The 48432-nt window shown below is 36.5% G+C and carries 42 protein-coding genes (1 of these 42 cut by a window edge); 15 read left to right on the top strand and 27 right to left on the bottom strand.

The window, feature by feature from the left end:
- On the bottom strand, nt 1-3323 hold a 3323-nt coding region (locus ACXAGS_RS14510), incomplete at its 3' end, for a Calx-beta domain-containing protein (protein ID WP_474907759.1).
- Nucleotides 3324-3659: 336 nt separating this feature from the next.
- On the opposite strand from ACXAGS_RS14510, the gene ACXAGS_RS14505 reads away from it, so the two are divergent.
- Nucleotides 3660-4208: a ClpP family protease gene (locus tag ACXAGS_RS14505; protein WP_010518509.1), complete on the top strand. Its 549-nt coding sequence runs from the start codon at nt 3660-3662 to the stop codon at nt 4206-4208.
- Nucleotides 4209-4345: 137 nt separating this feature from the next.
- Here the strand turns inward: ACXAGS_RS14505 and ACXAGS_RS14500 are convergent, their stop codons facing one another.
- The 3 genes from ACXAGS_RS14500 to ACXAGS_RS14490 are packed head-to-tail and all read right to left on the bottom strand — an operon-like array spanning nt 4346 to nt 7302.
- Nucleotides 4346-5881 (bottom strand): cryptochrome/photolyase family protein, encoded by a 1536-nt coding sequence (locus ACXAGS_RS14500; protein ID WP_474907757.1) that lies wholly within the window; start codon nt 5879-5881, stop codon nt 4346-4348.
- A gap of 4 nt (nt 5882-5885) precedes the next feature.
- Nucleotides 5886-7169: a DASH family cryptochrome gene (locus ACXAGS_RS14495; protein ID WP_474907756.1), complete on the bottom strand. Its 1284-nt coding sequence runs from the start codon at nt 7167-7169 to the stop codon at nt 5886-5888.
- A 1-nt stretch (nt 7170) separates the two neighbouring features.
- Entirely contained in the window at nt 7171-7302 is a 132-nt protein-coding gene (locus ACXAGS_RS14490; protein WP_474907755.1) for a DUF2256 domain-containing protein, read from the bottom strand.
- 120 nt (nt 7303-7422) lie between these two features.
- Between ACXAGS_RS14490 and ACXAGS_RS14485 the strand changes: the two genes are divergently transcribed.
- Nucleotides 7423-8757: an FAD-dependent oxidoreductase gene (locus ACXAGS_RS14485; RefSeq protein ID WP_474907754.1), complete on the top strand. Its 1335-nt coding sequence runs from the start codon at nt 7423-7425 to the stop codon at nt 8755-8757.
- 68 nt (nt 8758-8825) lie between these two features.
- Here ACXAGS_RS14485 and ACXAGS_RS14480 read toward each other — a convergent pair whose 3' ends face one another.
- Together ACXAGS_RS14480 and ACXAGS_RS14475 are read right to left on the bottom strand one after the other, a co-directional pair.
- Nucleotides 8826-9611, bottom strand: a complete 786-nt coding sequence (locus ACXAGS_RS14480) for a zinc ribbon domain-containing protein (protein WP_010519893.1) — start codon at nt 9609-9611, stop codon at nt 8826-8828.
- 6 nt (nt 9612-9617) lie between these two features.
- Nucleotides 9618-10712: a Nif3-like dinuclear metal center hexameric protein gene (locus tag ACXAGS_RS14475; protein ID WP_474907752.1), complete on the bottom strand. Its 1095-nt coding sequence runs from the start codon at nt 10710-10712 to the stop codon at nt 9618-9620.
- 46 nt (nt 10713-10758) lie between these two features.
- On the opposite strand from ACXAGS_RS14475, the gene lpxK reads away from it, so the two are divergent.
- A complete protein-coding gene (gene lpxK, locus ACXAGS_RS14470) occupies nt 10759-11754 on the top strand; it encodes a tetraacyldisaccharide 4'-kinase (RefSeq protein ID WP_474907751.1) in 996 nt (331 codons plus the stop codon).
- Here the strand turns inward: lpxK and ACXAGS_RS14465 are convergent.
- The 9 genes from ACXAGS_RS14465 to ACXAGS_RS14425 all read right to left on the bottom strand — a co-directional run bounded on the left by ACXAGS_RS14465 (nt 11751) and on the right by ACXAGS_RS14425 (nt 20515).
- Complete coding sequence (locus ACXAGS_RS14465) at nt 11751-13871, bottom strand: tetratricopeptide repeat-containing hybrid sensor histidine kinase/response regulator (protein WP_474907750.1); 2121 nt, start codon at nt 13869-13871, stop codon at nt 11751-11753. The genes lpxK and ACXAGS_RS14465 overlap by 4 nt on opposite strands.
- 92 nt (nt 13872-13963) lie before the next feature.
- A complete protein-coding gene (gene gap / locus ACXAGS_RS14460; RefSeq protein WP_474907748.1) occupies nt 13964-14971 on the bottom strand; it encodes a type I glyceraldehyde-3-phosphate dehydrogenase in 1008 nt (335 codons plus the stop codon).
- 24 nt (nt 14972-14995) lie between these two features.
- Entirely contained in the window at nt 14996-15874 is an 879-nt protein-coding gene (gene lipA / locus ACXAGS_RS14455) for a lipoyl synthase (protein ID WP_474907747.1), read from the bottom strand.
- Between the two features lie 59 nt (nt 15875-15933).
- Nucleotides 15934-16500 (bottom strand): RNA polymerase sigma factor, encoded by a 567-nt coding sequence (locus ACXAGS_RS14450; protein ID WP_474907745.1) that lies wholly within the window; start codon nt 16498-16500, stop codon nt 15934-15936.
- Between the two features lie 20 nt (nt 16501-16520).
- Nucleotides 16521-16727 (bottom strand): membrane or secreted protein, encoded by a 207-nt coding sequence (locus ACXAGS_RS14445; protein ID WP_474907744.1) that lies wholly within the window; start codon nt 16725-16727, stop codon nt 16521-16523.
- A gap of 71 nt (nt 16728-16798) precedes the next feature.
- Nucleotides 16799-17557: an anti-sigma factor gene (locus tag ACXAGS_RS14440; protein WP_474907742.1), complete on the bottom strand. Its 759-nt coding sequence runs from the start codon at nt 17555-17557 to the stop codon at nt 16799-16801.
- Nucleotides 17554-18117 carry an RNA polymerase sigma factor gene (locus tag ACXAGS_RS14435; protein ID WP_474907740.1) on the bottom strand — a complete coding sequence of 188 codons (564 nt, stop codon included), beginning with the start codon at nt 18115-18117 and terminating at the stop codon, nt 17554-17556. Before ACXAGS_RS14435 ends, ACXAGS_RS14440 begins: the two co-directional genes overlap by 4 nt.
- Before the next feature lie 191 nt (nt 18118-18308).
- A complete protein-coding gene (gene murB / locus ACXAGS_RS14430) occupies nt 18309-19325 on the bottom strand; it encodes a UDP-N-acetylmuramate dehydrogenase (protein WP_474907739.1) in 1017 nt (338 codons plus the stop codon).
- Nucleotides 19322-20515: a pyridoxal phosphate-dependent aminotransferase gene (locus tag ACXAGS_RS14425; protein WP_474907738.1), complete on the bottom strand. Its 1194-nt coding sequence runs from the start codon at nt 20513-20515 to the stop codon at nt 19322-19324. The genes murB and ACXAGS_RS14425 overlap by 4 nt, the downstream gene beginning before the upstream one ends.
- A gap of 149 nt (nt 20516-20664) precedes the next feature.
- Here ACXAGS_RS14425 and ACXAGS_RS14420 point away from each other — a divergent pair, with 149 nt between their 5' ends.
- A complete protein-coding gene (locus ACXAGS_RS14420) occupies nt 20665-22011 on the top strand; it encodes an aspartyl protease family protein (protein ID WP_474907737.1) in 1347 nt (448 codons plus the stop codon).
- Nucleotides 22012-22053: 42 nt separating this feature from the next.
- On the opposite strand, the gene ACXAGS_RS14415 is transcribed toward ACXAGS_RS14420, so the two are convergent.
- Entirely contained in the window at nt 22054-22440 is a 387-nt protein-coding gene (locus tag ACXAGS_RS14415; protein WP_040579088.1) for a DUF1573 domain-containing protein, read from the bottom strand.
- Between the two features lie 195 nt (nt 22441-22635).
- Here ACXAGS_RS14415 and ACXAGS_RS14410 point away from each other — a divergent pair, with 195 nt between their 5' ends.
- Nucleotides 22636-25266: a valine--tRNA ligase gene (locus tag ACXAGS_RS14410; protein WP_474907735.1), complete on the top strand. Its 2631-nt coding sequence runs from the start codon at nt 22636-22638 to the stop codon at nt 25264-25266.
- Nucleotides 25267-25319: 53 nt separating this feature from the next.
- On the opposite strand, the gene ACXAGS_RS14405 is transcribed toward ACXAGS_RS14410, so the two are convergent.
- From ACXAGS_RS14405 to ACXAGS_RS14390, 4 genes are all read right to left on the bottom strand, one after another.
- The gene (locus tag ACXAGS_RS14405; protein WP_474907733.1) at nt 25320-26150 is read right to left on the bottom strand and encodes a DMT family transporter; all 831 of its coding nucleotides are present in this window, start codon (nt 26148-26150) and stop codon (nt 25320-25322) included.
- Between the two features lie 150 nt (nt 26151-26300).
- On the bottom strand, nt 26301-27560 hold the full coding sequence (locus ACXAGS_RS14400) for a prolyl oligopeptidase family serine peptidase (RefSeq protein ID WP_474907731.1): 1260 nt from the start codon (nt 27558-27560) through the stop codon (nt 26301-26303).
- Between the two features lie 13 nt (nt 27561-27573).
- Entirely contained in the window at nt 27574-29865 is a 2292-nt protein-coding gene (locus tag ACXAGS_RS14395; protein ID WP_474907730.1) for a glycoside hydrolase family 3 protein, read from the bottom strand.
- A gap of 133 nt (nt 29866-29998) precedes the next feature.
- Nucleotides 29999-32371, bottom strand: coding sequence for a TonB-dependent receptor (locus ACXAGS_RS14390; protein ID WP_474907728.1), 2373 nt, complete (start codon nt 32369-32371; stop codon nt 29999-30001).
- 225 nt (nt 32372-32596) lie between these two features.
- On the opposite strand from ACXAGS_RS14390, the gene ACXAGS_RS14385 reads away from it, so the two are divergent.
- The 7 genes from ACXAGS_RS14385 to ACXAGS_RS14355 are packed head-to-tail and all read left to right on the top strand — an operon-like array spanning nt 32597 to nt 39374.
- Nucleotides 32597-33592: a sensor histidine kinase gene (locus ACXAGS_RS14385; RefSeq protein ID WP_474907727.1), complete on the top strand. Its 996-nt coding sequence runs from the start codon at nt 32597-32599 to the stop codon at nt 33590-33592.
- A gap of 1 nt (nt 33593) precedes the next feature.
- Nucleotides 33594-34307 (top strand): LytR/AlgR family response regulator transcription factor, encoded by a 714-nt coding sequence (locus ACXAGS_RS14380; protein WP_474907725.1) that lies wholly within the window; start codon nt 33594-33596, stop codon nt 34305-34307.
- Nucleotides 34308-34310: 3 nt separating this feature from the next.
- Nucleotides 34311-35168 carry an MBL fold metallo-hydrolase gene (locus tag ACXAGS_RS14375; protein WP_474907723.1) on the top strand — a complete coding sequence of 286 codons (858 nt, stop codon included), beginning with the start codon at nt 34311-34313 and terminating at the stop codon, nt 35166-35168.
- 12 nt (nt 35169-35180) lie between these two features.
- Nucleotides 35181-36068, top strand: a complete 888-nt coding sequence (locus ACXAGS_RS14370) for a dienelactone hydrolase family protein (RefSeq protein ID WP_474907722.1) — start codon at nt 35181-35183, stop codon at nt 36066-36068.
- A complete protein-coding gene (locus tag ACXAGS_RS14365; protein ID WP_474907721.1) occupies nt 36065-37462 on the top strand; it encodes a Gfo/Idh/MocA family protein in 1398 nt (465 codons plus the stop codon). The genes ACXAGS_RS14370 and ACXAGS_RS14365 overlap by 4 nt, the downstream gene beginning before the upstream one ends.
- A gap of 8 nt (nt 37463-37470) precedes the next feature.
- On the top strand, nt 37471-38529 hold the full coding sequence (locus tag ACXAGS_RS14360) for a GHMP family kinase ATP-binding protein (protein WP_474907719.1): 1059 nt from the start codon (nt 37471-37473) through the stop codon (nt 38527-38529).
- Nucleotides 38529-39374: a sugar phosphate nucleotidyltransferase gene (locus ACXAGS_RS14355; protein ID WP_474907718.1), complete on the top strand. Its 846-nt coding sequence runs from the start codon at nt 38529-38531 to the stop codon at nt 39372-39374. The genes ACXAGS_RS14360 and ACXAGS_RS14355 overlap by 1 nt, the downstream gene beginning before the upstream one ends.
- On the opposite strand, the gene ACXAGS_RS14350 is transcribed toward ACXAGS_RS14355, so the two are convergent.
- Nucleotides 39371-40507 carry a hypothetical protein gene (locus ACXAGS_RS14350; protein ID WP_474907717.1) on the bottom strand — a complete coding sequence of 379 codons (1137 nt, stop codon included), beginning with the start codon at nt 40505-40507 and terminating at the stop codon, nt 39371-39373. The two genes, ACXAGS_RS14355 and ACXAGS_RS14350, sit on opposite strands and share 4 nt — an antisense overlap.
- A gap of 204 nt (nt 40508-40711) precedes the next feature.
- Between ACXAGS_RS14350 and ACXAGS_RS14345 the strand changes: the two genes are divergently transcribed.
- The 3 genes from ACXAGS_RS14345 to ACXAGS_RS14335 are packed head-to-tail and all read left to right on the top strand — an operon-like array spanning nt 40712 to nt 43988.
- Complete coding sequence (locus ACXAGS_RS14345; protein ID WP_474907716.1) at nt 40712-41980, top strand: sensor histidine kinase; 1269 nt, start codon at nt 40712-40714, stop codon at nt 41978-41980.
- On the top strand, nt 41970-42674 hold the full coding sequence (locus ACXAGS_RS14340) for a response regulator transcription factor (protein ID WP_474907714.1): 705 nt from the start codon (nt 41970-41972) through the stop codon (nt 42672-42674). Before ACXAGS_RS14345 ends, ACXAGS_RS14340 begins: the two co-directional genes overlap by 11 nt.
- A 36-nt stretch (nt 42675-42710) precedes the next feature.
- The gene (locus tag ACXAGS_RS14335; RefSeq protein ID WP_474907713.1) at nt 42711-43988 is read left to right on the top strand and encodes a sterol desaturase family protein; all 1278 of its coding nucleotides are present in this window, start codon (nt 42711-42713) and stop codon (nt 43986-43988) included.
- Nucleotides 43989-43990: 2 nt separating this feature from the next.
- On the opposite strand, the gene ACXAGS_RS14330 is transcribed toward ACXAGS_RS14335, so the two are convergent.
- The 6 genes from ACXAGS_RS14330 to rsfS form a co-directional block, all read right to left on the bottom strand.
- Entirely contained in the window at nt 43991-44254 is a 264-nt protein-coding gene (locus ACXAGS_RS14330; protein ID WP_474907712.1) for an acyl-CoA-binding protein, read from the bottom strand.
- A complete protein-coding gene (locus tag ACXAGS_RS14325) occupies nt 44247-44912 on the bottom strand; it encodes a phosphatidylserine decarboxylase family protein (protein ID WP_474907711.1) in 666 nt (221 codons plus the stop codon). The genes ACXAGS_RS14330 and ACXAGS_RS14325 overlap by 8 nt, the downstream gene beginning before the upstream one ends.
- Nucleotides 44902-45705 (bottom strand): phosphatidate cytidylyltransferase, encoded by an 804-nt coding sequence (locus ACXAGS_RS14320; protein WP_474907710.1) that lies wholly within the window; start codon nt 45703-45705, stop codon nt 44902-44904. The genes ACXAGS_RS14325 and ACXAGS_RS14320 overlap by 11 nt, the downstream gene beginning before the upstream one ends.
- A gap of 4 nt (nt 45706-45709) precedes the next feature.
- The gene (locus tag ACXAGS_RS14315; protein WP_474907708.1) at nt 45710-46318 is read right to left on the bottom strand and encodes an LUD domain-containing protein; all 609 of its coding nucleotides are present in this window, start codon (nt 46316-46318) and stop codon (nt 45710-45712) included.
- 80 nt (nt 46319-46398) lie between these two features.
- Nucleotides 46399-48375 (bottom strand): ATP-dependent zinc metalloprotease FtsH, encoded by a 1977-nt coding sequence (gene ftsH, locus ACXAGS_RS14310; RefSeq protein WP_474907706.1) that lies wholly within the window; start codon nt 48373-48375, stop codon nt 46399-46401.
- An 8-nt stretch (nt 48376-48383) separates the two neighbouring features.
- On the bottom strand, nt 48384-48432 hold the final stretch of the coding sequence (gene rsfS, locus ACXAGS_RS14305) for a ribosome silencing factor (protein WP_010519857.1). It continues 326 nt past the right edge of the window; 49 of the gene's 375 nt are visible here — the last part of the coding sequence; the start codon falls outside the window, past its right edge; its stop codon occupies nt 48384-48386.

Genomic DNA, 48432 nt, shown 5'->3' with positions numbered 1-48432 from the left:
GTAGTGCTGTTCAAGGTAACGGTATACGCTTCTTGCGGCTCGATGATGGCATCATCCAAAATAGAAACCACGATTTGTTGTACCTCGCCATTATTACCAGCGAAAGAAATAGTTCCATTGGTGATAGGGGTAAAGTCAGTTGCGGTTGCCGAACCAAAAGCGGTAGAGAAATCCACGTCGAAACCAGCAGCATACGCTCCGGTAAGGGTAACATCAAAAGTAGCGGTAACGCCCACACCTTCGGTCACGATAACATCGGTCTGTACAATGGACAAACCTTCCGTACCGGTACTGTCATTATCATTGATGATACCATTGGCGGTGGCATCGTTTATGGGAACTAAACTGCTATTAGGAGTACTTATCGTTAAACTAAGTTGTTCTTGACCTTCAATTATATTATCATTAATAATAGTAACTGGAATGTTAATGGTATCATTAGTTCTTGTGCCCGCAGGGAATGTAATAGTGCCAGAAGCATTAGCTACCGTATAATCTGCTGGAGTGGAAGCCGTACCATTGGCAATTACATAATTTACATCAAAAGCATCTTGTACATCAGGACCAGTATAACGAATGGTAAAGTTGGTTGTGCCTACGTTTTCTAAAATTGTGAAGCCTTCTGCATTTAAACCTTCACCAGTACCAAAATTTTCATTGTCTTGTATAGTACCTATACCATTAACATCTATCATTGGAATAAAGATGTTAGAAGGATTTGATAGCCTTATATTCAATGTTTCAGCTTGCTCTAAAAGCAAATCGTCAATAATATTTACCGTAACTGTTTGGGTATCTCCATTTCGCGTATTGGCAGGGAAGGTAAGCGTTCCCGTGTATGCATTGGCATCAATAGTATAATCATTAGGTCTGGTAGCCGAACCGTTGGTAACTTCGTAGTCTACGGTAAAACCATTTTGGATAGTAAGCCCTTTGTAAGAAACTATAAATTCTGCTGTACCCACATTCTCTGGTACATCAAAATCGGTTACACTAACCCCGAGTCCAGGTGCAAAGTTATCGTTATCTAAAATACGTAAAACGCTGCGTTCCATATTTATACGTACTCTCCTAGGGCTTATGCTGTATTTGCTGTTTTCTGCTGAATTGTAAGATTTTACAATTTCAAACTCTTCGGTTGGTTCAAAAATGTTATCATCTATAGTAGGTACGGGAATAAATAGTTCTGTACCTGCTATAGAACCTGCAGGAAAAGATACGGTGGTGGAAAAACTATTAAAATCGGCCCCATCCGTAGCTGGGTTGGTAGCATTCGCTTTTTCTTGAAATAGCGCATCTAAAAAATATTCATCTTCAATACCCACATACGCACGGCCATCTGAATTTTGACCTGTTGATAAGAAAAATCGGTATTGAATTGCATCACCTTCCGTTGCACTAAAATTGCCGCCAACAATATAGGCTACATCCGTATCTATTACGGTTGCGATACCTTTGTCATCAAAAAGGGTAACATCACTACTTGGATTGCCAATAATCACCTCAAAGGTTTGTTCTGTGGCTTCAGCCCAATCATCATCTACCGCAACAATACCTACGGTTGCAGAACTAGTATTGGCTGGTATGGTAATATTGGTAGTTCTGGTATAATCATCATCTGTAGTAGTGATATTGCTATAACTAACCTCAAAGCTTACAGGGTTGCTTAATACATGACTAGATGTTATGTTAATTGGAATGGTATTACCTTCTTCCGCAGCGCCATCCGTAACTCTAATATTTGGTTTAATGGTAAATTGGGTTGGGTCATGATTCGGTAAATTACAATCATCAAACGAGCCAGAACTTACACTTGTCTTTTCTGTGGTGTTAATAGCCCCGGTATAAGTTGCAGATGCCTGTAAAGCAAAATTATCTAAACAACCAGGACAGGGGTCTTTTACATGTACCTCAAAATCTAGGTTATAACTTGGAGAAGTAATATCTGTTGCGCCATCTGGTACGGCAATAGTTAAGACTCTGGTGGTTGCGTTAAAACTATAATTGGTTCCTGCTGGGCTATCATTATCACCGATAAAATCTACTTGCTCTGGCAAAGTAGTTGTTATAACTAGGTCTCTAACGTTGTCATTACCTGTATTATTAACCGTTAAACGCAAAATAGGATTATCACCCGCTTCTAAAAAGGTATCATTGTCTTCTGTGGTTAACTGCATAGAGCCAACATTTGGCTCGTACACTTCTATACTTAGTCCGGTTAAGTAAACGCCGTAGGTTTCTTGGGTAGAAGTAATTTTTAATCTAGCCGAAGTCTGGTTGTTACCAATTATAGTATTTGCCGTGTTTTTTAACTCAAAAATCCCGGCATCAAAACCCAATGTATTGGTGCTTGCGGGTGTTCTATCTAAAAAATCTGTATTCTTTAAGGTAATTCTACTATTAAAAAAGTTAGCGGTATCACGTACCTTATTGGTACCTGTACCTTCAGTCAGCTCAAACCATTGGTTGCTGGTATCTAAAATTTGAAAGCGGTCTCCAGTAATATCTCGGTCACCTTCTAAGGCTCCAAAAATGATGTCGGCATTTACTTTGCCAGTAGGTACTGTTTGAAAGCCAGAAAAGTTAAAATCGGTTTCACCTTGGGTTTGTGTAGTATGTACATAGCCATCAAAAAGGGTTACATTTCTAAGGTTTAAGGTTTCGTTTTCATAAACAAAAACAATTTGCCAACCACCAGAAGTACCTGTTCTGTTATTAAGATGGGACTGTAACCTGCCTTCTGTAGCTTTTACATTGGCTATTTGGTAAATACCAAAAGGGTTTGCCAAGGCATCTACTTCTGCTGTTATGTCTTTTACACAAACGTAGGGATCGTTTACAAAATGAGTATCCCTACCTCTAAAAATCACTTCATCCGCGTTAATAGTATTATATGTTGTTTCGCCAGGTAGTTGTAGTTTAACTTGTCTAAAATTCCAATTAGGTTCTGCTCCGCCTGTACCTGCTATGGTGTCCCTTCTGGTTGTTTCATATTCTTTATCCGCAGCAGCCCAATACAGCAGTACTTTTTTAAAATTATAACAACTTACACTAGGTAATGGATTTTTAAATTCTGCATTGGACGAATTAAAAGTGGAATTATCCGAGTCAATATCTACAAAAACATTATCCATAAAATTATGGTTCCCATCCTCTCCGTTGTAATTTCCATTAGAGGTTCTAGAAAGCACATTATTGGCAATCATAGTAACATCACCATTAATGGTTTCTGAATACCTGGGTGTAAATGGAGTTTGTAATTGCGCAACTAAGGAAGATTGCAAACAATTTAGAAGTATTGCAAAAACAATTAGTTTCTGCATGTAGTTTTTAGCGATATATGTATTTCGCATATGGTTAAGTTTGTTTAATACTTGTGTAAATTGATTTGGGCTTTCAATTTTGGCTAAAATTATAGTGCCCTTGACCCAATCGATAAATTACACGGTGTTTGTGCTGTTTATTTCGTTAAAATCACAAAATTTGTTAACGGTTAAATGTTAAAACAATTATTAAAGTGTTGTAGCCCAGTGATTTTTTGTGGTTAACGGTTAGGCTAAGAATACTTGTAGGAATTTGTAGGAAAACAGATATTTTCGTTTAGTAGTTAACACGATTATTTTATTTAATTTTGAAAGACATTTTTTTAGATAAAAAATATGAGCGACAAGAAAGGAAAAGTACAAGAACAAATACAAACCAAGTTATTAGAGGAGCGCAAAGTTTTTTTGTGGGGAATGGTTAATGACGATTCTGCAAAACATGTTGTTGATAGGCTATTGTATTTGGATATGATCAGTAATGATGAAATACAATTAATAATTAATAGCCCAGGAGGTTATGTTACTTCTGGTTTTGCTATTTATGATACTATTAAACAAATTAAAAGCCCGGTTTCAACCGTTTGTTCTGGTTTGGCAGCTTCTATGGGTTCAATTTTATTATCCGTAGGGGAAAAAGGAAGACGCTTTATACAGCCACATGCAAGGGTTATGATACACCAACCAAGTGGAGGTGCACAAGGGCAAGCCTCTAACATTGAAATACAGGCAAGGGAAATTATTAAAACCAAAGAAATTGGCGCACATATTCTTGCGGATAATTGCGGACAAACTTTTGAAAAAGTAATGAAAGATTTTGACCGTGATTATTGGATGGATGCCAAAGAATCTTTGGAATATGGTATAGTAGACGGTATTCTAGAATAGAAACACTTCATAAGTATTAATGAAAAGACCTTCATAAATAGTTATGAAGGTCTTTTTATAAATAGTCGCTACCGCGTTATTTTTATAGATATACGATCATTAATACGAGCAAAGACGTTGGTTTTTAGTTAATTATTTTAAAAATTATCAGGATTTTCAATAACCTGTTGGGCCTGCGCTTTAAGTTGAGCCAATTCCTTAGCATCCTTTTTCTTTAACAAGTTCAGCATCATTCCCATACGCTGGTTATCTTTAAAATATTCTTTTTTTTCATCTAAAAAATGCCAGTACAGCGAATTGAACGGGCATGCGGCATCCCCAGTTTTTTGGGTATGCTTGTAATAGCAATTTTTACAATAATTGCCCATCTTATTTATGTAATTAGCGCTACTTACATAGGGTTTTGTGGCTACAATACCGCCATCTGCAAATTGGCTCATGCCTCTAGTATTGGTAATTTCTACCCATTCCAGTGCATCTATGTAAACCCCTAAATACCATTTATCTACTTCATTGGGGTCTATTTGCGTTAATAAGGCATAATTACCAATAACCATTAAACGTTGTATATGGTGTGCATATGCATCGTCTAAACTCTGCCCAATTGCATGTTTAAGGCAATTCATTTTAGTTTTTCCGGTCCAAAAGAATTCGGGTAGTTTATTGGTATTGTTCAATTTATTTAAGGTAGCGTAATTAGGCATTTCTTTCCAATAAATACCACGCATGTACTCTCTCCATCCTAATATTTGTCTTACAAAGCCTTCTACTTGGCTAATGTCTACGTGGTCCTTGTTTTCCAAATAGGTGTCTACCACTTTGTCTATTACTTCTTTTGGAGATAGCATTTTACTATTCATGGCAAAGGATAGCCTGGAATGGAATAGGTATTTTTGTGTGGTATGTAAGGCGTCTTGGTAATCTCCAAAATGCACCAACAATTCATCACAGAAATGGTTTAATACTTTAAGACTGTCCGCTCTTGTGGTTGGCCAGCTTAGATTGTTGTTAGGTATATTACCAAAGGTGGTAATACCTGCTTCTTCTATCTCTTCTAAAATAGCGGTGGCGTCTTTTCTAAAACCTCTTTCATGCGGTATCTCTGGATTACCCTGCCATTTTTTACGATTACTTTGGTCAAAGTTCCATTTGCCACCTTCTGGATTGTTGTCTGAAGCCATAAGTATACCATGTTTCTTTCGCATCATACGATAGAAACTTTCCATTAACAGCGACTTTTTTCCCTCAAAAAAATTGGCAAGTTCGCGGCGCTCGGTATAAAAATGTTCGCTATCTACAGCAGCGGTTTCTACGTCTAAATTTTGGCATATTTCTTTTAGCTGTTGGTCTAGACGATACTCATCTGGTAACTGATATTCAAACTTTTCTATATGGTTTTCTGTAACGGTTCGCTGTATGAGTTTTGATAATTCTTGCGGGTTGTTTTTAGCATTTATTTTAAAATAAAGCACGGTGTGGTCTTTATCTTCTAATTCTTCTGCAAAAGAGCGCATGGCCATGAAAAAAGCGACTACTTTTTGAATGTGATGCTTTACATAGTCCGTTTCTTGGCGCATTTCTGCCATTAAATAGATACTATTGGAGTCCTTGTCTTTAAACCAGCTATGTTTATGGTTTAATTGGTCTCCTAAAATTAATCGTAAGGTCTTCATAACTTCAATTCCACTGGTTTTGGTATGCTTTTTTGGGATCGTATCGATCCGCTTGTAGGGCTATGTTAAACTTTCTATCTCGGGGATCGTTGCCCACTCCTGAAACATATAACCAATTACACCAATTGCTATGCACATCATAATCAATTAACACTTCTTCAAAGTAGGCCGCGCCATAGCGCCAATCTTGTAACAAACTTTTTGCCCAATAACTGGCTACATTTTGTCTACCTCTGTTACTCATGAATCCGGTTTGGGCAAGTTCTTTCATGTTGGCATTTACGAAAGGTTCTTTAGTATTTCCATTAATCCATTTGTCAAGAGTTCTTTTATCCAGATTCCAATCATACGATCTATTTAAAATACCACCTAATTGAAAAATATTGTTTACATGTTTTAGACTTATGTATTTAAAATAATCGCGCCAGAGCAACTCAAAAATTAACCAATAGGTGCTTTGATTTTTGGTTCTTTCTTTTTCAAAGTTTTTTATCGCCCAAAAGATTTCTCGTGCAGAGATACTTCCATTTGCAAGCCACGCGCTTAATTTGGAAGAATAATCTGTGCCAACCAAGCCATTACGTGTTTCTTTGTATTTAGCTATTGCATTAGATTCCCATAAATAATAGTGAAGTCTTTCATGGGCATTTTGGCTACCTCCTTTAAACGGAAATGCGCTTCTTGGGTCTATTTCAAAGTCAACTAAGCCAAGATCATCTAGGTCTGGTAATCTAGTGGTGAGTATTAAGTTGTCTTTATCTAACGTATTTGGCTTTGCGTGTAAAGGACTCACTTGAGCATATTTCTCAACCTTTTTTCTAAAGTTAGTAAACACTTCGGGTATTTGGGAATAGTCTTTAAATGGAATAGACTCGGGATTGTATAAAAACTGGTCTTTAAATTGTACAATATTTAAGCTTTCAGGAGCGCTTTTTACAACTTCCGTAAGTTCATCTTTCTCCTCTTGCGTCCATTCTTCCTGCAGATAAAGCGTATTTACTTGATGCTTTTTTATCAATTCAGGTAGCAATTGCCCTGGCGAAGCTATGTGGCAAATTAAAGAAATGTTGTAGGTTTTTAATTGCTCTTTTAAATCCCTTAAACTTTCTAGAAGAAACTTAGCACGGTATTTTCCTAATTTGGTGAACCCAAAGTTGTTCTTTTTTAATAAATTGGGGTTAATGGTGTAAACCGCGATTAACCGCTCGTGTTTACTGGCTTCTAATAATGTCTTATTGTCTTGGGTTCGTAAGTTATTTCCAAACCAAATGATAGCGCTGTCTTTCAAACTATTTGTTTTTTCTACATTTTTCGCTGCAGTACAGTACATGTTCCCAATTTCGTTCCCACTTTTTACGCCACTTAAACGGACGATTACATACAGGACAAATTTTCTCTGGTAAGTAAACTTTTTTATGCATTAAAAATGTTTAATCAAAAATAATAAACATTAAACAAAATAAGTTGCCATTTAACGTAACATGTGGTTAATAGTTCTTACTTTTAACAATTAATTAATCTAGTACTGCAATTAGCGGATAATGAAAAATAGGGATGTAGCAATTATAGGCTCTGGTTTAGTAGGATCTTTACTGTCTATATACTTAATAAAAAAAGGGCATAAGGTTACGGTCTTTGATCGCAGGCCAGATATTAGGACCATTGAGTTTTCTGGTAGGTCTATTAATTTAGCTATGAGCAATCGTGGATGGAATGCATTAAATGCAGTTGGCTTGGAAGATGAGATAAAAAAAATTGCGATACCCCTGTATCAAAGAGCCATGCACGTAAATGATCAGCCGGTTTATTTTCAAAAGTATGGTAAAGAAGGTGAAGCAATTTGGTCTATCTCTAGAGGTGTCCTAAACAGAAGGATGATTGACTTGGCAGAAGCGGCCGGAGTTGAATTTAAATTCAATGAGAAGGTTTGGGACGTTAACTTGCCCGAAGCTAAAATTTATACCGGGGAAACCGAGAAAAGCGAATGGAAGGCGTATGCTTTTGACCATATTTTTGGTTGTGATGGTGCTTTTTCTAGGGTAAGGCATAAGATGCAGCGTAGAAGTAGGTTCGATTATTCACAGGATTTTATTGATGTGGGTTATAAAGAGCTAACTATTGCTCCAGATGAAAATGGTAATCATAAGTTAGATAAAAATTCATTTCATATCTGGCCTAGAGGCAAGTTTATGTTGATTGCCATGCCCAATTTGGATGGTAGTTTTACCTGTACCTTATTTTTGCCTTTTGAGGGTGAGGTGTCTTTTGAAACTCTTACTACGGAAGAAAAGGCCAAAGATTTTTTTAAGGAGTACTTTCCAAATGTTAGAAAAGAAATAGAAGATTTAACCATGGATTTTTTTAAAAACCCTACCAGTGCCATGGTAACCATGAAATGTTTTCCATGGACCTACTGGGATAAGGTGGCCTTGGTTGGCGATTCTGCACATGCTATTGTGCCTTTTTACGGTCAAGGTATGAATGCCGGATTTGAGGATATCTTTGTACTTAACCAATTAATGGAAGAATTAGGTGATGATTGGGAAGCGGTCTTTAAAGCGTATGAAAAAGAACGAAAACCCAATACGGATGCAATTGCCGAACTTAGCTATAGAAACTTTATAGAAATGAGCAAGAAAACGGCAGACCCAAATTTTCTTTTACAAAAGAAAATAGAGAAGCATTTTGCTAAAAACCATCCAGATAAGTGGATTCCGGTTTACAGTAGGGTTACTTTTTCGGATAAACCCTATGCAGATGCCCTGCATATAGGAGATGAACAAGAGCGTATTATGAAAGAGGTTATGAAAATGCCAGGAATTGAAAGCAAATGGGATTCTAAGGAAGTAGAAGATAAGATATTAAGCTATCTCTAGTTTTTAACAAGAGTAAGCATAAAAAAAGCCTTCTGTGAAGAAGGCTTTTTTATTTGATGGACTAAACTTTATTTAGAAAGTTTAGTAAAAAGCTTTTGCATCTTTTCTGTTTCTTCTTCTGCTAAAACAGGGTCAACTAAAATTCTACCACTGTGCTCGTCAGAAATAATCTTTTTTCTTGAAGCAATTTCTACCTGTACCTGAGGTGGTATGGTAAAGAAAGAACCACCAGAAGCACCACGTTCTACAGGTACAACTGCCAAGCCGTTTTTAACGTTATTTCTAATACGTTTGTAGGCTTTAATAAGTCTTTCTTCAATCTTAGATTCAAATTCTTCAGATTTTTTAAGTAAGGCAGATTCTTCTTTTTCTGTTTCAGCTAAAATGGCATCCAACTCACTTTTCTTGTGCTTAAGATGGTTGTCTCTTTCTGTTAAAACCTCTTTGGTTTTAGAAATTACCTCTTTTTTCTGCTCAATTTGCGCTTTGAACTCTTTTATGTTCTTCTCCGCTAATTGAATTTCCAATTCTTGAAACTCAACCTCTTTGGTCAAAGAATTAAATTCTCTACTGTTACGAACGTTCTTCTGTTGCTCGCTGTATTTTTTGATTAAAGCTTTCGCTTCTTCAATCAAATTCTTTTTGGCCGTAATTTCAAAATTAACCGTCTCAATATCAGACTTTAACTTGTCTATACGGGTTTTAAGTCCCAACACCTCGTCTTCTAGATCTTCGACCTCTAAAGGTAGTTCGCCACGAACGTTCCTTATTTCATCAACCCTAGAATCTATAAGTTGTAGGTCATATAATGCCCTTAGTTTTTCTTCTACGGTTGTCTCAGTTTTTGTAGCCATAAATTTTTAATAATACTTGATGGGATTAGTAATACTCTCCGATAAAGTGACCGCAAAATTAGGAATTTTTTCGTTAAGATATTGTACTAAAAGGTTTTTTGTAAACTGCTCTGTTTCATAGTGTCCAATATCTGCTATGATTAGCTTTTTTTCAGCTTGGTAAAACTCATGATATTTTACGTCTGCAGTTACGTAAATATCTGCTCCGGCTTGTTTTGCGGCATCTATGGCAAAAGCCCCGCTACCACCTAAAACCGCTACCTTTTCTATCTTTTTATCAATTAACTCGCTATGGCGTACAACAGATACTTTCATAGTTTGTTTTAAAAAGTCTAAAAAATCTTTTGCATTTACAGGTTTTTCTAATTTACCAATCATACCCATACCTAAGTTCTGGTTTACATTTTCTAAACTTACTAGCTCATAGGCAACTTCTTCATAAGGATGGGTTTTAAATAAGGTAGCTAGTATCTGATTTTGAAAAATAGGGTCAAAAGTCATGCTAAGTTTGCTTTCGTTTTCAAAATGCGTCTTGCCAACTTCTCCTATTGTTGGTTGGGCTTTTAAACCCGCTTTAAAACTACCCATGCCTTCTACGCTAAAACTGCAATTGGTATAATTGCCGATATTTCCTGCCCCTGCATCAAAAAGTGCATTCCTAAGATTTTCTAGATGGGTGTTAGGAACATAAGTGGTAAGTTTTTTTATAACTCCGCTTTTAGGTATTAGAATCTTAGGGTTTTTAATCCCAAGTACTTCACATATTTTTGCGTTTACGCCCAACGGATTATTGTCCAAGGCAGTGTGCATGCTGTAAATAGCTATTTGGTTTTCTATGGCTTTTAGTACTACCCGCTCTACATAGTTTTTTCCCGTGATTTTTTTTAGGCCCTTAAAAATGATGGGATGAAAACTAACAATAAGATTGCATTTTTTAGCTATAGCCTCGTCTACAACATTTTCTAGCGTGTCTAGCGTAACCAAAACACCCGTTACCTTGTTTGTAGGATTTCCAATCAATAACCCTACATTGTCAAAATCTTCTGCATGTTGTAGTGGTGCTAATTCTTCCAATACAGTAGTAACTTCTTTTATTGTCATGGGTAAATTTTAAAGCTCTAAGATAAAATATTATAAATTCGCTGTTGTGTGGTTACTACGTAAAATATTATTTCCCGTCTCCTTGGTTTATGGGCTTGTTGTGTGGTTTAGAAACCAATTTTATAATTTAGGTTGGTTCAAAAGTAAAAGCTATAGTACACCTTTGGTGTGCGTTGGTAATTTAAGCGTAGGCGGAACGGGTAAAACCCCTATGATAGAATTTTTGGTCAACGGTTTACAACATCAATTTAAACTAGCGGTCTTAAGTAGGGGCTATCGTAGGCAATCTAAAGGGTATGTACTAGCTACGGAAAACACTACGGTAACTCAATTAGGAGACGAACCTTTTCAATTGCATAAAAAATTTAAAAATTTAACAGTTGCCGTAGATGCTGATAGGCAAAACGGAATTCAGCAATTAGAAGCAACATTACAGCCAGAACTTATACTTTTAGACGATGCTTTTCAGCACAGGAAAGTTACACCAAGCTTTTCTATTTTGTTAACCACATATGAAAATCCTTTTATCAATGATTGGTATTTGCCTACCGGCAATCTAAGAGATAGTAAAAGTGCTTCTAAAAGAGCGGATTGTATGGTTGTTACCAAATGTCCAATGGATTTAGCGGTTGAAGTTAGAATGAAAATGGAACATCGGTTAAAGAAACATCCAAATCAACATATATTTTTCTCTTTTTTGGCCTATGACGAAACCGTATATACCAAAGATGATAATCTTGCACTCGTAGATTTAAAAAATAAGCAAATTACTTTAGTTACGGGTATTGCCAATCCAAAACCTCTAGTAGCATATTTACGAGCCCAGGGCATTAAGTTTGAGCATTTAGCCTATAAGGACCATCATAATTTTACCGCCTCAGAATTGAAAGAACTGGCTAAAAAACCATTTGTACTTACTACTGAAAAAGATTACGTAAGGCTAGAAGGTAAATTGGATACGTTGTATTATTTGCCGGTTAAGCATCAATTTTTTGATGATGGAGCAGAAACACTTTTAAAACTGGTTAAGGCTAAAGCCTAAGAATTAGTTGTGGTTTGGGAACCAAATACGTTTTCGCCTATTTTGGTGTAGAAAACCTCAGGTTTAAACGGTTTGGTTACTACGGCATTACAGCCTGCTTCAAAGAATTCGTCCAAGCTGTCTTCCATGGAGATTGCGGTTAAAGCAATAATTGGTATTTGGGTGTTGAATTTTCGTATTTGTTTAGTGGCCTCCGTACCGCTAATACCTGGCATATGAATATCCATTAAAATAACCGCATACTCATTCGCTTTAGCTGCGTCAATAGCTTCATTTCCGTTGTTGGCAATATCACAGCTAATACCCTTTTTATTGAGCATTTTTTTAGTGATTACTTGGTTTATTTTATTGTCTTCTACAACTAATACATGTAGGCCTTCAAAATTATAATCATCTACAGATGGCTCAAAAGTAAGTTCTTCCTCGTAGGTTTCTTTCACTTTAAAATCCAAATCAAAGAAGAACGTACTGCCTTCTCCAACAGCGCTATTTAAATTAATTTTACTATCGAATAAGCCCAGCAGACTTTTTACAATTGTTAATCCTAACCCGGTACCACCATATTCACGGTTTATTTGTATGGAGCCTTGTTCAAAACTGTCAAAAATATTCTTTTGTTGTTCTTCAGAAATTCCAATACCCGTGTCGCTTACGGCAAAATAGATGGTTACCTGGTCCGCAGTGTGGTCTTTTAATTTGGCGGTTACGGTTACCGTTCCGTTTTTGGTGAATTTTAAGGCGTTGCCAACAAGGTTCATGAAAATTTGAGACAGTTTCAACGGATCTCCCAATAAGGTAGGAGGTATATTTTTATCAATGTTAACCACTAGGCTGGTCTTAGAATCTTTTGCATTTTGTTGTAAAGAATCTATAACATCGTTTATAACCTTGGTTAATTTAAAATCGATGTTTAAAGGTTCAAGTTTTTCGGCATCTATCTTATTTATTTGTAGAATATCATTGATGAAATTCAATAAATAATCGCCAGAAAATTTGAGTGATTTTAAATGTTCTTTTTGATGCTCTGCAGGGTTTTCTTCCAAGAGCAGATGGGTTAAACCGGTTACCGCGTATAGCGGCGTTCTAAGCTCGTGGGTAACGGTGCTTAAAAAATTCATTTTGGCCTCCATAGCGGTTACCGCAGCGTCTCTGGCAATTTCTAGTTCACTGTTTTTGGTCTGCAGTAAATCGTTGGTTTTTAGTTTTATTTGATTGTTTCTATATAACGATACGGCTAAAATAGAAATGATGGTTAAAAAGGCAGATGTTAGTATAGCGGTAATCTCAGATCGGTTTGCAGACGCACTTAATTCTTCATTTTTACCTTCTAAATCTTCTAAGGTTTTTGCAAACTGGTCAAATTTAATCTGATTCGCTTTTTTATTTTGGGCCTCTAAACGATTTAAATTGTAGATGGAGTCTCTTAAATTCAATATTTGTTTATTGAACTTTAAAGCACTCTCGTAATCCTCTAGCTCTTCATAGTTTTTGGCCAAAAAACGACTCGCTTTGTCAATTTCCCTAAAATATTGATTTTTAAGCGCTATTTCCATTGCCGCCTCTCCATGCTTCTGCGCACTTTCTAAATCTTCTAATTTCTTGTGTAGCCTTGCAAGACCTAGATTTGCCTTGGTTGCCAAAAAGCTACGTTCAAGATTATCAGAATTAACTAAAAGGGCATTATAATTGGTTTTGGCATCTTCAAACTTGTCTAGTTTAAGGTATATGTCGGCTTCGGCCAGTAAAATACGGTTAAGTAAGTTTTTATCGTTGGTTAACCTCTTTACTTCGTTTAATTCTCTCATGGCCTGAAAATTATTATCAGACCTATACAACAACACGGCGTTTATGTAATTATGTACGGCATCACCATAAGGGTATTCGGTTGTTTTTAGTAATACTCCGGCTCTATCCCAATAAAAAAGAGTAGTCTCTAAATCTTCTAACTCTAGATATAACAAAGAAAATTGATGGTACGTATCTAAAAGCAATTGCATATTGTCCTCCTCTTCTGCCCTAATAGCGAGTTCTTGGAGTGCTTTTAATGCTTCTTCCTTATTATCATGGTGTATAAAGTTCCTTGCCTCTTTAAAAGGATCGTTAGAAACTTGAAGCATATTCGCTTGTAAGCTAATTCCTTGAAAAAGGAAGAGGCTTACTAATAAAAATGTAGTTAAATTTTTAATTGGGTCGATTGCTTTTATCAAATTTAAATAAAACCATTTTGTTTTATCAAATAAATAAGGTCAATTAATCTTGAGCTATAGCCAACTTCATTATCATACCAGCCTATAACTTTTACCATTTTACCAATAACCGAGGTCATCTGGGAATCAAACGTACAAGAATAGGAACTATTGTTTATATCAATAGAAACAATAGGGTCTTCCGTGTAATGCAATATATTTTTTAAGGAAGTATTGGCGCTAGCTTTAAAGGCTTCGTTAATGGTTTCAATAGTAACCTCTTTTTTAACGTTAAAGGTAATATCTGTTAACGAACCGTTTGGTACGGGCACCCGAATACCACAGCCTCCAATTACATTGGACAACTCTGGGAATATTTTGGTAAGTGCCTTGGCAGCACCTGTTGTAGTTGGTATTATGGATTGGCTTGCTGCGCGACTTCTTCGTAAATCACGATGCGGTTTGTCATGTAAGCTTTGGTCAGAAGTGAAGGAGTGCACGGTTGTTATATAGGCCTGCTCTATACCACACAATTCCTGAATTACCTTAATCATTGGCGCCGCATTATTGGTAGTACACGATGCGTTGGAAATGATGTGGTCCTCTTTGGTTAAACTGTCTTGATTAACTCCAAGAACTATCATTTTTATATCGTCTTCCTCTGGAGGAACGGACAGAATTACTTTTTTGGCACCATTAGTCAAATGATGGCTTAAATCATTTTTAGATTTGTATTTTCCCGTTGCCTCTATGATAATATCTATGTTAGCAGGCCATTGTATTTCACTTGGGTGCGTGCAATTATATACTGGTATCTTATTCTTATTGATAGTTATAGCTTGGTCATCAGAACTTATTTCTTGGTTATAAACCCCATGAATGCTATCATATTTAAGTAAATGCGCCAAGGTTTTTACATCTGCCAAATCATTAATGGCAACAACCTTGATGTTTGTATGTTGGGTCAATAACCGGAAAAACGTTCTGCCGATTCTTCCAAAGCCATTAATACCAATGTTTATAGTTGTCATTTAATATAAAAAGGCTGGATGCTATTATTCAATATGTTTGTGGGCTTTGTACGAAGAGCGTACCAACGCACCGCTTTCTACGTGTCTAAAACCTAAATCCAATCCTATTTCCTCGTATTTTTTAAATTGGTCTGGAGTAATAAACTGTTTAACCGGTAAGTGTTTTTTAGACGGTTGTAAGTATTGACCAATGGTAACTACGTCTACATTGGCATTTCTTAAATCATGTAAGGTCTCTATAACTTCTTCTTCTTGCTCTCCCAAACCTAACATAATACCAGATTTGGTTCTGTGGGCACCGTTGTCTTTCAGATATTTTAATACGCCCAAACTTCTCTCATATTTTGCTTGGATGCGTACTTCCCTTGTTAGCCTTTTTACGGTTTCCATGTTATGCGAAATAACTTCTGGTGCAACCGATAAAATTCTATCTAAATGGGTTTCTATTCCTTGAAAATCCGGTATTAATGTTTCTAGGGTAGTATTTGGGTTCATACGGCGAACGGCATTTACTGTTTCTGCCCAGATTATAGATCCCATATCTTTTAAATCATCACGGTCCACGGAGGTTAGTACCGCATGTTTAATTTTCATAATTTTTATAGATCTAGCCACTTTTTCTGGTTCTTCCCAATCTACGTTTTCTGGCCTACCTGTCTTAACACCACAGAATCCACATGACCTTGTACATACATTGCCCAAAATCATGAAAGTAGCGGTACCCTCTCCCCAGCATTCGCCCATGTTGGGGCAACTTCCAGAGGTGCAAATGGTGTGTAGGTCATACTTGTCTACCAAGCCCCTTAATTGGGTGTATTTTTTGCCTGTAGGTAGTTTTACCCTTAACCATTTTGGTTTACCTTTTTTAGGCGGTATTACGTGTGTTGCAACTTCTGTGGACATAACAACTATTTAGCTTACAAATATACGAAAAGGCAATGGGAACCCCATTTTGTCTAAGTCTATTTGCTATCTGTAATTATTTCAGAAAGTAATTTTTTGGCGCGGAGTAATTTTACTTTAATTCTGTTTATAGGTTCGTTTAATTCTGTGGCAATTTCTGCGTAACTCATCTCATTAAAGAACCTGAGCTGTATTACCTGTTGGTAATGTGGTTTTAGCTTTTTGATATTGGCCAGTAAGGTTGCTAAATTTTGTTCTATAATAAGAGCGTCCTCTGCTGTTGGGCTATTGTCTAAAATGCTATTTACCTCTTCTGGTTTTCCAGTGTCTTTACCATCTAAAACGTTTCTTTTCTTTTTCCTAAGTAAATCTACATGTAGATTTTTAGAAATGGTTACCAACCAAGTACCAAACTCATATTTTTCGTCATAGGTTTGGATTTTATCAAAAGCTTTTGAAAAGGTTTGCACCGTGATGTCTTCCGCGTCATTCTCATTTTCGGTGCGTTTTAATTGAAACCCGTATACCTGTCCCCAGTATTTATCCAATAACAAAGAAAAAGCTATTTGCTGACCTTTCTTTGCTTGAGCAATGGTTTGCTGTAAATCAAAATGAGAGTCGCTCAAAAAATTGGATTCTAAGGTTTCTAGGCTTGTATAACGGAATCTTTCTTACAATCTTGTTCGTCTGGTGTTTTACCACAAAATCCGCAAGCTTCGCCTTCTTGGTTTAAGAACGGACTTTGACTAGCACAGGTACCAGCAAACTTACCATCTTTCTTTCCCCAAATCTTTATAGCAATACCGGCGAAGGCTAATGCTAATAATCCAACTGTAAGTAGTACTAATTTCATATCTGAAAATTTGTACAAAAATAAGCAATAGCAGAAAAAAACCGGAAGATGTCTTCCGGTTTTAAATTATTTTAATATTTGATGTCTGCGACAATGTTTTCTACACTGGGCGCTAAATTACCTCCTTTAGGCTCAATAGTTATGTAGCCTACAGCTTGATCTGCATAGGGTAGGGCCAGTAGTTTTTCCTTATCGTCAAATTGTTTTATAACACCTAAGTTTACCATTTCGCCATTTACTTCTGCCCACATTTGATAACACTGCTCTTCTGGCAATTGTGGCAGATGGCTCACGTTTATGTAGGATAGCTTTTTAACCGGATTTACATAGGCCACAGCTTTTAGTTCTTGTGCCTTTTTGTTACCCCTAATGTTTAATCTTTTAGTGTTGGGGTTATTTAGTACAATATATTGGTTACGGATATCTTCTAGCTCTAAGCGCATATCCATTTCCAAGGTTTTGATTTTGTTGTTAACAATTGTATTCTTCTCCATTAAATCTTGATTTTGATCGTAGAAAAAGAATGCAGAACCAGCAAACAACAAGGCAACTATACTGGCTGCAATAGCAAAACGATAGAATTTACTATTACGCTTCTTTTGCTTGCTAATTTTATGAAGTATGGTTTCTTTAAGACCTTCTGGAGCCTTTATGGCATGCAGTTTAACGTAGGCTTCCAAATTATCTTGTAGTTCATCGTAAGCTTTTCTAACCTCTGGGTACATTGCTATGTACCGCTCTGTCTTAGCAGTTTCTAAGTTATCGGTCTCACCCAATAGATAGCGTTCTAGTAAATCGCTGTCTAAAAAATCGTGTATTTTGTTTTTCATAACATTAAAATTATAAATAGTACAAGAGCTGGGGACCCATAAATTTTTCTCATTTCTCTTAATCCAATTTTTAATCTGGATTTTATGGTTCCTAAAGGAATATCTAGTTCATCACTGGCCTCTTGTTGGGTCATACCCTCAAAGAAAAGCGCCTCTAATACAATTCTGTATTTTTCTTCTATTTTATCTAGATGTTCTTTTACGTCTAAAAACTCCGGTCTTATACTTTGTTCACCTACATTATATACGTCAGAAACATCAATTTGGATTTCCTTATCGGATTTTGTGCTAACACTCCTTAATTTGTCTATTGCCGTATTGCGGGTTATACGAAACAGCCACGTAAATAATTTTGCTTTGGAGGAATCATAAGAATCTGATTTTTTCCAGATTTTAATAAAACTTTCCTGTACAACGTCTTGGGCTAGTTCTTCGTCTTTAACAACTTTATAGGCCACCCCAAAGAGGGTGTCCGCATAATTATCGTATAGTAAAGACATGGCTTTTTCATTACGCTCTTCTAATAACTCTACAATATGATTTTCCAGTAGTTTACTCATAGTTTGGAAAAAAAATCAGAAAAAATTCAATTTAAAACATCCAAACGTAATTTTCTCCCGTATATCCAATAGTGCTAAAGTAAAAAAATACATTACAACGGTAGCTATTCTAAAGAGAAGTTACTTTTAAGATATTAAATTTTTGGTTAGTTTGGTTTGGTATAACCCCAGTGGCAGTCTTGTTGCTGGGGTTATTTTATGATGTTGACTTCTGGGTCTATAGTAATATTGAAATTATCCTTAACGCAACGTTGTATTTTCATGGCTACATCCAAAATTTCCTTTCCCGTAGCGTTATCATGGTTCACCAAAACTAAGGCTTGTTTGCTATGAACGCCTGCATCTCCAAATCGTTTTCCTTTAAATCCACATTGTTCTATTAGCCAACCTGCAGGTATTTTATAAGTGCCGTCTTCTAACTCATAGTATGGTGCGTTCTTGTTTTTTTTGATAAATGCAGTAAACGTTTTTTTAGAAATTACGGGGTTTTTAAAAAAACTACCACTATTTCCAATTTCCTTGGGGTCTGGTAATTTACTTTTCCTAATGTTTATTACGGCATTAGAAACATCTTTTATGGTAGGCGAAACAATATTAAGTTTTTCTAACTCTGCTTCAATAGCACCATAATGGGTGTGTAATTGATGGTTGTGTTTGGTTAATTTAAATTTTACTGCTGTAATAATATATTGCCCTTTTTTCTTTCCTTTAAAAACAGAATCCCTGTAACCAAATTCACAATCTTCTATAAAAAATTCTTCTAATTCTTTACTTTCTATATGCATGGCTTCGCAGCTTACAAAGCTATCTTTAAGTTCCACACCATAAGCACCTATATTTTGTATTGGTGCAGTACCTACATTACCAGGGATTAACGAAAGATTTTCTAGGCCACCATAGTCTTGTTTCAAGGTCCATTGAACAAATTCGTGCCAATTTTCACCAGCCATTGCCTTAACAATTACCCTATCTTGATCCTCTTCTATTACGGTAATTCCCTTAAGATTTATGTGTAAAACCAAATCTTCAATATTCTTTAGTAGCAACATATTGCTACCGCCACCAAGTATAAAATAATTGGGATATGCGGATAGTTGCAATGCCTTTTGTAGCTGTAATACCGTATTTACCTCTAGAAAAAAACGCGCGTTCACGTCAATGCCAAAGGTGTTGTAAGGTTTTAAAGATTTGTTTTCTTCAATGTTCACGCTTGTTGGTATTGTTTTAAAGCTTCTTTTAATATAGTAATGGCCTTTACTAGTTCTTTTTCTTCCAAAACATACGCAATTCGTATTTGGTTTTTTCCTTTGCCTTCGGTTGCATAAAAGCCAGAGGCGGGAGCTACCATTACGGTATTTCCATCTAATTCAAACGATTCTAAAAGCCACTGGGCAAAATCGTCAGTATCCTCCACGGGTAGTTCTGCTATGCAATAAAATGCACCGCTAGGTTCGGCAACGGAAAGACCTGGAATTTCCTTTAAACCTTTTATTAATAAATTTCTTCTAGAAACGTATTCTTCTTTTACAGCGGTAAAATAACTGTTAGGCGTTTCTAATGCTGCTTCACTAGCTATTTGTGCCAGAGTTGGGGGGGATAATCTAGCTTGGGCAAATTTTATTATGGCTTGCATTAAAGTTTTGTTCTTAGAAACAACACAACCAATTCTAGCACCACACATGCTGTATCTTTTAGATACGGAATCTACCATAATGGCATTTTCTGCTATACCCTCAATACTTAAGATAGAATGATGTTTTTTGCCGTCGTAAGCAAATTCACGATAAACTTCGTCGGCAATTATAAATAGGTCGTGCTTTTTGGCTAGTTGTGCCAGTTCTTCAACTTCTTCCTTGGTGTAAAGGTAGCCAGTTGGGTTTCCTGGGTTACAAATTAATATGGCCTTGGTTTTGGCACTTACCAGTTTTTCAAACTCGGCAATGGGTGGTAAGGCAAAGTTGTTCTCAATGCTAGATAAAATAGGTACAACGGTAACACCATTGTTGGTGGCAAATCCATTATAGTTAGCGTAAAAAGGTTCAGGAATTATTATTTCATCTCCTTGGTCCATAATAGCACCCATTACAAAAGAAAGTGCTTCTGATCCCCCCGTTGTTACTATAATATCTTCTGCGGAAACAGTTATCTGGTGCTGCTTATAGTAGGCCGCAATTTTAGTTCTATATTCTTCTGAACCCTCTGTTCTGCTGTATGCAAGAACATCTAAATTCATATTCTTTACCGCATTTAAGGCCACTTCTGGAGTTTTAATATCTGGCTGGCCAATATTCAAATGAATCACATTTACCCCCTTCTTCTTGGCATTTTCCGAAAATGGAACCAATTTTCTAATTGGTGAAGAGGGCATATTTAAGCCTTTTTGTGATATTTTGGGCATAGTCTAATTTTTTGCAAAAATGGCGAAACAATGTGAGTATAACAACATTAAAGATTAAGATTTAGTAATGCCGTTAAGCTACCGTTTGGTGTAAAATTGAAATATTAATCTTAACTTATTGCAGCTATAACTGTTTAACTGCAAGTATTTTGAATCGATTTATAGGGTTTTTTGTATTTCTAGGTTTGGTGTTTGCTTCTAGCATAAATGCGCAACATTTTAGTTTGGATAAGCACAAGAAGGTTGAGCGTATAAAATTTCAAAAAATTAATAATGTAATCTTGGTGCCGGTGACTTTAAACGGGGCCAAACTTACGTTTATGTTAGATTCTGGTGTTAGCGCTCCTATATTATTTAATTTATCAGACCAAGATTCCATTCAACTAAATAATGTTACTACTATTACCTTAAAAGGTCTGGGCGAGGGCGAACCAATTGAAGCGCTACGTAGTGCTCATAATCAATTTAAAATTGGTACGGCAACTAATACGGACCAATCCCTATTTGTGGTATTGGATAAAGACTTAAATCTTTCACCTGCCCTAGGTGTGCCCGTACATGGCATTATTGGGTTCGACGTTTTTCGTGATTTTGTGGTAGAAGTAAATTATGGGAAATCTATAATAAAACTGTACAACAACAACGCAGGGTTTAAGGTGCCCAAGAAAGCACAGAAATTACCCCTGGCCATAGAACATAAAAAGGCATTTTTACACGCCAGTATTGTAAGGGAGAGCAATAGGGAGGTTCCAGTAAAATTGTTGATAGATACCGGTAGCAGTGATGCTTTGTGGCTTTTTAAAGATTCAATAAAGGGTATAGATTTGCCTAAAAAACATTTTGAAGAATTTTTAGGACAAGGCCTCAATGGAGAAATCTATGGTAAACGTTCCAAGATAAAAGGAATTAAAATAGGCGAATTTTTTCTTGAAGAAACTAAGACGGCATTTCCATACAAAACTTCTTTCCAGGCAATTTCTAATTTGGGAGAACGAAACGGAAGTTTAGGTGGAGAGGTTTTAAAACGGTTCAATCTAATTTTTGACTATAAAAATAGTGCAGTCTACTTTACCAAGAACAGTAACTTTAATAAACCTTATCAATACAATTTATCTGGCATAACCTTACAGCATAACGGAGTAAGATACATTGCAGAAAGAATAGCAGATTCTAGAGGTAGGGTAAAGGCAGAACACAATGATTCTTTTGGTAACGTGCAAATTGTTATGGACAACCAAACCAGATTAAGTTTGGTACCAGAAATTGTGGTTTCTAGTATACGTGCTGGTAGCCCTGCAGAAAGAGCAGGTCTGCAAAAAGGAGATGTGATTTTATCTGTTAATGGTAGGCAAGTGCACAACTACAAATTACAGGAAGTATTGCAGATGCTAAACGAAAGGAAAGGTAAAAGGGTAAAGCTAATGATAGAACGATACAATGATGACAAGAAATTTTCTTTTGTTGTAGAAGATGTATTCAAAAACAAAAAGCCTTGACATTTGTCAAGGCTTTTGATAAAGTAAACAAATTACTTAAAATTATTTAGCTCCTTCTGCTTTTACGTTTCCTTTGATTTTTAAAACCTTAGTTGGTGTATCCGCATTAGAAGTTACGGTGATTGCCTTTCTTATTGGGCCCACACGTTTTGTGTCATATTTTACTTGAATCTCTCCTTCATCACCCGGTAAAATAGGTGCATCTGGTTTTTTAGGAATAGTACAACCGCAACTAGACCTAACATTGCTAATTACCAAAGGAGCATCTCCTGTGTTGGTAAATTTAAAAACGCGAACACCATCGCTACCTTTCGCAATGTCACCATAATCAATCGTTTCAGACTTAAATTCAATTTTCGCTGTTTTGTCCTGGGCTTTTACACTCATGGCCAAAAGACCAACAAACATTAAAAGTAATACTTTCTTCATTTTTTTAGTTTTGGGTAAATTCAAAAGTAGGCTATTTAAACCTACCTCCAAAATTCTTTTGTAATGTAATAACGTTACTTATTTTTGTTTCGTATTCAGCGGATTGGTAAATCTAGAAAGCTATATGTTAAATTTTGTTGTGGCTTTCTTTTTGTTGACCAATCCATTTTAATTTAAACAATAATCATACCGAAAATGGAAATTCCATCCAAATATGAGCCCAATAGGGTAGAGGAGCGCTGGTATAAGTACTGGGAATCCCAAGATTTTTTTACATCTACACCAGATGATAGGGAGCCGTACACCATAGTAATACCACCGCCAAATGTAACGGGAGTATTGCACATGGGGCACATGTTAAATAATACCATACAAGATGTGTTAATTAGAAAAGCGCGTTTGCAAGGTAAAAATGCGTGTTGGGTGCCAGGTATGGACCACGCTTCTATTGCTACAGAGGCAAAAGTAGTGGCCAAACTTAAAGCAGAAGGTATAGATAAAGCTACTTTGTCAAGAGAAGATTTTCTTAAGCATGCTTGGGATTGGACCAACGAGTATGGTGGCGTTATTTTAAAACAATTACGCAAACTAGGCTGTTCTTGTGATTGGAAGCGTACCAAGTTTACTATGGACGATGATATGTCTGCTTCTGTAATTAAGGTATTTGTAGACTTATATAAAAAAGGACTTATTTACCGTGGCTACAGAATGGTAAATTGGGATCCAGAGGCAAAGACTACTTTATCTGATGAAGAGGTAATTTACGAGGAGCGAAATGGACTTTTATATTATTTGGCTTACGAAATTGAGGGGTCCGATGAAAAGGTAACCATTGCAACAACAAGACCTGAAACTATTTTGGGCGATACGGCTATTTGTATCAATCCCAATGATGAAAGATATGCCCACCTAAAAGGAAAAAAGGCCATTGTGCCTATTTCTGGTAGAGTAATCCCAATTATTGAGGATGAATATGTAGACATGGAGTTTGGTACAGGTTGCTTAAAAGTTACACCTGCTCATGATGAGAACGATAAAAATCTTGGCGAGAAGCATAATTTAGAAGTTATAGACATCTTTAATGAGGATGCTAGTCTAAATTCTTTTGGGTTACATTATCAAGGTAAAGACCGTTTTGTGGTGCGTAAAGAGATTGCAAAAGAGCTAGAAGAAAAAGGCTATTTAGTAAAAACGGAGCAGCACTTAAATAAAGTGGGTACTTCTGAACGTACCAAAGCGGTAATAGAACCGCGTTTGTCTGATCAGTGGTTTCTTAACATGGAAGACCTTTCTAAGCCAGCTTTAGAAGCCGTTATGGAGTCTGGCGATGTAAAATTGTTTCCAGATAAGTTTAAAAATACGTATCGCCATTGGATGGAGAATATTCGTGATTGGAATATCTCTAGACAGTTGTGGTGGGGGCAGCAAATACCAGCGTATTTCTATGGCGATGGTAAAGAAGATTTTGTGGTTGCAGAAACTGCGGAAGAAGCATTACAGTTAGCAAAAGAGGCTTCTGGGAACGCAAATTTAAGTGCTGCCGACTTAAAACAAGACCCAGATGTTTTAGATACTTGGTTCTCTTCTTGGTTATGGCCAATTAGTGTTTTCGGAGGCATATTAGAGCCAGAGAACGAAGAAATAAACTACTATTATCCTACAAACGATTTGGTAACCGGTCCAGATATTTTGTTTTTTTGGGTGGCTAGAATGATTGTAGCTGGGTACGAGTTTAGAGATAAAAGGCCGTTTGAGAATGTGTATTTAACAGGTTTGGTGCGTGATAAGCAGCGTAGAAAAATGTCCAAATCTTTAGGTAACTCGCCAGACGCTTTAAAATTGATAGAGCAGTTTGGCGCTGATGGCGTTCGTGTTGGTTTATTGTTGAGCTCTGCAGCGGGTAACGATTTATTGTTTGATGAAGCCCTATGCCAGCAAGGCTCTAATTTTGCCAATAAAATTTGGAATGGCTTTAGATTGGTAAAAGGTTGGGAGGTTGCAGACATACCACAGCCCAAAGCTGCGCGTATTGGTATAGATTGGTACAAAGCTCGTTACCAACAGGTATTGGTAGAGATAGAAGACCATTTTAGCAAATACCGTATTTCTGATGCCTTAATGGCTATCTATAAATTGGTTTGGGATGATTATAGTTCTTGGTTGCTAGAAATAGTTAAACCTGCTTACCAACAACCCATAGACCAAAAAACTTTTGATGAGGTTATTGGTATTTTGGAGGATAACTTAAAGTTATTGCATCCTTTTATGCCATTCTTAACGGAAGAAGTATGGCAACATATAGCGGAGCGCGATACCAAAGAGGCACTTTGTGTGGCTGCATGGCCTTCTAAAAATAGTTTTGATGATACAATTATAGAAGAGTTTGCCTTCGCTGCTGAGGTAATTGCAGGTATTAGAACCATACGTAAGGATAAGAATATTCCCAATAAAGATGTTTTGGAGCTGTCTATTTTGAATCAGTCTGGTACATCTGATAGTATGAATGCCATTATCCAAAAGTTAGGCAATATTGAAACAATATCAGCAGTAGAAGCATCTGTAGATGGGGCGTTGACGTTTAGGGTTAAAAGTAATGAATATTTTATTCCTATTGCTGGCGCGATAGATATAGAAGCAGAGAAAGAGAAAATTCAGCAGGAATTAAACTATACCAAAGGCTTCTTAAAATCTGTTCAGAAAAAATTGAGTAACGAACGTTTTGTAAACAATGCGCCAGAAAAGGTGGTAGAAATAGAACGTAAAAAAGCAGCCGATGCAGAAGCTAAAATAGAAACTTTAGAAAAGAGTTTAGCTAATTTAGGTTGATGCAAAATTTAAAATTATATTTTCTAACGGCTCAAATTTTACTATTTGGGCCGTTATTTTTTTCTAATCAACGTATTTAGTACCAATGCCGTTACTATAAAAAATAAGCCTACAAAACTTAGAAGCGTATATTCATCTCCAAAGAATAAAACCCCTACGCACATGGTAAAAGCTACTTCTAAGTACTTTAACGGGGCTACTAAATTAGTTTGTGCCCAATGAAATGCTTTAGTCATAAAAATCTGGCCAATATACCCAAAGAACCCCAAGCTCAGTAAAATTAACCACTCTTTAGGTGTAGGGGCTTGCCAATTAAAAATAGAGAGTATACCGCCAACAAGAACTGTAATGAACATAAAGTAATTTACCACAACTAGCGGATGTTCGGACTTACCTATCTTTCGTAAGGAAACATAAACCAAGCCGCTAAATAGGGCAGCAAAAGAAATTAGTATAAAACCCTTTAAGTTAATATTGGGGTCAAATCCTTTTAAGAACAATACACCGCCAAAAGCCATGGCAAAAAAGAATAATTGAATAGGCCTTAATTTTTCTTTTAAAAGAAATACGGCAAAGATAGCAGCAAATATTGGAGATACATACCTAAGGGATACAGCCGTACCTACGGGTAATTCTTTTAAGGACATAAAATATAGACTCATGGCAGTTAGTCCTAAAAAAGCCCTTGTAATTAATAATATCCTGTTATTACCTAAAAAAGGTATTTTTTTATGGTATAGCAATCCAGATGTTATGGCCAACGTGCCCAATCCCCTAAAAAAAACCACTTGAAAGGTTGGTAAATGGGCTAAGTACTTTACCATGGTGTTCATTCCTGTAAAGGCCAAAGTACTAACAAGCATAAAAAGAAAAGCCTTTTTCAAACTGTGTAGTTAACTATTAAGCCGCTAAGGTAAGGCGCATTTTCTGGAAACGTTTTTAATTCAGGGATAGATTATTATTTATGACAAATTGAAAAAGAAAAAGGGTTTTGGTAACAAAACCAAAACCCTTGGTATACTAATAGTCTAGTATTATTTTTTATGCTGAGCCAGCCATTCCATTACGGTGATGGTTTTGCCATCTATTTTCTTTTGAGAATGATTTCTATGACTGTAAACCCATGAAAAATGACCGTTTAAATGAAAATCATCACCACCATAAACACCATATAAATCTACCACATGGTCGTATAGGGATAAGTGCACATCTTTTGCGCCTGCATCAATAAGTCTATTATAAGTAGGTATTACGGTTAATGCTGCCTTAGTAATGGGGTCATCTTTAGAGTGCATATACCAGATAGCTTGGTTTGCTAGGGTATTAATATCTGAATCTGTAAGATGCTCGTTAAAAAAGGCCAAGGCAGATGGATAAGCAGCTGCAAAATAATCTGGATAGTTTAACAACAATTCCTGGGTCATATAACCGCCATTAGAACAACCGCCCACATAAATTCTGCTGGTGTCAATGTCTGGATGATTTTCTATAAAATCGTTGAATAGGGCCATGAGTGCTTCACTATAAATATCTGGTTCTTGGCCCGTGGTGGTTTCTCCAGAAATACCATGCATCCATCTAGTTGGGGTTTGTGGTGCTAATACGTAAGCGCCTCCAAAAATTTGCTGTATTTTATCAGAAGCATAGTTAGCGGCTCTATTGGCTAAAAGTACAATACTTGGGTCGGTACCACCTTCGCCTCCACCATGTAGCCAAATTATCAAGGGTTTTTTATCGGTAGTAGTTTTAGGCGTATAAGCGGCATAAGTTAATTCAGCATTGTTTGATTGGAATTTACCAGTTAAATCGAACTCATCTACTAGCGGCAATATCCGTTTAGTTTCATTGTTCCAAACAGTGTTGTTTACCTTGTTGGTAACAGTAAGTTCATAATTGGTCCATTGGTTACCACTACAATCCTCCGTAAAAAAGTATAATATAGGTGAGCCTATAGGTAGATGTGGGCCCACTGCGGTATGTAGCGTAATGTTTTTACCATTAGCTAAACGGTTTCCTTTTTCATCAGATACATAGGCGGTAACTATAGCTAAATCGCCATTGGCCCTAGGCGAGTCCGCAGGCAAGCAATCAGATGTTCTTTTAACCTTAATTTCAAAATCAGTTGAATTTGCAACAGAGGTAGTATCTGATAAATGAAGTATTACTTTACTGGTAGCCGGTCCCCAGTCAAAACCTTCGACTACCAAAGTATAGTCGCCATTTGATTTTTGGGCTATAGTTGGTGTAATTACCAACCATAAGAATAGTATTGCTAAGTTCTTTGCTTTCCGCATAACTAGTTATGGTTTATTTAGTGCCATATTTATTGGTTCTGTCGTCAGAAATTTGCCCTTTCCAATTTAAACCAAACGCAAAGTCATAGCTGTTTCCTTCAGCATCCACATAAGGTTCCATATCCCTGGGTACATCTTCAAATTGTAATTCTACCGTTTTCATATTTGCTGGCATTTGAAAAGGTAATAAAGCAGAAGGTTCACTTTTTCCTGCAATTATATCTAGGATAGCTTGGTCTTGAACACCCATGTGCACCAAAATAGCGTCTGCATTAGGCTCTATTTCTGAAAATACCATGGGCTTACTAACATGCACCACTACAATTACCGGTTTGTTGCCCATTTTTTGTTTGGTGTCATTTACCATATCCATGTCTTTGGTATTTCTAGCGGTTACGGTTTTTCCTTTATACGTTCTATTGGTAAAATCTTCTAGAGGACTGCCACCGGCAATACTGGTTTCCCTAGCGTCATTTGCGGTATACGTATCGTATTGAAGGCTAATTGGTATGTATCCGTTACCACCATTTTCCAAATCTTTTTTGTTATAGCCTGTGCCACCATCTGGACTTTTTATCCCCACCAATGCAAAGTCTGCCGCATCCGGACTGTCTACTATCTCAAAATATTTGGCAACTACCTCCATGTTAAATGCAGGTTCAATACGTTCAGGGGTCACAATTCCCCACCAGTTAACACTAGGTGCCACATATCTTTCTGGCACATATACTTTCTTTTTTTCCGCTACCGGTAAACTGTTGGCTTTATTTTTAAGCATTACTATAGACCGCAATTGTGCATTGTAGCCTTGTTGCATAAATTCTGGTTTACCAACCGTTTTCTCCGTAGCGGCTATATTTAAATAGGGATTTTCAAAAAGCCCTGTTCTAAAAATGTTCAGTAGAAGGCGTACTGCGGAAGTTTCAAAACGTGCTCGCATTTTCTCTTCTCCATGTTCTTTAATCCCCATATTATAGGCTGCAAGAACAGGTTTCATATCATTGTTACCGCCAAATTGGTCCATTCCGGCCTCAATAGCTTTGTAATGTCTTTCTGCTTCGGTTAAGGTTTCTACTCCCCAAGGTTTTCCTTCAAATTTATCTATGGCAGATACATCTTTTGTAATTCCCCAATCTGTGCACAAGACACCATCGTATCCATATTTTTCCCTTAGTAATTCGGTAATTAAATATTGGTTATAGCCATTACCCACGGCTTCTCCATGCCCATCTGATATGGTATAGTATGGCATAACCGCCGTAGCAGATTTAGTTTCCCCTTTTAGCTTAAAAGCACCTTCTAAAAAGGGCATCATGTGGTCTTTTATGTTATTTCCAGGATATACTGCGTAAGCGCCATATCCAAAATGTCCATCTCTACCTCCTTCTTCTGGACCACCACCTGGCCAATGTTTTACCATTGCGTTTACACTTTGCATACCCCACCCTTTACCAGCTGTGGTTTGGAAACCGTCTACATATGCCCTTGCTAAATCTGTAGCCAATTTTGGGTCTTCTCCCATAGTGCCATCAAAACGGCTCCATCTAGGTTCGGTTGCTAAATCTATTTGAGGGGATAGAGCAGTTGCAATACCTAAGGCACGATATTCTTGCGAAGCTATGTTACCAAAGGTTTCCATTAAATCTGGGTCAAAACTGGCCGCTAGCCCTAAAGTGCTAGGCCACATGGAAATGGTACCTCCAGCTCCGGCATTATATTCTGCATAGGAATCACTGCCATGTCTAGGGTCAGAACTCGTATTTACAGGAATACCCAAGCCAATACCCTCTACGTGGGCTTGTGCATTATTGTTCCATTGGGCGGCCACCTTAGGGCTTTCTACACGGGTTATTAGTACATGGCGTAGATTATCATCCGTTAAAAACTGCTTTTGTTGGTCAGAGAGGTCTCCTGCCTGTGCTCCGCTATCCGGGAATGGTTTTTCATTGTAGGTAGAAGCTCCAAAACCTTTGGCCGCACCAGGTATTGATTGGTGTGCACTATAAAGCATTAAACCTGCAATTTGTTCAATACTCATTTGGCTGGCCAAATCTTTTGCTCTTTCTTCAGCGGGTAGTCTCCAATCCTCGTATGTATCTAATTTCCCATTTTGGTTTAAATCTTTGAATGCCAAATGGTCTACGGTAAGTAGTTGTACCCCAGATTTATTATGATAACCTAATGTGGCACCATCCTTATTTTTAACTAGTTGGTAGCCGTCTTGTGCCTCTTCTGACCATTTAGGACCGCAAGAGAATACAGCTAAAGGGAGAGAAAGCAGTAGTACCTTTTTTATTGGATTCATTATTTGAGTTTAGTTAGTTGGAATTAAATGTGCAGAATTCAGATAGCTAATTTAGATAATCATTAATTAAATAACTTATTTATTGATAAATTCTTAGTTGACATGTCAAATTATAAAATGGTAGATTTTGGTTTTAATACCGTTTTGCTCCAAAAAATTCCATGGCTTCACCTTTGCCAAATCCGTAACTAAATCCAAATGAAATAAACCTACCACGCTGTGAGCGGTTGTACACTTCAAAATCATTTTGGGCAATGGTATTTTCAAAGACCCTAGATGCAAATACATCTCGGACACTCATATTTAATACGGCTCTACCTTTTAATAATTTCTTTCTTATCCCTAAATCCATAAAAATGTTTTCTGCCACTTGCCCTTGTACGGTTTGGTAACTAGATCTATAGTTACCTGTTGCCTCCATATCTATGTCTAGCGGTAATTTTATTTTGGTATTTAGCTTGGAAGACCATTGATCCGCACTAAAGTCAAAAACAGTTTCTTCAAAGGTACCTTCCCTTTTAAAGCTGTTATAGTTAAGGTCTAAGTTAAAAGTTAGCCACCTTGCCGGGCTGTATTTGGTATTGAATTCTACACCTGTTGCGTCGTTAGTACCAATATTTTCTGGTCTAGTAGTATTTACATTGTTTTCAAAGAATGAGATACGCTCAATAACATCTGTAGTTTTTCTGTAGTAAACGCCAAAATTCATAGCGGTTTTACCAACAAAGAAAATAGACGTTAGTTCGTAAGAATCTGTAAATTCTGGTAAGAGGTTTGGATTTCCCTGTCTAATATTAAAATTGTTTCTAATGTTGAAAAAGGGATTTAAATCCCATAACCTTGGTCTGTATATCCGTTTTGAGTAACCTGCTTGTAAAGAAACGCGTTCAGAAAATTTGTAAGAAGTATGCGCGCTTGGAAAGAAGTTGGTATAGTTTTGGTCGTTTGCTTGGTTGTTATTGGTCAAAAGCGTGTTTAAATCTGTGTTTTCTACTCTTAACCCTCCTTTGAGCCCCCATTTTTCTCCTTCGTAGGCACCTGTACCATAGAAGGCCAATACTTTTTGGTCAAATTCAAAAATATTGGTAAGACCAGGGTCGGTCACAAATTCACCATTCACCAAATTTTCTACCTCATAGTCGTTGCTAACGTCGTTCATAACATATTGAGACCCGGTTTCCATGGTCCATTTTTCAGAAAATGGTTTGGTATAATCTAGTTTAAAGGTGAAAACGGATTCTTTGAAGTCTGTTCTAGTTTTTTGACTATTGTCCCGGTCCTCGCCAGAAATGGTCTCATCTAAAAAATCTGAGGATTGGTCTTTACCAAAAAAGTTACCTAATGCGCTGAATAGAAGGTCATGGTCTTCATTGTCTTCAAAATCTTTTTTATACTGAAACTCGTACTGGAATTTAGGGTTAGTGGCCTCGGTTACCTCGGTTCGCTGCCATTGACTTGTAAGGGTATTGTTGCCGTCAAATGCTGCAAAATTGGTGGTAGAAGGTTGGTCTTCTATTTCTAAAGCTACATTACCGGATAAAGTAATTACACTTGTGGGGTCTACATAATAGTCCGCACCTAGAACAAAATTATAAAACGTTTCATTTCTAAACTCTTCGCCAAAAGAGTTGATGCTACTGTTATCCGTTAAATCTCGGTTAATAGACTCAACATCATTTGGTAGCTCTCTATACCCGGCTCCTAATTGACTAAACAAATTGAATTTTTCACTTCTTTTATTAAGGCTTAGTCCCAAGCTATGGTTGTTAGGTGCTCCGGTATTAACAGATAAGGAACCATTTAGCCCTTTTCGTTCTTCTTTTTTTAGTACAATATTAATTATACCAGATGTGCCTTCGGCATCATATTTAGCAGAAGGGTTGGTTATAACTTCTACACGTTCTATCATATCTGCTGTAATGGTACCCAGTGCATTGCCTTCGTCACTAGCTAGAATAGATGGTTTTCCGTTAATCAACATTTGTACGCCAGTGCTTCCCCTTAAACTTACAGCACCTTCTATATTCACGTTTACAGAAGGAACATTGTTCAATACTTCTAGGGCACTAGCCCCCGTTGTACTTAAATCTTTACCTACGTTAAATACCCTGCGGTCTAGCTTAAATTCTGTTTGGGAAACCTCGCCCTGTACTACCACCTCTTCTAGTTGTTGGGCATCTGGGGCCAGTATAATTGTACCAAGGTCTATAACTTGGTCGTTGTTTTTTGGTTGGGGAATAATCTTTTTTTCAAAGCCGATAAAACTAACTTCTATATAATAGTTATCTGCAGTAAATTCAAAGTTAAAGGTGCCATCTTCTCCCGTGGTTGCTCCGGTTAACGCTTGTTTGGTATCATTATCACCAATCATTATGGTAGCAAAAGCAACCGGATATTGGTTTCCTTCTTCTACAACTTTTCCTTTTAATTGTCTGGTTTGTTGGGCGTTAATGGCTGTTGCGCTTAAAAGGAATAGACCCAATAATAAATATAATCTAGCAATCATGATGTTAATTTAGATTTTGGTAATTTTTCAATGCGAAATTGCCTTTAAAAAGAAGGCTTTAAAAAAATATTGCGGCGAACGACAGGATTTAAGTCGTTATCAACAGTATTTAAGAAAACATTAAGCCTGTATGTTGTTGGGCAGAAAAACAGTGTTGTTGACACCCTGCTTTTTTTGGATAAAAACAAGTTCAACTAGCTTTGATTACCTAACTTAAATGAGATTATGCTCAAAAGAGAACTTCTTTTTCAATTAATTCTACATATTGTAGTTTTTATCTTTTTTGCCTTTAATTGGTTTGATCAGGCTTTTTTGGTAGATAGGGCATGGTTTTTTTTGATGTATGCTTTGGCCACAGTTTTTGTGAGCTATTATTTAATGCCAACATTTCTATACACTAAAAAATACTTTTGGTTTTTTGTTTCTATTTGCATGGTCTTGGCTATGTTAATACTTTTAGAAGAAAAGATTTTAGAACCTTTATTGTACCCTAATACCAAACGGGCCAACACTTTTCCTGGAATATTCTATACCTTATTTGGAATACTACCCGTAATGACCATTTTAACTAGCGGTAAGTTTGCCTGGGATGCCATACAACAGCAAGACAAAATAAAGGAATTACAAAGCACTATAACCGAGAGCGAGCTTCAATTTTTACGCTCACAGGTTAATCCACATTTTCTTTTTAACAACCTAAACAATCTATATTCCTACGCTTTGGAAGGTTCTTCTAAAACCCCAGAGATAATTTTAGAAATGAGCGGTGTTTTAAGATATATGCTATATGAAAGTAAAGAACGTTTTGTTCCCCTAAAAAAGGAACTGGAACAATTAACAAACTTTATTAAACTGTATAAGCTTCAGATCGAAGAAAGGGGTGAAGTTGTTTTTACTGTTGGCAATGGTATGACGGGTCAAAAAATAGCACCGTTAATATTAATAGTTTTTATAGAGAATGCTTTTAAGCACAGCCAATCTGGACAGTCTAGCAATATAAAAATAGCCATAGATGTAAACCTTAAGGGTAGCACCCTATTCTTTAGTTGCGTTAATAATTTTGAAGCGGTACAAGGACTGGACTCAGTAGCTAGTGGTATAGGTTTGGCCAATGTTAAAAAAAGACTTCAATTACTTTATCCTAATAAACACATTTTAAAAATTACGGAACAAGACAATGAGTTTCGGGTGGATTTACAGATAGATTTAGAAACAGATTAGTATGATAAACTGTATAATAATAGAAGACCAGCCGCCGGCCCAACGTATTTTAAAGAAGTTTATAGAAGACGTTTCTTCCTTAGAATTGGTTGGTTTGTTTTCTGATGGCATATTGGCTCTTGAGTTTTTAAAAAACAACCAAGTAGACCTGATTTTTTTGGATATTCATCTGCCAAAAATAAATGGGCTAGACTTTCTAAAGAGTTTGAGCAATCCGCCACAGGTAGTGCTAACTACGGCCTTTTCTGAGTATGCTTTGGAAGGGTATGAATTAAATGTGGTAGACTATCTTTTAAAACCCTTTTCCTTTCAACGTTTTTTGCAAGCAGTAAACAAAGTTTCTGTTAAAAAGGAAACTACATCCATACCTGCTAGCCAAGAGTTGCCAACAGAAACCACAACCGAGATTTATGTAAAATCTGGGCACGACCATATTAAAATAAAAATAGACTCCATACTATACATTCATTCAGATTCTGATTATACCGAAATTTTTACGAATGGACAGAAAATACTTTCGCAAGAACCTTTAAAATATTGGACCACTAATTTAAATGAACTACAGTTTTGCCAAGTTCATAAATCGTATATTGTTAACAATAAACAAATTGTGAAAATCACAGGAAATTTAATCTATCTAGAAAACGAAATTAAAGTGCCTATAGGCAGAGCTTATAAAGAACTGTTCATGAGTAGGGTGCTTGGAACTAAATAAACTATGAAAAAGCTTTTATTATTTATTTGCTGTACCGTTTTTACGGTTGGCTATACCCAACGTAATTTTGATGAAGTAGAAATAACTTCAGAAAAACTTACGGATAATATCTATGTTCTATTCGGTGCAGGTGGTAATATTGGTTTAATTATAGGTGAGGAGGCCGCTTACCTAATTGATGACCAATTTGAACCACTTACTGATAAAATAGTAAGTCACGTTAAAACAATCACTGATAAACCCATAAACTTTGTTTTAAATACGCATCATCATGGTGACCATACAGGCGGTAATGAGAATTTGGCCAATAACGGTGCTACAATAATTGCGCATGAAAATGTTAGGGAATTATTAGAGGCAGATGAGAAAACTTCTAAATCTGCCTATCCTGTAATAACTTTTAATGATAAAATGACCCTGTATTTAGGAGATGATAAGCGTTTATTGGCTATGCATGTAAATCCGGCACACACTAAGGGTGACACCTATTATTATTTACCAGAAGCCAATGTAATACACATGGGAGATAATTTTTTCGCAGGAAGGTATCCTTACATAGATATCAATAGTGGAGGTGATATAGACGGTTTAATTGCTAATGTTACCATGGCCCTTGGCATGCTAGATGAAAATACTATAATAATTCCTGGTCACGGTAGTATAGCAAGTATTACTGATTTAGAAGAATATAAAAACGTGTTAGTTGAATTAAGAAAGCGCGTTAAAAAGGCTAGAGAAGCCGGTAATTCGCTAGAAGAAACGCAACAAATGAATCTGTCAAAAGAATGGGATGCCACGCACGGTACGGGTTTTATAAATGCAGAACGTATTGTGGAGTTTATATACAAATCAGCGGACTAAAAAATTCATATCATGAAAAAATTAAAAAGAGAAGATGTGTCGCAAGAGGTATTTGACCTCTATGATGATTATGCCCATAACAAATTACAACGTAGGGAATTTTTAGAAAAGCTTTCTCTGTATGCAGTTGGTGGTATAACGGTAGCTTCTCTTATGAGTTTTATGATGCCCAATTACAAGGATACGTTATTGGTTAATCCTAACAATCCAGATTTAGACTCAAAAATGATATCCTATAATTCACCTAAAGGGGGTGGTACAATAAAAGGCTTATTGTCTAAACCAAAAGAATTTACTGGTAAACTGGGGGGTATAGTAGTTGTGCATGAAAACAGAGGACTAAATCCGTATATAGAGGATACGGCCCGCAGAGCTGCGTTGGAGGGCTTTATTACTTTAGCTCCAGATGCCTTGAGCCCTTTAGGCGGTTACCCTGGTAATGACGATGAAGGCCGGGCCATGCAAAGAAAACGAGATAGAAATGAAATGTTGGAGGACTTTATCGCAGCTTTTGACTATCTTAAAAATCATGAAGATTGCTCTGGTAAAATAGGTGTAGTAGGTTTTTGTTTTGGTGGATGGATTTCGAACATGATGGCCGTAAAAGTTTCAGATTTAGCTGCTGCTGTTCCATTTTATGGTGGGCAACCTAAAGACGATATAGACAAAATTAATGCGCCTTTAATGCTGCAATTTGCAGGATTAGACGAGCGGGTAAATGCAGGCTGGCCAGCCTATGAAGAAGCATTGAAAAAACATAACAAACAATACAAAGCTTTTGTATACCCAGATGTAAATCATGGATTTCATAACACATCTACTCCAAGGTACAATAGGGAGGCCGCTGAATTGGCATGGGGTAGAACAATGCAATTTTTTAAAGAACATTTAAAGGCATGAAAAATATAAATCGTAGAAAATTTATTCAAAAAACCTCAATGGCTTCTGCTGCCGTTGGGGTTTCTTCTTTTATAGCTAATCCTATAAATGCACAAAGCACACGGCCTTTGTTTTCAACTTATATGGGAGGTTTTGCTGCTCCACCCCTTAAAAAAGTACGAGCGGCTTTTATCGGCGTTGGTGCCAGGGGCGGCACCCATTTAAAATTCTTTGCAGGCTTGCCCAATACAGAGGTAGTTGCTATTAGCGATTTGTATGAAGATTTGGTAAATGAAAAATTGGGTTGGTTAAGTGAAGTTGTTGGTGAGGAAAACACCAAAACTTGCAAATTATATTGGGGGGAGGAAGACAGATGGAAAAGCATGTTGCAAGAAGTAAAACCAGATGTGGTTTTTATTGCTACCAATTGGGCGAATCATGCCCCTATGGCAATAGAAACTATGAAGCAAGGTGCACATGCTTTTGTTGAGGTTCCTATTGCCGTTACCCTAAAAGAAATGTGGAACATTGTGGATACCAGCGAGCAAACTAAAAAGCACTGTATGATGATGGAAAACGTTAACTATGGCCGGGACGAATTGTTGTTCCTAAACATGGTTAGGCAAGGTTTGTTAGGCGATTTGTTACATGCAGAAGCGGCTTACATACACGAACTGCGTTGGCAGATGGAAGAACAAGAACGCGGAACTGGTTCTTGGCGCACGCATCATTATGCTAAAAGAAACGGAAATTTATATCCCACACATGGTTTGGGGCCCGTAGCCCAATACATGAATTTGGGTAGGGGAGCAGATACTTTTAAAAGTTTAGTAAGTTATTCGAGTCCTTCAATAGGTCGTAACGCGTATGCAGAAGAAAATTATCCTGAAAATCATAAATGGAATCAATTAAATTTTGAGGGTGGAGATATCAATACATCCATCATAAAAACCCAATTGGGTAGAACGGTTCTGGTGCAATGGGATGAAACAAGTCCAAGACCATACTCAAGACTTAATTTGGTTCAAGGAGTTAAAGGAGCTTTAGCTGGGTTTCCTACAAGGATTGCTTTAGAAGGTGGTGTGCTGGGTATTACAGAAGACCATCATTCTTGGGTTCAAGGAGAAAAATTACAAGCTGTTTACGAAAAATATGACCATCCACTTTATAAACGATTGAACGAAACAGCTAAAAATAGTGGTCATGGTGGTATGGATGGTATTATGATGTATCGAATTGTAGAGTGTTTACAGCAGGGCCTTCCGTTAGATCAAAATGTGTATGAAGGTTGTTTCTGGAGTGCCATTGCACCGTTGAGTGAAAAATCGGTTTCCGAAGAAGGTATGCCTCAGGCTTTTCCAGATTTTACCAGGGGTAATTATAAGAATACGTTACCTTTATCCATAATACCTTAACCCATAAAATGATTCAAATAAAAGTACCTGCTCGGGTATGTTTTTTTGGAGACCATCAAGACTATTTAGGTTTACCCGTAATTGCGGGTGCAATAGATAGGTATATCAATCTAGAAGCAATTCCCAACCAATCAAATTCTTTTAAGTTGGATTTGTTGGATATTAATGAGGTTGTTTCTATTGCCCTAGATGATGATAGTAATGACGTGGAAAATGGTGATTTTTTAAGGGCCTCCTTAGCCGTTTTAAAACAAAAAGGACTTAGGTTTCGGCAAGGTTATTCTATTAAAATTTGGGGTAATATTCCTGTGAATGCAGGGCTTTCTAGTTCTTCTGCGCTAACCATTGTTTGGATTCGTTTTTTAATCGCAATACAAGAAAAACCTCTGCTGGTTTCTGATTTTGAAATAGGACATTGGGCATACGAGGTTGAGGTAGTATATTTTAATAACCCAGGAGGTTTAATGGATCAATATACCATTGCCCAACAGGATTTAATCTACATAGATACTTTGACTAGTAAAAGTGAAGTTCTTGCAGGTAATCTAGGGCAATTAGTAGTTGCAGAGTCTGGTTTAAAAAAGCAAACCATGAATGTGCTTAAAAATGGTAGGGTTTATCAAGAAAATGCCATTAAAGAAGTGCAACACAAAAACCCCAATTTCAATATACAAGAATCTACCTTAGAAGATTATAAAAGGTATAAACACCATGTTTCTAAAGAATATCAAAATCATTGGTATGCCGCAATACATAATTACCAATTAACCAAAAGGGCGAAAAAATTATTAGAAGAACCTAATTCAAATCTAAAAGAACTGGCAACGATAATGAATGCACACCAAAAAATTCTTTACGAGCGTATTCAAAATACACCAGAAAAAATGCACAGTATGATGCAAGCCGCATTAGAAGCTGGAGCACTTGGGGCTAAAACAATTGGTTCTGGAGGTGGCGGTTGTATGGTAGCTATGGTAGATGATAATACAAAGGATAGGGTTATTACAGCATTTAAGGATGCGGGAGCAAAAGATGCCTATGAAGTAATTTTAACCAAGAAAGGATAATGGAGAATAAAAGTTTGATAATCATGGCTGGCGGTGCGTCTTCACGTATGAAAAGAAGCCTTGAAAATGCATCGGTTTCGGAGTCAGTATTAAATGCCGCAAAAAACTTACACAAGAGTCTTATTCCTTTAGGTGAAAGTGGTAATCCGTTATTGTATTACCTTTTGAAGAATGCGCTAGCAGCTGGTATTACGGATATTTACCTGATAACTTCAAAAGATACTAGTGGTTTTACAGACTTTTTGAAAACCTATAAAGATGAGCCGGGTTTTAATACCCTTACCGTGAATTTTGCCATTCAACATATTCCACCAAATAGAGAAAAACCTTTAGGAACTGCCGATGCATTACAGCAGTGTTTAGAACAGTATCCCATTTTGCAGAAAAATAGGTTTACGGTTTGTAACGGTGATAATTTATATTCTACAGCGGTGATTAAGCTTTTAAAAGCAGAACGCAAGGCACCACATGCCATAATTGCTTATAGCGGTAAAGGCCTTGGTTATTCTGATGATAAGCTAGCCAAATTTGCCGTTTTAGCTATTGAAAATAACTATTTAACCAACATTATTGAAAAGCCAGGAGTAGACCAACTCCAATCTTATAAAGACGAAAAAGGAGAGGTAAGAATTAGCATGAACATTTTTAATTTTTCTGGGGACGATTGTTACCCTTTTTTGGTTAATTGCCCAATAAACCCGGCAAGGGACGAAAAGGAATTACCAGAAGCGGTACGAAACATGAGCAAGGCAAATTCCAATGCTGTGTATTGCTACCCCAAATCTGAAAAACTCCCAGATTTAACAACCATTACAGATGTTGAGGAGTTTAAGTTAACCACCTAAAACGGACTTTGGACAGCTGGTGTGCTATTTTCCTTTTTATTAGGTAAGCGATAAGTTATGCCAAAATTTATAGCGTAGTCAGCAAAAGCAGCATCTCCATTCCTTGGGTTTCCAGTTGCCATCTGCGTCTCTAAATCGGTTACACTTTGCGGTCTATCCCTACGTAAGGCAATAGGTACATTAAGATTAAGGGTTAAGTTGTTTGCCATATATGCTAAACCAGGATCTAGTGAAAGTACATTTCCTGGTCTTCTAAAACCTTTGTTGCCACCAATTAAATCTTTTACCGGAACACCTTCAAAACGTGCTCCTAAAGAAGTGGAAAACGAAGGAGAAACAGTATAACTTAAGCCTAAACGGCTAGAAAATTGGTCTGGAACGGCCATAATGGATTCATTTTCCAAAATAGGAGACAGAGTTTCCCTAAATGTTCGGGTTCCGTTGGTCTCTCTTGGATTTATAAGGTAGAATCCGCCGGCGTACAAATAGAAATCAGTAGCAACTTTTTTGTAGAGTTGAAAGTCTAAAGTTATACCAAAGCCACCATCGCCAGGTTGTATGCTTTGGTCCACCGGCCTTACTTGCGGTGTGCCATCTGGCCCTACATTATAGAAAATATCAGAAGCATTATAATTTCCGGTAGGCAGTTTTACGCCCAATCCTAAGGCTAAATTTCCATTTGAATTGGTAGCCGGATTAAAAACCCAATAGCCTATACCCAAGCGTACATCTGCTAAGCCTCTAGAGAACGTAGTGTTTCGTTCATTTCTTCCATGCTCGTATAAAGAAGAACGTGTATTTATGACAAAAGGTAAGGTAGCGCTAGCGTAAAGTCTATCCGTTATACCATAAGTAATAAAAAAATCCCAAGCATGGGCATGGTTAATAACCTCGGTTTCATTAGCAACCCTATCTGCTTCTTCTTCTGTTCCTCTAAAATGCCTAAACGATTTAAAATACCGGTAATTAGAGCCTATCTGTATATCACCCGGTCCTAAAAGATTGTTTTCTAATGAGTTTCCTACGCAAGAGGAAAAATGCCTAATAGCTACACAGCCTTGTGCATTTGTTAATTGTACGCAAATTAATAGTAATAGTAAAATATAGGTGGTTGGGTTGGTAGCTGGTTTCATTTGTGGACTAATTTAAAATGGCCGGAAGAACCGGCCACTTAATTTCTTTAAATTCTAAATAAACTAAACTTGAAACAAAGTTAATGGGGATGTTAGCAAGATTAGGATAACAGTTGTATAACAAAGATTAATGAAAGATTAAAAAAGGTAATTAAGTAGAAAATTGAATTACTATCTGTTTAATTTTAATTTACTTAGCAAGTAATGAATAAAAAGACTTTTTTTATAGCCGTATTTATTATTTCGCTCATTGGTTTGGCAATTGTTCAATATCAGTATTTGGGTATAGGTTTAAATCTTGCTAGTGTACAGTTTCGAAAAAAGGTAGAAACAGCATCCAAAGCAATAAAAGAAGAATTAAGCGCCGAGAACAAACTAACCTATTTAATTGCCAGTGCGGTACAGAAAGACACTACGTTTTTTACTACTACTCCTGATTCTTTATCGCAATCCGCGCACTTGTTTTTTGAAGGCTTTCTTAAAGACAAATTAGAGAAAAGTGGTATTGATGCTGCTTTTGTGTATCAACTAAAAAATAAAGATTCAAATACCTATTTAAAATCCTTTAAGCAGTTTGATAAAGATGTAAAAATCTATGATTACAATTTGGCTCTAGAAGGTTACTTGCCAGAAGTGCTAGGGGAGAGGGTATATCTAAATTTAAAATTTAAAAACTTGAATCGATATTTTCTTTCTAAGCTAAATGGGTTAACCCTACCAAGTTTAATTTTTTTGGTTTGTATTGTTTTGATAACCATTTGGGGGTTTAGAACGTTTTATTGGCAACAGCGAATTATAGCCAATACAGACGATTTTATAAATAACCTTACCCATGAATTAAAAACCCCTGTATACTCTATACAACTGGCTACCAAAATACTAGAAGAAAAATCAGAAGGAGATGATAAAACATTTTTAAATATTATAACACAACAAACCAAAAGGTTGGGTAACCATATTGATAAGGTTTTGGAATTAGCATCTATGGATAGAAAAAGAAATGTTTTTCAATTAAAGCCTATAGATTTTAAGCCGGTGCTTGAGAAACTATGTAAAGAATTTAAAGCCCTGGTTTCTTTGGAGCAGGTTGACTTTACTTTTAGTTTAGAAGATGCAAATTATCAGATTTTAGGCGAAGCCTTTCATTTAGAAAACACTGTCAAAAACCTTTTAGATAACGCAAAAAAATATGCGGAAAATCCGAAAATAGAATTAAAATCTTTTAAAAAGAATAACTATTTGTTTGTACAGGTAAAAGACAATGGTGTTGGTATACCGCAAAAAGATATTCATAAGGTTTTTCAGAAGTACTATAGAAGCAACCAAGGTAATTTACATGGCGTAAAGGGTTTTGGTCTTGGTTTAAATTATGCGCATACCGTAGTAAAAAAGCATAATGGCGAAATAACTTTAAATAGTAAGGAAAATATTGGCACAATAGTAACGGTTAAAATCCCTTTGTATGAAAGATGAGCAAGCTAAACTTTTATTGGTAGAAGATGAGGAAGCTTTAGGTTATTTGTTGAGTGAATACCTGGGAATGAAAGGTTTTACCGTACATTGGAGTAAAAACGGTCAGGAAGCTTTAGATTATCTAAGTCATAAAACAACAGATTTGGTTATTCTTGATGTTATGATGCCCGTGATGGATGGCTTTACGCTAGCCTCCAAAATTAAAGAGCAGTATGCTAACTTACCTTTTTTGTTTCTTACTTCAAAAGCGATGAAAATTGATGTGCTAAAAGGATTTTCTTTAGGGGCTGTAGACTACCTTAAAAAGCCCATAGATGAAGAGGAACTTTTGGTAAGGATACGCTCTATTTTTTCTCGTATATATAAAAACGATTTCCTTGGAGATACAACCGAAGTAATAGTAATAGGCGATTTTAAACTTGATTATCGTAATCAAAAACTAACTAATGCTGCTGCAAAAAGTGAAGTTCAATTAACCAAAAGGGAGAATGAACTTTTAAAAATTTTAGTTAGCAATAAAAACAATCTTTGTACCCATAGGGACATATTAATAAAGTTGTGGGGCGAAAATTCTTATTTTAATAGAAAGAGTTTAAACGTATTTATAACAAGATTAAGGGCTTATCTAAAATCAGATACTAACATTTCTATAGAAAATGTCCATGGTCAGGGTTTTATACTTAAAGTTCAATAATTTTTGATGTTAAAGATTTAGTATATTTAAGGTACTATGGAAACGTATGCAACTGCACTTTTGTACGCAATCCCATTTTTTGTAGGGTTGGTACTTTTAGAAATTTTATACGGTTATATGGTTAAAAACCAAAAATATACGGTTTTAGATACGGTTAGCAGTCTTAGTTCTGGTTTAACAAATATTATTAAAGACTCTTTGGGGCTGGTTGTTATACTTATTAGCTATCCTTTTTTGCTAGAACATTTGGCCTTAATTGAAATAAAGAATACTTGGTTGGTGTGGTTATTGGCCTTTGTTGCTATCGATTTTGCCGGATATTGGAACCATAGATTAAGTCATCATATCAATATATTTTGGAATCAGCATGTAATCCATCACAGTAGTGAAGAGTTTAATCTGGCATGCGCACTTAGGCAGCCCATAGCAAATTTAATTGGTTATTATGCGCTCTTACTTATTCCTGCCGCCTTGTTAGGTGTTCCCAATCAAGTTATAGCTATATTGGCTCCAATACATCTTTTTGCCCAATTTTGGTATCATACCCAGCACATAGGTAAATTGGGTTGGTTAGAATATGTTTTGGTTACACCTTCTCAACACAGAGTACACCACGCTATAAATGCAGAGTATATAGACAAGAATTTAGGGCAGATATTATCTGTTTGGGATAGATTATTTGGTACGTTCCAAGAAGAATTGGAAGATGTACCACCGCAATACGGTGTTTTAAAACCTGCTGGCACCTGGAACCCGATAGTAATAAACTTTCAGCATTTTTGGAGATTGTGTTTAGATGCGTTCAGGACAAGAAATTGGTGGGACCGTCTAAGGATTTGGTTTATGCCCACGGGTTGGAGACCAGCGGATGTTATGGAAAAATATCCTGTTGTTGGAATTAAGGATGTTTATAATTTTAAGAAATACAATACAGATTCATCTTATGAGATGAAGGTTTACGCCATATTTCAATTGTTGGTGCATACCATCTTATTGCTTTATATGTTTTCTAATTTTAAAGCTATTGGTTTTCCAAACCTTTTTTACATGGGTGCATTTATCTTTACAGGAATATTTGCTTATACCAGCATTATGGACCAACGTAATTATGGTGTCTTTATAGAGGTAGTAAGAGGAGCTGTTGGTTTAGGGTTTGTTTATTTGACCAATGATTGGTTTGGACTAAAAAACCATTTAGAAGCTGGTGCTATATTGGTTTTCTTGTACTTTATACTTAGTATAATTTCGGCTTTATACTTCTATTTTAAATCTAATTATAGATTGCCAACTAACTCTGATACGGAATTAACTTAGGCTTACATGGATTTGAGTTGTGTGTTGACCAACTCAATATAGTTTTCCATTGCTTTTTTAGGACTAACTTTTTGCGCCTGGATAAGCGCATTTGCTTTAAAGGCATTTATCAAAGGTGTTCTACTACCTGGATGGTTAAAATTTTTGTTTGCAATACGGTAATAGGCATATAATTTAAGCAATAAATCTGCAGGAAGTGGTTCCGTATAACTATTTACATAGTCTACGGCCTCTTCAAATGCAATATGTAAGTCTTTTTTACTCATCTTTATCGCCTAGCATAGCAATACAAGTACGTGCACCAACAACTTTCTGATTAAGCTTAACACAAACCTTGGCATCTAATGGTAAAAATAAATCTACCCTTGAACCAAATTTAATAAAACCAGCATCCTCACCTTGTATTACTTGGTCGCCCTTAGTAGCGTAGTTTACGATTCTTCTAGCAAGAGCTCCAGCAATTTGACGATAAAGGACTTCTCCAAACTTTGGGGTTTTTAAGACCACGGTTGTACGTTCGTTATCCGTACTTGCTTTTGGATGCCATGCAACCAAATATTTACCTGGGTGATACTTAGAAAATGTAATTACGCCGCTTGCAGGATAACGGGTTACATGTACATTGGTTGGCGACATAAAAATAGAAACCTGCCTTCTTTTGTCTTTAAAATATTCTGGCTCTTCTACTTCTTCAATAACCACCACTTTACCGTCTACAGGTGCAAGTAACTCGTCAAACGAAGGGGTAACTCTACGTTTTGGGTTTCTAAAGAATTGTAAGATTAAAATAAGAACTATAAATAATGCTAGTTGTATTACGAGTTTTAGCCAGTCTAATGGTATTAGGTATTCACTGGCTACAATGCCGGCTACGACTAGAAAAAACGTAAAAAAGATAATCTTTTGTCCCTCTTTATGAAACATATGAGAAAATTGTAAGTGTAGCGTAAGCAAAAGGAGCAGCAAAAACCAAACTGTCCAAGCGGTCTAGAATACCACCATGACCAGGTAAAATTGCGCCACTATCCTTAACGCCAGCACTGCGTTTAAATTTAGATTCCAATAAATCTCCCAGGTTACCTGATATTACCAGTACTATTGCTAAAATTAGCCATTCTATGGTAGAAATGGATGCGTCAAATCTGGATATTATATAACCTGCTAATACTGCAAAAATAAGACCTCCAAGTGATCCTTCAATTGTTTTTTTAGGAGAAATAGATGGGAATAGTTTATTTTTTCCAATACTCTTACCTACAAGGTATGCAAAAGAGTCGTTAACCCATATAATTACAAAGACGCCCATAATCAATATTTTCTCAAAGCCTTCTAAGCGATATGGTATCATAGTTAGAAATATACAACCACTACCAATGTAAAATAGGGCTATTAAAAACTTTTGTAGGGCTGTAAATGCCTTTTGCTTTCCAGAAAAAAGATAACCAAGTAGTAAAATATTGGTCAACAGCGTTAAGCCAAGAAGTGCATATACCGGTACAATAGATTTTATAAAATATATATAAAGCCACCACAAACCTAAAAACGCAATAAATACATAGTAACGCCTAATTTTTAGTAACCGTTTAAACTCATAAATGCAGCCTAGTCCAAATACCATGAACAAGAAATCAAACGCATCACTGTTTAAAAAAATAGCCGCTAACAAAAGGGAAACATATACCACCCCGGTTAGGGACCTGCGCAAAAGTTCTTTCATGGAATTATAAATCTTCTAACAATAAAAGATATACATTTTTTGATGTACTACCATAAGAAAGAAAATCGTCTTTGTTTTCTGCGGAAGGCACAAAGTGCTTAATGGTAGTTATGTTATCCGGTAGTCTGTTGGGATATCTCTTTTTTATAACCTTAAGCCCTTCACTGATATTCTCTACCATTTGGCTGGTTGTGGCAAATATTATTAGGTTAGAAGGTAGCTCTTTCAGCTTTTTTTCCATTATCTGATTAGAACATACAAGTACGGAACCATCGTGTGCAATTAAATGCTCGCAAGTGGTAAAGAATACCTCGCTTTCTTTGGACTTATCTGTAAAGCTTATGTTGTTGGTAATAAAGCGCTCGTTTATTCGCTTATCTAAGGTTAAAAACTTTTGATCGTGCCAACCGTTTTCTTCAACTATATTTTTGAGTCCTTCTTCTACTTCCTCAAAATCTTCACAGTAAACAAATTTGCCACCATTCTTTTTAAAGTAAATAGTAAATTTTTCATCAGCAGGAATTTGAAGGTCGGGCATGTGCTCTCCCCGAGTCTCTAAAGTTTCTTTAGGAACCTTTTTGCCGCCTCCAAATAATTTGCCAAATATACCCATACAAAGTGGTCAAAAAATACTGTTTGTTAAGCTAATGCATTTGGGGAAATGGATAACTTAGTATTTATGAATCTAAATTTTTATTCCGGAGCTTGGTCTTCTGCCGGTTTTATTTCTTCAACTTTTACTTCTTCCTCTGCTTTGTCAAAAGGACGTTTACCAAAGATTTTCTCTAAATCGTCTTTAAAAATGACTTCTTTTTCTAACAAACGTTCTGCTAGTTCTGTTAGTTTATCCTTGTTGTCTTCTAATAACTTTATAGCTCTCTGGTATTGCTCCTCGATAATTTTAGAAATTTCCGTATCAATTTTCTGAGCCGTCTCTTCACTATAAGGTTTAGAGAACCCATATTCATTTTGACCGGAAGAATCGTAGTAGGTAATGTTTCCTAAGGTATCGTTCAATCCATAAATAGTAACCATAGCTCTGGCTTGTTTGGTTACTTTTTCCAAATCTGAAAGCGCACCCGTAGATATTTTATTAAACATTACTTTTTCTGCGGCTCTACCGCCCATGGTAGCACACATTTCATCTAACATCTGCTCTGGACGTACAATTAAACGCTCTTCTGGTAAATACCAAGCAGCTCCTAAAGACTGCCCTCTTGGTACTATGGTAACCTTTACCAGTGGAGCGGCATGTTCTGTCATCCAACTTACGGTAGCATGCCCAGCTTCGTGGTAAGCAATAGTTTTCTTTTCTTCTGGTGTAATTATTTTATTCTTCTTCTCTAAGCCACCCACAATACGGTCTACAGCATCTAGAAAATCTTGCTTGGTAACCGCTTTACGTTCTTTACGTGCGGCAATCAAAGCAGCTTCGTTACATACATTGGCAATATCCGCCCCAGAAAAACCCGGAGTTTGTTTAGCCAAGAAATCTAAATCTAGTGTTTCTGCTGTTTTAATAGGTCTTAAGTGTACTTCAAAAATTTCTTTACGCTCACGAATGTCTGGTAGGTCTACATAAATCTGTCTATCAAAACGGCCAGCACGCATTAATGCTTTATCCAACACATCTGCACGGTTGGTTGCTGCCAGTACAATTACATTGGTGTTGGTGCCAAAACCATCCATTTCTGTAAGTAACTGGTTCAATGTGTTTTCACGTTCATCATTAGAACCGGTAAAATTGTTTTTACCACGCGCTCTACCAATAGCGTCTATCTCATCAATGAAAATTATTGCAGGCGATTTATCTTTTGCTTGTTTAAATAAATCTCTAACCCTAGAAGCACCAACACCTACAAACATTTCCACAAAATCTGAACCGGATAAAGAGAAGAACGGTACTTTTGCTTCACCTGCTACTGCCTTGGCCAATAAAGTTTTACCTGTTCCTGGAGGGCCAACCAATAGGGCGCCTTTAGGTATTTTACCACCTAGAGAGGTATATTTGTCCGGATTTCTAAGGAACTCAACAATTTCTTGTACTTCTTCTTTAGCACCTTCTAAACCGGCTACATCTTTAAAAGAAGTTCTAGTATCTGTTTTCTCATCAAACAACTTCGCCTTAGATTTTCCAATATTGAATATTTGACCACCGGCGCCACCAGCACCACCGCCAGACATTCTGCGCATCAGGTAAATCCAAATACCAATGATAAGAACAAACGGAATTAAGGATAAGATAATATCCCCAAATATGTTAGACTCCGTATCAAATTCTACAATTGTGTCTAGGTTATTCTCTTTTTTGATTTCGGTAATTTCATTTTGAAATATTTGTAAATCACCGTAATCTAAAATGTACTGCGGCACCATACCGGTAGAGGGTAGCAAAGATTTTTCAGAAACCCCTTTATGTACATCTTTTTTTAATGCTTCATCCGTTAAAAAGATTTTAGCCTTTCTGGTATTGGTGATAATTACTATTTTACTAATGTCTCCATTACGTAAAAATTCTTGCATTTCTGAGGTCGTCGTTTTTTCCGTATTGGAAAAAGTTGCCGAACCGAAAAATTGAAAGCCCAATATAAGGGCAATGATTACACCATAAATCCACCAAGAACTAAAACGAGGTTTTTTGGGTGTGTTTGAATTATTGTCTTTAGCCATTTTCTTTTTTAATTATAGCTGCTCTCTACTAAGGTTACCTTGGCATCTCCCCAAAGC

The sequence above is a fragment of the Croceivirga sp. ABH4_376 genome (genome assembly GCF_056160685.1).
Note: the sequence above shows the minus strand (reverse complement) of the source record. Positions and strands in the feature narration are given on the sequence as shown.

Bases quoted from the DNA above. Each gene is read 5' to 3' on its own strand.
- ACXAGS_RS14425 (WP_474907738.1), bottom strand. From the start codon at position 20,515: ATGCCCAAAATATCACAAAAAGGCTTAAATATGCCCTCTTCACCAATT.
- ftsH (WP_474907706.1), bottom strand. From the start codon at position 48,375: ATGGCTAAAGACAATAATTCAAACACACCCAAAAAACCTCGTTTTAGT.
- ACXAGS_RS14320 (WP_474907710.1), bottom strand. From the start codon at position 45,705: ATGAAAGAACTTTTGCGCAGGTCCCTAACCGGGGTGGTATATGTTTCC.
- ACXAGS_RS14410 (WP_474907735.1), top strand. From the start codon at position 22,636: ATGGAAATTCCATCCAAATATGAGCCCAATAGGGTAGAGGAGCGCTGG.
- ACXAGS_RS14400 (WP_474907731.1), bottom strand. From the start codon at position 27,560: ATGCGGAAAGCAAAGAACTTAGCAATACTATTCTTATGGTTGGTAATT.
- ACXAGS_RS14385 (WP_474907727.1), top strand. From the start codon at position 32,597: ATGCTCAAAAGAGAACTTCTTTTTCAATTAATTCTACATATTGTAGTT.
- ACXAGS_RS14315 (WP_474907708.1), bottom strand. From the start codon at position 46,318: ATGGGTATATTTGGCAAATTATTTGGAGGCGGCAAAAAGGTTCCTAAA.
- ACXAGS_RS14340 (WP_474907714.1), top strand. From the start codon at position 41,970: ATGAAAGATGAGCAAGCTAAACTTTTATTGGTAGAAGATGAGGAAGCT.
- ACXAGS_RS14345 (WP_474907716.1), top strand. From the start codon at position 40,712: ATGAATAAAAAGACTTTTTTTATAGCCGTATTTATTATTTCGCTCATT.
- ACXAGS_RS14375 (WP_474907723.1), top strand. From the start codon at position 34,311: ATGAAAAAGCTTTTATTATTTATTTGCTGTACCGTTTTTACGGTTGGC.
- ACXAGS_RS14325 (WP_474907711.1), bottom strand. From the start codon at position 44,912: ATGTTTCATAAAGAGGGACAAAAGATTATCTTTTTTACGTTTTTTCTA.
- ACXAGS_RS14390 (WP_474907728.1), bottom strand. From the start codon at position 32,371: ATGATTGCTAGATTATATTTATTATTGGGTCTATTCCTTTTAAGCGCA.
- ACXAGS_RS14480 (WP_010519893.1), bottom strand. From the start codon at position 9,611: ATGGCTACAAAAACTGAGACAACCGTAGAAGAAAAACTAAGGGCATTA.
- ACXAGS_RS14355 (WP_474907718.1), top strand. From the start codon at position 38,529: ATGGAGAATAAAAGTTTGATAATCATGGCTGGCGGTGCGTCTTCACGT.
- ACXAGS_RS14475 (WP_474907752.1), bottom strand. From the start codon at position 10,712: ATGACAATAAAAGAAGTTACTACTGTATTGGAAGAATTAGCACCACTA.
- ACXAGS_RS14330 (WP_474907712.1), bottom strand. From the start codon at position 44,254: ATGAGTAAAAAAGACTTACATATTGCATTTGAAGAGGCCGTAGACTAT.
- ACXAGS_RS14365 (WP_474907721.1), top strand. From the start codon at position 36,065: ATGAAAAATATAAATCGTAGAAAATTTATTCAAAAAACCTCAATGGCT.
- ACXAGS_RS14395 (WP_474907730.1), bottom strand. From the start codon at position 29,865: ATGAATCCAATAAAAAAGGTACTACTGCTTTCTCTCCCTTTAGCTGTA.
- ACXAGS_RS14445 (WP_474907744.1), bottom strand. From the start codon at position 16,727: ATGAAATTAGTACTACTTACAGTTGGATTATTAGCATTAGCCTTCGCC.
- ACXAGS_RS14335 (WP_474907713.1), top strand. From the start codon at position 42,711: ATGGAAACGTATGCAACTGCACTTTTGTACGCAATCCCATTTTTTGTA.
- ACXAGS_RS14500 (WP_474907757.1), bottom strand. From the start codon at position 5,881: ATGAAGACCTTACGATTAATTTTAGGAGACCAATTAAACCATAAACAT.
- ACXAGS_RS14350 (WP_474907717.1), bottom strand. From the start codon at position 40,507: ATGAAACCAGCTACCAACCCAACCACCTATATTTTACTATTACTATTA.
- ACXAGS_RS14505 (WP_010518509.1), top strand. From the start codon at position 3,660: ATGAGCGACAAGAAAGGAAAAGTACAAGAACAAATACAAACCAAGTTA.
- ACXAGS_RS14360 (WP_474907719.1), top strand. From the start codon at position 37,471: ATGATTCAAATAAAAGTACCTGCTCGGGTATGTTTTTTTGGAGACCAT.
- ACXAGS_RS14435 (WP_474907740.1), bottom strand. From the start codon at position 18,117: ATGAGTAAACTACTGGAAAATCATATTGTAGAGTTATTAGAAGAGCGT.
- ACXAGS_RS14440 (WP_474907742.1), bottom strand. From the start codon at position 17,557: ATGAAAAACAAAATACACGATTTTTTAGACAGCGATTTACTAGAACGC.
- gap (WP_474907748.1), bottom strand. From the start codon at position 14,971: ATGACAACTATAAACATTGGTATTAATGGCTTTGGAAGAATCGGCAGA.
- ACXAGS_RS14415 (WP_040579088.1), bottom strand. From the start codon at position 22,440: ATGAAGAAAGTATTACTTTTAATGTTTGTTGGTCTTTTGGCCATGAGT.
- ACXAGS_RS14490 (WP_474907755.1), bottom strand. From the start codon at position 7,302: ATGCATAAAAAAGTTTACTTACCAGAGAAAATTTGTCCTGTATGTAAT.
- ACXAGS_RS14380 (WP_474907725.1), top strand. From the start codon at position 33,594: ATGATAAACTGTATAATAATAGAAGACCAGCCGCCGGCCCAACGTATT.
- lipA (WP_474907747.1), bottom strand. From the start codon at position 15,874: ATGTCCACAGAAGTTGCAACACACGTAATACCGCCTAAAAAAGGTAAA.
- ACXAGS_RS14370 (WP_474907722.1), top strand. From the start codon at position 35,181: ATGAAAAAATTAAAAAGAGAAGATGTGTCGCAAGAGGTATTTGACCTC.
- ACXAGS_RS14465 (WP_474907750.1), bottom strand. From the start codon at position 13,871: ATGCTTCAAGTTTCTAACGATCCTTTTAAAGAGGCAAGGAACTTTATA.
- ACXAGS_RS14485 (WP_474907754.1), top strand. From the start codon at position 7,423: ATGAAAAATAGGGATGTAGCAATTATAGGCTCTGGTTTAGTAGGATCT.